This window comes from Mesorhizobium jarvisii, assembly GCF_003601985.1.
Taxonomy (GTDB): Bacteria; Pseudomonadota; Alphaproteobacteria; order Rhizobiales; family Rhizobiaceae; genus Mesorhizobium; species Mesorhizobium jarvisii.
Genome location: NZ_QZXA01000003.1, coordinates 555474 through 612373, shown reverse-complemented (window position 1 = coordinate 612373; position 56900 = coordinate 555474). Strand labels below are relative to the sequence as shown.

Sequence of the window (56900 nt, the reverse complement as noted above, 5' to 3'; positions counted from 1 at the left end):
TGTCGGGCACCAGCCCGGTGGCGTTGGCGATCGCCGCCATCTCGACCATGGTCTTCGAACCATCGACGAATTCGACCAGCATGCGCACATTCATATGCCGGCGCTTGGCCTCTTCCTCATAGGCGGGCGGCGTGGCGTCGATGTTGAGCGGATTGTTTTTGCCCTTGCCAGCGGCAACGATCGGATGGCCCATGGCCGAGACGAATTCGATCAGCTCCATGCAGGAGGACGGCTCGTCGCCGGCGCCCAGCGAATAGGTGACGCCGAGCCGGTCGGCCTCACTCTTCAAATAGGCGCCGATGGTGACGTCGGCCTCGACATTCATCATCACCAGATGCTTGCCGTGTTCCATGGCGCGCAGGCCGATTTCGGCGCCGACGGCGGGGACGCCGGTCGCGTCGATGACCACGTCGATCAGATCATTGTTGATGACCAGGCTGGCGTCATTGGTGACCGCCACCTTGCCGGCCTCCATGGCAGCTGTCATCGCCGAAGCGTTCGACACTTCACGCGCATGGCCGGTTTCCTGGAAGGCGATGTCCACCGCCTTGCTGGCGGCCGGCAGGTTCAGTTCCGAGATCGCGCCGATCTCGATGCCGGACATATGGGCGACGCGGGTGACGATGTCGGTTCCCATCTCGCCGGAGCCGATCAGGCCGATGCGGATGGGCTTGCCCGACTTGCCGCGCTCATCGAGATCGCGGGCAAGGCCCGTCAACGAAACATTGGAAGCCATTCCGCTCATTCCTCCCACATTGCAGGCTTGTTCATTCGCTTGACGGGTATTGAACATCTGTATTTCTGTCAAGACTAATGTCCAAATCCGTGTGCTTTTGGAAACTTTCCAGCACCTCCTTCCCGAGCCCTTTCCGGCGGCGAACCGGACCAGGACCTGTCGCCTCCGCGCAACTCCGTGCTTTCAGGGGATCAGCCGACCGGCGATGCGGCAGGGCTCTCGATCGACAGGGCTCACCAGGTTCTCGGCTGCGTGATGGAGCGCGCGGGGGATCGTCATGCGGCGACATCGAACGCATCGCCGGGCCAGTCGCCCATGGCGGCGCTATATCATCGCATCCTGCTGGCGCTGCACGATCTTCTCCACGGCGTCGCCAGGCACGTTGAGTTCGGTCAGTGCCCTCCCCACAGCGCCCGGCCAGTCCGGAACCGGGCAGCTCTTCAAGCTGGCGAAATGATCCTTGCCGGTGAAGAAATTGCGGGTCGCGTGGAAGCCAAGTGCGCGATAGACCTCGAACTGTTCCTCGTTGAAGAACTGATCCAGGGTGGTTTGGTGCGGGAACTGCGGATACCGTCTTCGATAATCGCGGATCATGTCGCTCTCGTCGCCGCTCATGCAGGACTTGATGTAGATCAGGACACCGTGCTCGTTTCCGCCATAGTCGATACGACCGATCGCCACGTGCGGCCCCTGGAACCGCGCCTCGTCGGTCGAGGCGTTGACAAGACTGTCCTCGGTCGCCAGCGCATTGGAGCGACGCAGTTCGGACCATGGCAGATCTATGAGGATGCCGAGATCAATTCGCGCGTAGCGTTCGACCCGGATAAGCGAGTTGAAGTCGAGCGTCGGGTCCGCTTCCGCGTCGGCAACGACGATGACCTTGCAGCGCCGTTTCAGCAGTTCATACAGGCCTAGATTGTCGCAATGGCCGCCATCCGTCAGGTAGACGTTGCTCGTCAGTTCATCGACCCTGCCAATCGCCTCCTTGGCAAAGTACCAGGGTGCGATATTAGCCAGCAATCGCCGCAGGCCGGTACGACCGCGGAGAAATCGCGGATTTGGAAGCCAGTACCCCAGGCGGACATTCAGTGCGGCAAGGCTGAACGTCAGGATCCGGATCGTATTTGCGCCCATATTGGCCGACGCCGCCGCGCCGGAGATGGCCATTGCCGTGCCGAGATTGAGATTGCGGTCAGCGCGCTCGAGCGAGATCGTCGCGGCATAGCCAGTGGCCTGGCTGCCGGTGTAGATGGGACTGAAGACGAAGGAATCTGCGCTGCGACCACGGCGACCGAGATAGGGCGATCCCTCCAGATTGACCGCAGTGTTGATGAGCAGGTACGGCGAGAACCAGACGGAATCGGCCCACTTTCCCGGAGATCCGGGCTTGAGCGAAGTCAACTTGAACTGATCGACATCGGTTGACCGTTTCCGAGCCTGCCTGTCTTTCAGCCGCTTTCTCAAATCAGCAAGGATGTGGCTCTTTTCGGCAAGCTCGTTCCTGGCACTCTCTTTCAGCTTGTCCAGGCGCCAGAGAAACGCCCTGCTCAAGCGGTCCCGATAGTATCCGTGGAGGGAATTCGCGTTGGGTGTCACCAGCAACGACAGGACGATGAGCACACCGGCCAGAACCGCATAGGTCATCCTGGTGTTTCCAATGACCGTGTCTCCAGCGCCGATCCCCGCATAGGAAAGCCCCAGATAGATGCACCACAGCAATATCGGCACGACCATTGCCAGACAGTAGAGCAGTATCTTTGAGGCAAGATGCCTGGCCGTCCCGGTCCACGAATCGTCGCTCTTCGAGGCCGCCGCTACGGCAATCAGCTTGTTGCCGAAGGCAGCAAGGGCCGCCGACATGCCGGCAAGCACGGTCCAGAGCCCTTTGAGAGACGTAGGGGCGTGGATCAGGATGCAGCCGACCCAGTTGATCTCGGAACAATCGTCTGGCGCCTTGGCCGCATCGAAGAAGCCCGCCAGGACATAGGCTTGAAACTCGAAGAAGGCGATCAGCAGGCAGACGATGAAGAAGAGCGCCAAGATCCTGCTGGCCATTTCTCGCTCGACAAGTGTCGTCATGCGGTCGGTCCGGCTGGAAGGCCGAAAGGCAAATATCGAATAGCCGATCTGGACGAGTCCCAGGACCACTGCCATCAGGATCGACCAATAGAACACGTTCCCTGAATTCTGGGTCAGCTTGTGAAGAATGGGTAGCCGCAGCGACGTTTCGGTCGGATTGATCAGGATGGTCAACCAGGCGAGCGTCAACAGCGCGGCTAGGAAGATCATCGCATTGATCAGCAGCCCACGCATCACCACAACGAGGCCGACGACGACATCGATCATTCCCTTCGGCGCCAGATAGTTGGAGTAGTCCCGGATGTGCTGTGTCTCGAGGGTTTCAGGACCGCCGAGCGTGCTTGTGAACGGAAACTCGCCATTGGTCTGCATCAACCCGGCGACCAGCGACGTGCCGATGTAGCCGCCTCCGGAAACCGTCGACATATAGTCGATATTCTCGAACACTTTCGGCCGGTCCTTTTCTGTGATGGACTCCAGCGCCTGCAGCACCCCCATGCAAAATGCCGCCGAACGAATGCCACCGCCCGAGCACGCCAGACCAGTCAGGTCGCGGTCCGTCTTGACCACGGGATAGAGGTTGCCGCGTTCGTCTTCTTTGTCCGCCCCTGCCACATTGACTTGGGTGGCTGACGGCTTGGCGGCAGGCCCGTTCACGGTCTTGATGTCCGGTGCGTGTCTGGCCGCAACCAGTTCCCGGCGCCGTGTAACAACCGACGCCTCGGCGGTCATAACCTCATAGAACGAGATCGGCGAAGCTTCCTCAGTGTCGCTGGGCATGGCACTCTCGGCGCGCATGATTGCTCTACGGTTGCACAAGATGCTCCTAAAACACGAAGAAAGACATGGCGCGATGGCGCTATCGCGTCCTTGTCCCCCTCTGTTGGCGGCACATTATCCGGCGACGGGAAGATCGTGGAAATGCGCGATCACCCCCTCCGCATCGATGAAGATCACCGCATAGGCGGGCGGCTCGTGACCCAGGCTCCAGCGCTGCGAAAAATCGAGGGCGGTCTGGTGGTTGGTGCTGCGCAGCGTGCTGACGGGAATGCCGCGCCAGCTGCCGGCGATCGGCCGATGGACGTGGCCGGCGAAAATGTGGCGGACATTGCCGTGGCGCGACAGCATGTCATGGAAGGTATCGGCGTCGGCAAGCCTGACCTCGTCGAGCACTGGCATGTGTATCCGGAACGGCGGGTGGTGCATGAACAGGAGGACCGGCCGGTTGCCCGCCTCTTGCAGCCGTTCATCAAGCCATTCGAGCCGCGCGGCGCACAGCCTGCCCTCGACATGGCCGCTGTCCAGCGTGTCGAGCAGGATCAGCCGGCCCTCTGTGCCATCGAACACGCTCTGCACGAACCCCTGCTCGGCGGCGGCATCGGGGAACATTTCGAGGAAAAGCGCCCGGTCGTCATGGTTGCCGAGCATGAGCCGGCAGGGCTGCGAAAATCGCGCCAGCCTGTCGCGCAACGCCGCATAGGCGGCGCGCTCGCCATCATTGGTCAGGTCGCCCGAGATCACCACCATTTCGGCATCGGCGTGGTTCTGGCCGATGTCGGCAAGGCAGGCGTCCAGCCTTGCCAGCGGATCGGAGCCGTAGAGCAGGCCACCCGGCGTCATCAGATGCGGATCGGAGAGCTGGATGATTTTCATGGACCTGACCGTACCCTTCCCGCCGGCGCCGCGTGGCGCCAACCAGAAAACGCAACGCCTCGATTGCCCCCTCTACTGCGCCGTCCAGCCGCCGTCCATCGGCAGGGTCGTGCCGGTGATCTGCCTGGCCGCATCCGAGCATAGGAACAGTGTCAACGCCGCAAGTTCCTCCACGGTGACGAATTCCTTCGTCGGCTGTGCGGCGAGCAGCACGTCATGCTTGACCTGTTCCTCGGTCATGCCGCGCGCCTTCATCGTGTCGGGGATCTGCTTCTCGACCAGCGGCGTCCAGACATAGCCGGGCGCGATGGCGTTGACCGTGATGCCGTCCTGCGCGACTTCCAGCGCCACCGTCTTGGTCAGCCCTGCAATGCCATGCTTGGCCGACACATAGGCCGACTTGAACGGCGAGGCGACCAGCGCGTGCGCCGAAGCCGTGTTGATGATGCGGCCCCATTTGCGCGCCTTCATGCCCGGCACCACAGCCTTGATGGCATAGAAGGCCGCCAGAAGATTGATGCGGATGATGGCTTCCCATTTGTCGTCGGGAAACTCCTCGATCGGCGCGACGTGCTGGATGCCGGCATTGTTGACCAGGATATCGAGGCTGCCGAACGCCGCCTCGGCATCATGCACCATGGCGCTCACCGCCGCCCCATCCATCATGTTGGCGTCGGAGTAGCGGCATTTGACGCCGAAATCCCTCTCGATGCCCAAGCGCTCCTGCTCGATGGCCGCAGGGTCGCCAAGACCATTGATGGTGACGTTGGCGCCCTCGGCGGCGAAGGCGCGGGCAATGGCCAGGCCGATACCGCTGGTCGAGCCGGTGACGAGGGAATGCTTCGAAGACAGGGAACCCATGGTGATCTCGCGAGAGGAGGGAGGGAATGAGAGGATATAATTGTGCGTCGCAACATGACAATGACAGAGCCATATGTCGGTGCGATTACAGCCAGACGGCAGCCCCGGCACGACCCCGTCCGCTGCGAAACCACGGTCGCTTGCCTGACACGGCACTGTCATGGTGCCGTGCAACATAATCGGCTGCGCATTCGCGCGGTCATTCCTGAACGAAATTCATCCGACAGAACCTTGGGGGTGCAGCTTGGAAATCACCGACGTCGTGAAGCGCGCCTATGCGATGCCGCTGACCAACCCGTCCTTCCCGCCCGGTCCCTACCGTTTCTTCGACCGCGAATACATCATCATCACCTATCGCACGACACGCGAGGCGCTGGAGGCCGTGGTGCCGGCGCCCCTGGAAATCGACGAACCGCTGGTCAAGTATGAATTCATCCGCATGCCTGACTCCACCGGATTCGGCGACTACACCGAGACCGGCCAGGTCATTCCGGTGAAGTACAAGGGCCAGCATGGCGGTTACGTCCACTCGATGTATCTCGACGACGACGCGCCGATTGCCGGCGGCCGCGAGCTGTGGGGCTTTCCGAAGAAACTGGCCAATCCCAAGATCGTCCACGAAGGCGAGGTGATCGTCGGCACGCTGCATTATGGCAGCGTCCTGTGCGCCACCGGCACGATGGGCTACAAACACCGGGAAGCCGATCACGATTCCGTGCTCGCATCGCTGGCCGCGCCCAATTTCCTGATCAAGATCATCCCGCATGTCGACGGCACGCCGCGTATCTGCGAGCTGGTGCGCTATTATCTCACCGACATCATGCTGAAGGAGGCCTGGACGGCGCCGGCGGCACTGGACCTGCGGCCCCACGTCATGGCCGACGTGGCGAAGCTGCCGGTGCTCGACATCGTCTCCGCAGTCCACTTCAAGGCCGATTTGACGCTTGGGTTGGGCGAGGTCGTCCACGACTATCTCAGTGATCACAGCCGGCTCGCAACCAGCACAACCCAGCCGGAGAAAATTCGTGCTTGAACGCCACCGAAACAAGGAAGCCGCCGCCACGATCGCGGAGATTTCGGCGCAATATGACCGCATCGCTTTGGTGTTCCAGGGCGGCGGCGCGCTCGGCGCATACCAGGCCGGCGTCTACCAGGCGTTGGCCGATGCCGGCTGCGAGCCGAGCTGGCTGTCCGGCGTGTCGATCGGCGCCATCAATGCCGCGATCATCGCCGGCAATGAACCCAGCCGCCGCCTGCAACGGCTCGAACAGTTCTGGCAAACGATCTCGGGCCGCAAGATCTGGAGCTACACGCCGGAAGGCGACATCTACCGCGACATTCGCAACCGTACCTCGTCCTGGATGACGATGACCATGGGCCAGCCCGGCTTCTTCAAGCCGCGCAACCCCAACCCATGGTTCGAGCCGCAGGGTGCGGAGGGCGCCACCAGCTTCTACGACACCGCCGAGCTGAAAGACACGCTGGAGAGCCTGATCGACTTCGACGTGCTGAACGACGGCAAGAAGCGGCTGAGCGTCGGCGCGGTCAATGTCCGCACCGGCAACTTCGTCTATTTCGATACCGACAAGGTCCGCATCGGACCCGAGCACATCATGGCCAGCGGCGCGCTGCCGCCGGCCTTTCCGTCGGTCCGCATCGAAGGCGAATACTATTGGGACGGCGGCATCGTCTCCAACACGCCGCTGCAATATCTGCTCGACCAGGAAGAGGACCGTTCGTCGCTGGTGTTCCAGGTCGACCTGTTCAGCGCGCGCGGTGTGCTGCCGCGCAGCATGCCGGACGTGCTGTCGCGCCACAAGGACATCATGTATTCCAGCCGCACGCGCCAGAACACCGACAATTTCAAGCGCATCCATGGCCTGAAGATGCGCCTGCTCGATGCGCTCAAGCGCGTGCCCAAGGAGCAGCTGACACCGGCGGAAGAAGCGCTGATCGCGGACTATTCGGACGCCGGTTTGGTCAACATCGTGCACCTGATCTACCAGCACAAGGGCTATGAAGGTCACGCCAAGGACTACGAGTTCTCCGGCACCTCGATGCGCGAGCATTGGGAGACCGGCCTGGAAGACACGCAGCGCACCTTGCGCCATCCCAAATGGCTGACCATGCCGGCCAATGCCGACGGCGTCACCATCCACGATCTGCATCGCGAAGACCCGACCTGAAATCGACAGGCCAGCGTAGAGGCCGGGACTTTTCCTCTATCCTCTGAGACCCCAAACGAAAACGGCGCCGCAAGCGGCGCCGTTTTTGCGTAGTGCACTGCGCTCCGCTCAGAACACCTGGCGGAAGACGATGAACAGCACGAAGGCAAGCGCGATCGAGCACGGCAGGGTCAACACCCAGGCCAGCAGCAGGTTGCGCACCGTAGACCATTGCAGGCCCGAGCCATTGGCGGCCATCGTTCCGGCGACGCCCGACGACAGCACATGGGTGGTCGAAACCGGCAGGCCGAGCCGGTCGGCCATGCCGATGGTCACCATGGCGACGAGTTCGGCCGCCGCACCCTGGCCATAGGTCAGGTGGCTCTTGCCGATCTTCTCGCCGACAGTGACGACGATGCGTTTCCAGCCGACCATGGTGCCGAGACCCAGCGCCAGCGCCACCGCGATCTTCACCCAGAGCGGGATGAACTTCGTCGCATTGTCGACGGCCTTGTGGTAGTCGGTCACCGCCTTGAGATCGGCGGCCTGCATCGGCAGCAGTTGCTTCTTGTCGATCAGCTTGAGCGCCTCGCCGATCAGATAGATGTCGTTGCGGGCGTTGCTGACCAGATCGGTCGGTACATTGTCGACCGACGCATAGGGCTGCAGTCCAGCCGTCGTGTTGTGGATATAGGTCTGCAAGGCGACCGTAGTCTTGTCGCTCCAGCTGCGGGTGCGCACGGCATCCTGGACGGCTGCCTTGGCATCCTTGGCATCCGTGACGGTGACACCAGGCTTCGCATATTTGCCAAGCGCCGTTTCAACATTGGCCGAAGCCGACTTGTAGGCTTCGAGATAGTTGATGTCGGGCGTGCGGTTCAGCGCATAGGCCGTCGGCACCACGCCGATCAGGATCAGCATGATCAGGCCCATGCCCTTCTGTCCGTCATTGGAGCCATGCGCGAAGCTGACGCCGGTGCAGGTGAAGATCAGCAGGCCGCGGATCCACCAGGGCGGCGGCGTGTTGCCCTTCGGCGCCTCGTAGAGCGCCGGATTACGCACCAGAAGCTTCATCGCATAGAGCAGGATCGCGGCGGCGAAGAAGCCGATGATCGGCGACACCAGCAAGGTCACGCCGACATTGGTCGCCTGCGACCAGTCGACGCCGCTGGTGGCGCTGCCGGACGGCGCCATGAACTGGTTGGCGAGGCCGACGCCGATGATCGAGCCGACCATCGTGTGCGAGCTCGAAGCCGGCAGGCCGAGGAACCAGGTGCCGAGGTTCCACAGGATGGCGGCGACGAGCAGCGCGAACACCATGGCAAAGCCGGAGGAGGAGCCGACCTGCAGGATCAGCTCGACCGGCAGCAGAGACAGGATGCCGAAGGCCACCGCGCCGCTGGAGGTGAGAACACCAAGGAAATTGAAGACGCCCGACCACATGACGGCGAATTCGGCCGGCAGGGAGCGCGTGTAGATGACTGTCGCCACCGCATTGGCGGTATCGTGGAAGCCGTTGACGAATTCGAAGCCGAGCGCGATCAGCAAGGCGATGCCGAGCAGGATCCATGGCACCGTCTTGGCCACCGCCAGGTCCTGGCTCAGCGCGTAGCCGACATAGACCACTCCGACCAGCACAAGCACGCCGAAGGCCGGCAGAAACCACGTCGCGCCGCCCGAACTGTGCAGCGGATGATCCGGTCTCGGAATGCCCGCCTCACTAGAAACTATGTCCACCATGTCCCACTCCTATTGCATTGCAGCAAAGAACTGGGAAAGACGCTATGTCCGCACGATGAACCCTGTGTGACGCCGAGACGCTTCGGCCTCGGGAGTTCCTATGCCGGAGCGGAACGCGTCTTCAGGATCGCCGAGAACAGCGGATCGAAGGCGCGGCTGATCGGCGCCGCGGCCGCACCGAGCGCGATCGACCAGGGGTCCGTGGTGCCGACCTGCAGGCGCGGCAGGTTCCTTGCGGGCCGATCGGCGATCGACGGCAGCAGCGGGTGCATCGCCTCGACGAGCCGGCGCGCCAGCGCTTCCGGCGCACCGCTGGTCAGGATCACGGTCTTCGGATCGAAGATCGTCTCGATGAGATGCACGCTCCAGCGCAGATCATGCGCGGCCCCGTCGATCCAGGCCATCATCTTCGTATCCTCGGCCAGCACCAGGGCGTTCATCTGTTCGTAGATATCGCTGTCCGCCGGATTGAGGTCGAGATGCTGGTAGAGCGAGGCCAGCGAGGCGCGGTGCTCGAGCGGCGTCGAGCCTGGGCCGGCCGGCGCCAGCAGCGCCATGCCGATTTCGCCGGCATTGCCATGGCCGCCGCTATAGAGTTCGCCATTGAGGATCAGCCCGGCGCCGATGCCGTAGCCAACATAGAGACAGACCGCGTGGTCGACGCCGTGCGCCGCGCCGACGATACGTTCGGCAGTGGCGCAGGCGGCGGCATCGTTCTGCAGGCCGACATTCAGCCCCGTGCCTTTGGCCAGCGTCTCCAGCAGCGGAAACTTCTGCCAGGCCGGCATCATCCATTTGTCGTCCGAATCCTTCAGTCCGAAAGGACCGGGCATGGCAACGCCGAGACCGACCAGCCGTTTTTCCGACTGCGCGGAAATGCCGGCCAGGTCACGGCGCACACCTGCAATCAGCTTCAGGATGATCTCGACGCCCTTCGACGGCTCATCGAAAGGCAGGTTCGCCTCGGCCCGCGCCAGCACGCTGCCCATCAGGTCGACGGCCACCGCGCGCGTCAGATGGCGGTCGATATGCAGGCCGATGGCGAAGGCGCCTTCGGGCACCAGCCTGTAAGGGGTAGACGGTTGCCCCCTGCCCTTGCGCACCGCGTCCAGCGCGACGACCAGGCCGTCGCTTTCGAGATCCTCGATGATGTTGGAGACCGCCTGCTTGGTGAGCTGCGTCGCCCGCGCCAGGTCGGCCCGCGACAGGGCGCCATTTAGGCGTAGCGCCTCGATCATGACCCGGCGGTTGTGTGCGCTGGTGCCTTCCTGATTGGTGCCGCTTTTGGCGCGGATCGGGCTGATGTCGTCCACCGGCTTTTCCCCTCTTGACTCCATTAGAATATTGATCGACTAATTAAGTCAAGCGAGTTGACTTAATGCAAACCGAATGTCCCGAAAACAAGATGGCCAAGGCCTTCCGCCTGTCGCCACTGGTCGACCGGGTAAGCATCAGGTCACGCGACATGGACCCGGGAAGGCGAAGCGAAACGCCCGCATCGCCGACCCGCTCAACGCCGGAAATGGGAGAAGAAGATGCTTAAGACAATCACCAAAACACTGGTCGGCGCGGTCTTCGCCGGAGGACTGCTCGTCCCTCACGCTTTCGCCGAAACGACGCTCAATGCGCTGTTCATGGCGCAGGCCGCCTACAGCGAGGCCGATGTGCGCGCCATGACGGACGCCTTCACCAAGGCCAATCCGGACGTCAAGGTCAATCTCGAATTCGTTCCCTATGAAGGCCTGCACGACAAGACCGTGCTGGCCCAGGGGTCGGGCGGCGGCTACGACGTCGTGCTGTTCGACGTCATCTGGCCGGCCGAATACGCCACCAACAAGGTGCTGGTCGACGTCTCGTCGAAGATCACCGACGACATGAAGAAGGGTGTGCTGCCCGGCGCCTGGACCACGGTCCAGTACGACGGCAAATACTACGGCATGCCGTGGATCCTCGACACCAAATATCTGTTCTACAACAAGGACATCCTGGAGAAGGCCGGCATCAAGACACCGCCGAAGACCTGGGAAGAGCTTGGCGCACAGGCCAAGATCATCCAGGACAAGGGCCTGCTGAAGACGCCGATCGCCTGGAGCTGGTCGCAGGCCGAGGCCGCGATTTGCGACTACACCACGCTGGTCAGCGCCTATGGCGGCGACTTCCTCAAGGACGGCAAGCCGGACTTCCAGAATGGCGGCGGCCTCTCGGCGCTGAAATACATGGTCGACAGCTACAAGTCCGGCCTCACCAACCCGAATTCCAAGGAATTCCTGGAAGAAGACGTGCGCAAGGTCTTTGAAAACGGCGATGCCGCCTTCGCGCTTAACTGGACCTACATGTACAATATGGCCAACGATCCGAAGGACTCGAAGGTGGCGGGCAAGGTCGGCGTCGTGCCGGCACCGGGCGTCACCGGTATCAGCGAGGTGTCGGCCGTCAACGGTTCGATGGGCCTCGGCGTCACCGCGGTCTCGAAGCATCCGGACGAAGCCTGGAAATACATCGAATACATGACCTCGCAGGCGACGCAGAACCAGTATGCCAAGCTGTCGCTGCCGATCTGGGCCTCGTCCTATGACGACCCGGCCGTCACCAAGGGCCAGGAAGAGCTGATCGCCGCCGCCAAGCAGGGTCTTGCCGCCATGTATCCGCGTCCGACCACGCCGAAATACCAGGAACTGTCGACCGCGCTGCAGCAGGCGATCCAGGAATCGCTGCTCGGCCAGTCCTCGCCTGAGGATGCCTTGACCACGGCCGCCAAGAACAGCGGCCTCTAAGCACTTTTCTCCAGTTGCGGGCGGCACTACAGCGCCGCGCGTCCCTTGGACGCGCAAAGGACGCTGTAGCGCTTCTGATCTTGCGCATGATCCTTTCCGGAAGTGGGTTCCGACTTCCGGGGTCATGCGCGAGTGCGGCCCGTGCTATGTCTGAAACCAAGATCGCTAGGGAGAGGTTGCTCCGATGTCGAGCACCTGGATGACGACCCGTGCCTGGTTGCTGATGCTGCCGCTGCTCGTGGTCATGGTCGCCGTCATCGGCTGGCCGCTGGTCGATACGGTCGGTCTTTCCTTCACCGACGCCAAGCTGGTCGGCACCGGCGGCAATTACGTCGGCTTCGACAATTACACCAACATGCTGTCGAGCTCGAATTTTTCGCGCACGCTGGTCACCACGACGCTGTTCGCCGTCATTTCCGTTGCCGCCGAAATGGTGATCGGCGTTCTCGCCGCGTTGCTCCTCAATCAGCAGTTCCACGGTCGCGCCATCCTGCGCGCCTTGATGATCCTGCCCTGGGCATTGCCGACCGTGGTCAACGCCACGCTGTGGCGGCTGATCTACAATCCCGAATATGGCGCGCTGAACGCCGCCTTGACGCAACTCAATCTCATCGACGCCTACCGCTCCTGGCTGGGTGAGCCGGGAACGGCGCTGGTGGCCCTGATCGTCGCCGACTGCTGGAAGAACTTTCCGCTGGTGGCGTTGATCGCGCTCGCCGCCTTGCAGGCGGTGCCGCGCGACATCACCGCCGCCTCGCTTGTCGATGGCGCGGGACCGTTCAACCGCTTCCGCTTCGTCATCCTGCCCTATCTCGCCGGCCCGCTTATGGTGGCGCTGGTGTTGCGCACCATCGAGGCCTTCAAGGTCTTCGACATCATCTGGGTGATGACCCGCGGCGGCCCGGCAAACAGCACGCGCACGCTGTCGATCCTTGTCTACCAGGAGGCTTTCTCCTTCCAGCGCGCCGGCTCCGGCGCGTCGCTGGCGCTGATCGTCACGTTGCTCGTCACCGTGCTCGCCGTCGCCTATGCGGCGCTGGTCAGGAAGACCGCCGGGAGTGCCGCCTGATGGAACGCAGAAGCCCCGCCTTTACCATCTTCATCCATGGCTGCGCGTTGCTGCTCGCCGCCATCATCCTGGCTCCCATCGCCTGGCTGTTCATCATGAGCATTTCGCCGGCCGCCGATCTCGCCGCCAAGCCGCTGCGCTGGTGGCCGCAGGCCGCCGACTTCTCGCGCTACCAGACATTGCTGTCGACAGCCGAAAACAGCGCTGGTGCCGCCTTCACCTCGTCGCTGCGCAACAGCCTGGAGATCGCCGGCATGGCGACGCTGGCCGCACTCGCCCTGGCCATCCCCGCCGGCTGGGCGGTCTCGCGCACGCCGGCGATCGGCTGGTCGCTGTCGATGGTCATCGCCACCTACATGCTGCCGCCGGTGGCGCTCGCCGTGCCGCTCTATATGGGCCTGTCGCATCTCGGCCTGCTCAACAATGTCTTCGGCCTGGCGCTGGTCTATTTGACCATATTGGCGCCCTTCACCACCTGGCTGATGAAATCCGGCTTTGACTCGATCCCGCGCGAGATCGAGGCGGCGGCGATGATCGACGGCGCCGGCTTGTTCCAGACCTTGCGCATCATCACGCTGCCGCTGGCGGCGCCAGTGATGGCGACATCGGCGCTGTTTGCCGTGCTGCTCGCCTGGGACGAATTCTTCTATGCGCTGCTGTTCACCTCCGACCAGCGCGCCAAGACCTTGACCGTCGCCATCGCCGATTTGGCCGGCGGCCGTGTTTCCGACTACGGGCTGATCGCCACCGCCGGCGTGCTGGCCGCTTTGCCGCCGGTGCTGATTGGCCTCGTCATGCAGCGGGCGCTGATCTCGGGCCTGACCAGCGGCGGTGTGAAAGGATGACGATGACTGCAACGAGATCTCGACCGGCCGGACTGGTCGCCATCGACCGCGAAATGGCGCGCCAGCATGCGGATGCGCGTGCTTCGTTCGAGAACAACGCTGCGATGGCGGCAAACGTCGCCGCCTCGACCAGGAAAACCGGCCGGCTGCTGCTGCTCGGCATGGGCGGGTCGCATGCCGTCAGCCGCGCCGTCGAGCCGCTCTATCGCGCGCATGGCATCGATGCGCTGGCGCTGCCGCTCTCGGAACAGCTCGGCCAGCCGGTGCCGCTGGACGGCAAGACGGTGCTCGTCACCTCGCAGTCTGGCGAGAGCGCGGAGGTCGTCAGATGGTTTGCGGAAGCCGGAAGCGTTGCCGATGTTTTCGGCCTGACGCTCGAAGGCGGCTCCTTTCTCGCCCGCGCCGCGCCTTGCCTGGTCGGCGCCGGCGGCACCGAACTGGCCTTCGCCGCGACCCGCAGCCTGACCGTGACCTTCGCCTTGCATCTGGCCATCCTGGCTGCGTTGGGCGAGGACCCGAGTGCCGCTCTTGGCGCACTGGATCAGAAACAGGACAACGACATCACGCAAGCGCTCGCAGCGCTGGAGGAGGTAACGAGCATCGTCACCTCCGGCCGCCGCCTGCAGGGCGTCGCCGAGGCGCTGGCGCTCGGCCTCACCGAACTGTCGCGGCTGCCCTGCTTCTCGCTCGAAGGCGGCCAGTTGCGGCACGGACCGATGGAGATGCTCGGCCCAAAAATCGGCGTCATCCTGTTTCGCGGCAACGATCCGACAGCGGAACTGGTGACGGCGATGGCCCTTTCCGTGGTCGAGGCCGACGCGCCGCTGATCATCTTCGACGCTTCCGGGCAATCGCCAGTCGCGGGCGCCGTCACGCTCTCGTTCAAGCCGGCTTCGGGTCTCGCCGCGATCTTCGCCATGCTGCCGGTGGCACAGCGCCTGATGATCGCCTTCGCCGACAGTCGCGTCGACAATGCCGGTACGCCCGTGCGCTCGACCAAGATCACCAGGAGCGAGTGATGCGTCCGCTCACGGTGATCGGCAATGTCAATGTCGACCTGATTGTCGGCCCGGTCGCGCCATGGCCGAAGGCAGGCACGGAAACCGTCGTCGATCACGACGATCTGCGCGTTGGTGGACAGGCCGGCAACACCGGGCTCGCCTGGCAGGCGTTGGGCATTGATTTCGAGATCGCCGCCAATGTCGGCGACGACCAGTTCGGCCGCTGGCTGCGTGAGGCGTTCGGCACGCGCGCCGACAAATGGCCTGTGCGCCCGGAGAGCACGACGCTTTCGGTCGGCATGACCCATCCCGACGGCGAAAGGACGTTTTTCACCACGCGCGGCCACCTGCCCCGCTTCAGCCTTGCCGACGTATTTTCGGTGCTCGACGGCAAGCGCCTCGCCGGCGGCTATGCGTTGCTGTGCGGCTCCTTCCTCACCGATGACCTCACCCGCGACTACGAAGCGTTCTTCGACTGGGCGAACGGGCACGACATAGCGGTGGCGCTGGACACCGGTTGGCCGATGGAGGGCTGGACCCCAGCGAACTGCCAGGCGGCCCGCACATGGCTCGCGCATTGCGACCTTGCTCTGTTTAACGAGGTGGAGACCGTGACCCTGGCCGGCCTGCCCGATCCGGTCGAGGCCGCGCGGCAAATCCAGTCCAGCATGAAGAAGGGCGCGACCGCCGTCGTCAAGCGCGGCCCCGAAGGGGCGATCGCCATCGGCCCGGGCGGAGCGCTGGTCACGGCGAACGCGCCTGACGTCAAGGTCATCGACACCATCGGCGCCGGCGATGTTTTCAATGCGGCCTTCCTGGCCGCACTGGCGCAGGACCAGACACTGACCGCCTCGCTTGCAGCCGCGACGCAGGTGGCGTCGCGCGCCATATCAACCTTGCCCCGTAACTACGGCGAACCGATGCATCCAAGGAAAGCCACGCATGAGCGCGCTTGAAATCCGCAACGTCCGCAAGAATTACGGCAGCGTCGAAACGCTGAAAGGCATCGACATCGCTCTGCAGAGCGGCGAATTCCTGGTGCTGCTCGGCTCGTCGGGTTGCGGAAAGTCGACGCTTCTCAACATCATCGCCGGCCTCGCCGAAGCGACGAGCGGCGACGTGCTGATCGGCGGCCGCTCGATCCTTGGCGTTCACCCCAAGAACCGCGACATCGCCATGGTCTTCCAGTCCTACGCGCTCTATCCGAACCTGACCGTGCGCCGTAATATCGGCTTCGGGCTGGAAATGCGCGGCGTCGCCGCCGACGAGCGCGAAAAGGCGGTGGCCGAGGCGGCAAGACTGCTGCAGATCGAAGCCCTGCTCGACCGCAAGCCGAGCCAGCTTTCCGGCGGCCAGCGCCAGCGCGTCGCCATCGGCAGGGCACTGGTGCGCAAGCCGCAGGTGTTCCTGTTCGACGAACCCTTGTCCAATCTCGACGCCAAGCTGCGCCTGGAAATGCGCACCGAGCTGAAGCGCCTGCATCAGATGCTGCAGACCACCGTCGTCTACGTCACTCACGACCAGATCGAGGCAATGACGCTGGCGAGCCGCATCGCGGTGATGCGCGACGGCAGGATCGAGCAGCTCGGCACGCCCGAGGAGATCTACAACGAGCCGGCAACGCTCTATGTCGCCGGCTTTGTCGGCGCACCGTCGATGAACATGCTGCAGGCGACGGTTCAAGGGACCACGCTGGCCATCGATGGCGCCAAGGCGAGCCTGCCCTTGCCCGCCCGTTTCCGCGACGCGGTGCAGGACGGAGCGCGGGTTGTGGCCGGCATCAGGCCCGAAGCACTGCGGGTCGCGGCGGATGCGGCCGCGCCGTCAGTGCCGGTGGAAATTGAAGTCGTCGAATTGACCGGTCCCGAACTGGTCACCACCGCACGGATCGGCACACAGCGGCTGACGGCCTGCCTGCCGCCGGCGTCCCGCGTCGCGAAAGGTCAGGCGGCAAGCTTCGCCTTCAGCGAGGACGCGCTGCGGCTCTTCGACCCTGACACCGGCAAGGCTTTTTGAGTCTGACCCGGAAAAACCGGTGCCTGCCGGCTGAAGGCTTTCAGGATTACGTCGCGGGGGCTTGCGCCGCATCGGGCGAACCGGCGATTTCCAGCAAGGACGCCACCAGCAGTTCCCGCTCGTCCTTCGACAGCACGTCGGAATCGAAAAGGTTCATGCTGCGCAGCCCCTCGATGGCGAGGTAACAGACCAGCAGCGATTTGAGGTCTGATGTTTCGCCCTTCAGCCGTTCGAAAAGCTGCCGCTTGAATGTCTTTATCGGCGTCATGAAATCGGGATCCTCGGCGATCGCCGAAAAGATCCACGAGGCCGAGGGGCGCTTTTCCTCGCAATCATCGGCCGACAGCCTGATATAGACGGCGAGCGGATTTTTGCCATCGTCGTTGCTGTTGGCGGTCTCCAGCGCCTGCTCGAAGTCGCGCAGATAGCCTTCGACCAGCCCCTGCATCAATTTGGCCTTGGTCGGAAAATTGTAGAGCAACCCACCCTTCGACACGCCAGCGCGGCTGGCGACGGCATCCAGCGACAGGCTGCCGGGCCCGGATTCCCGGGCAACGTCAGCCGCCGCCGCGAGTATCTTCTCGCGCGAGTTCGGTCGTCGGGCTCTCATGGCGCCTCCCTTCGCAAGCTTAGGCCCAATTGACAAGACCGTCCAGACGGTACAGTAAAGCCGCCACTATTTGAAATCGGGACCCGCAGTCGATATGTGTCCCGATGTCCGCGCTTCGCGCCGGATTTCGACTGAGGGGACTTCCTTGTTCAAGCGCATACTCCGTTTCTTCGTCATCATTCTCGTTCTGGCCGTGCTGGTCGTTGTGGTCGGCGGCATCGTCGGCTTCAACTTCCTGCGCGACAACGGCATCAAGCAGTATTTCGCCACGATGAAGCCGCCGGCTGCGACAGTGTCGACGACCATCGCCAAGCCGTCGAGCTGGACGCCGGGCGTCGAGGCGATCGGTACGGTGCGAGCCGTGCGCGGCGTCGACCTAACGGTCGAGACCACCGGCATCGTCAAGGACATCCTTTTCCATGCCAACCAGAAGGTGGCGGCCAATGCGGTGCTGCTGCAGCTCGACGATGCCGTCGAGCGCGCCGATCTCGACGCGCAGAAGGCGCAGGCCGCCCTCGATCAGGTATCGCTGACCCGCGCCATCGAACTGACCAGGCGTGGCGTCGGCTCCGACTCGACGCTGGACACCGCACGTGCGGCGGCTTCGGCTTCGGCGTCCCAGGTCACCAAGCTGCAGGCCGTGCTCGACCAGAAGCAGCTGACGGCGCCTTTCGGCGGCACGGTCGGTATTCCGAAGATCGATATCGGCCAGTATATGGCGCCCGGCACCGCCGTGGTGACACTGCAGGATCTCGACACGATGCGGGTCGATTTCTCTGTACCCGAACAGCAGCTCCCGCTGCTCAAGATCGGCCAGACGGTTCGGCTGGGCTTGAGCGGCGGGGACATGCCGTTTGCCGGCGAAATCCGCGGCATCGACCCCAAGATCGACCCGTCCAGCCGGCTGGTGAACATCCGGGCGGAAGTCGCCAATCCCGACGGCAAGCTGACCCCTGGCCAGTTCGTTCAGGTGCGTGTCGAACTGCCCGAGGAGCAGAACGTGCTGTCGCTGCCGCAGACGGCACTGACCACCAGCCTCTATGGCGACTATATCTTCGTGGTGCAGCCGGCCAAGCCCGCCGGCTCCGCCCCGGCGCAGCCCGCCAAGCCGGAAGAAAAGCCGGCCGCGGCGGCCACCGACAAGTCGGCGGATGCCAAGCCGGCGGACACGATGAAACCGGCTGCCGATGCCATGAAGCCGGCGGCTGATGCCATGAAGCCTGCCGCCGACGCTGCAAAGCCGGCTGACAAAGCCGCTCCCGACGCCGCCAAACCGGCTGCCGACCCGGCCAAGCCGGCGGCGGAGGGCGACAAGCCCGCGCTGGTGCTGTCTCAGGTCTTCGTCAAGCCCGGCCGCCGCAATCAGGGCATGGTCGAGATCGTCGAAGGGCTGAAGGCCGGCGACGAGGTCGTCACGGCAGGTCAGAACCGCCTCTTCAACGGCATGTCCGTCAATGTCGACAACACCATCGACCCGACCAAATCGGCGAACAAGCAGGCCGACCAGCAATGAGCTTTTCCGATCTCTTCATTCGCCGGCCCGTCCTGTCGACGGTCCTTGCCTGCATGATCCTGCTCCTGGGTTTCCAGGGCATCTTCAACCTGTCGATCCGCCAGTATCCGAAGGTGGACGAAACCGCGATCACGATTACGACGGCCTATCCGGGCGCCAGCGCCGACCTGATCCAGGGCTTCATTTCCGCCCCGATCGCGCGCGCCGTCGCCTCGACCGAGAACATCGACTACGTCACTTCGTCCAGCCGTCCGTCCTCCAGCACCGTGACGGTGCAGATGAAGCTCGGCTCCAACCCCGACGTGGCGCTGACCGAAGTGCTGTCCAAGGTCCAGGGCGTGCGCGGCACCTTGCCGGACGCTTCCAAGGACCCTGTCATCGTCAAGGGCACCGGCCAGCAGTTCGCGATGATGTACATCTCGATGCAGAATCCGAACATGACGAAGGAGCAGCTGACGGAGTATATCGAGCGCGTCATCCGGCCCCGCATGTCGACGGTCGAAGGTGTCGCCGACGTCCAGATCTTCGGCGCCCAGCAATATTCGATGCGCGTCTGGATCGACCCTGTCCGGCTTGCCGCACGCGGTGTAACGGCGGCGGAAGTGCTGACGGCGATCAACAATTCCAACTTCCTGTCGGCGCCCGGCAACACCCAGAACGAATATGTCGTTTCGTCGATCACCGTGCGCTCGACGCTGCAGACGCCGGAAGCCTTCGCCGAACTGCCCCTGCGCTCGACCGACGGCAATGTGGTGCGGCTGCGCGACGTGGCCCGCGTCGAACTCGGCGCTGAAAATACCGACACCAGGGTCTCGTTCAACGGCAAGCCCGGCACCTTCCTCGCCATCTTCCCAACCCCTGCAGCCAACCCGCTGACCACCGCGGCAGCGCTCACCAAGCTTGTGCCGCAGATCCAGGAAACGCTGCCGAAAGGCATGACGATCGAGGTCGTCTACGACGCGACCGGGCAGATCAGCGCCTCGATCGAGGAGGTGTTCAAGACCATCGGCGAGGCTGTTGCCATCGTCGTCGTGGTCATCCTTCTGTTCCTCGGCTCGTTCCGTTCGGTGATGATGCCGATCATCACCATTCCGTTGTCGCTGATCGGCGTCTGCTTCCTGTTGTTTGCGGTCGGCTATTCGATCAACCTTCTGTCGCTGCTGGCCATGGTGCTGGCGATCGGTCTTGTCGTCGACGATGCCATCGTGGTGGTGGAGAACATCCACCGCCACATGGAAGAAGACCACATGACGCCGATGCAGGCGGCGTTCAGCGGCATGCGCGAGATCGCCTCGGCCATCGTCGCCATGACCATGACGCTGGCCGCCGTGTTCGCGCCGCTGGCCTTCACCGGCGGCCTGACCGGCGCGCTGTTCCGCGAGTTCGCGGTGACGCTCGCCGGCTCGGTGGTGCTGTCGGGCGTCATCGCCGTCACCATCACCCCGATGATGTCGGCGCGTCTCTTGAAGGCCGGCACGCCGGGCCGTTTCCAGCGCATTGTCGACGGCATTTTCGCGCGGGTCGAGCACGTCTATGAGCGTGCCGTCACCGGTTCGCTGAACTATCGTCCTTTGACGTTGATCATCGTGCTCGCGCTCGTCGGCGTGACCGGCTTCATGTTCACCAAGACCTCGAGCGAGCTGGCGCCCGAAGAGGATCAGGGCTTCCTGCTCTCGCTCGTGACCGCGCCGACCTATGCGACATCGGATTACACCGAAACCTATGTGAACCAGATGCTCGGACTGGTGAGGGATATTCCCGAAACGCGGGCGCAGTTCTCGGCGGTCGCCTTCGGTGGCACGACAAACAGCGCCTTTGTCGGCTTTGCCTTCAAGGATTGGGCGGAGCGCAAGCGCAATTCGAAGGAACTGCAGGCCGACATCACGGCTCGTATCGCGAAGGTGGCGGGCGTGCAGGCCTTCGTCTTCGCACCGCCGACGCTGCCGGGCTCCGGTGGCGGCCTGCCGATCGCCCTGGTCGTGCGCTCGACCGGCGATTCCGCGGAAGTGTACAAGGCCGCTGAGCAGATCAAGAACAAGGCACAGGCCTCCGGCCGTTTCATCGTCGTGCAGAACTCGATGTCTTACGATTCGCCGCAGGTGACGGTCACCATCGACCGCGACCGAGCCGCCGCGCTGAACCTGCCGATCGCCGATATCGGCCGGACGCTGACGCTGCTGGTCGGCGGTGCCGAAGTGGCGCAGTTCGACCGCGACTCCAACAGCTATGACATCATCCCCCAGGTGCCGCAGCAATTCCGCGACAACCCCGAAAAGCTCGGCGAATATTTCGTGCGCAGCGCAACGGGCGAGATGGTGCCGCTGTCGGCGGTGGTGAATATCTCCAACAATGCCTCGCCGGCGGCGATCGAACAGTTCAACCAGCTGAATTCGTCGACTATCTCGGCGCTGCCCCTGCCCGGCGTCACCACGGGCGACGGTTTGAAGGTCCTCGAGGACATTGCCAGGGAGAGCCTGCCCGACACCTTCTTCATCGACTATTCCGGCCAGTCCCGGCAGGAGAAGGAACAGGGCAACACCATCCTGATCGCTTTCGCAGCAGCCGTCATCGTCATCTACCTGGTGCTGGCGGCGCAGTTTGAAAGCTTCCGCGATCCGCTCATCATCATGATGGCGGTGCCGCTGTCGATCTTCGGCGCGATCGTGCCGCTCAATCTCGGTCTCGGCACGCTCAACATCTACACGCAGGTGGGTCTGATTACGCTGATCGGCCTGATCACCAAGCACGGCATCCTGCTGGTCGAATTCGCCAACCAGCAGCGCGAGGCGCATGGCCTGCGGCGGCGCGACGCCATCATCGCCTCGGCCAAAGTGCGCCTGCGGCCGATCCTGATGACGACGGCGGCTATGGCGCTAGGCGTCGTACCGCTGATCACGTCGAGCGGCGCCGGTGCTGCTGCCCGCTATTCGATGGGCCTGGTCATCTTCACCGGCATCCTGGTCGGCACCATGTTCACGCTCTTCGTCGTGCCGATGTTCTACACCTTCATCGCCAGCAAGGACCTGCCGCATCTTGCTGAAAAGCCGGATCCGAGGCTGATGCCAGCATTGCCGGACTGATAGAAGCCGAAGAACAAAAAAGAGGCCGGAAAAATCCGGCCTCTTTTTTTGGCTGCGCTCAATACCGCCGGAATGGTCGGGCAGGAGTCCTGAACAGGCGCGGCAGTCCGCCGGCCTGCCCACAGCCTGCTACTTGACGATGACGATGCTGGTGTTGGCCGGCCCGAAGGTCTCGACCAGCTGATAGAAATCGGCCGCATTGTCCGGGTGCAGCCGCACGCAGCCATGCGAGGCCGGCTGGCCGAGGCGCTTGATGGCATAGGTGGCATGCACCGCGTAGCCGCCGCTGAAGAACACCGAATGCGGCATAGGCGCGTTGTCGTACTTCTTCGAGTACCACATCTCATGCATGCGCGTCGGCTTGAACGAGCCGGTCGGCGTCACATGCGTCCGGTCACCGGTGGAAACCTTCCAGGCGAAAGTCGGCCGGCCATCGACCGAGACCTCCATGATCTGCTGCGAAAGCGAGACCCGCGCTACGATCTTGTTGGCGGCATGGGCTGCGTTGGCGCCGAACAGAAGTGCTGCACCCGTGAGCGCGGCGGCGGTGATGTTGATGAGCTTGGCGGAAATGGTGGTGTGCATGATGTCCCCTCTCTCTGCCGGTCAGGCCGGCTCCAATTCGATGAGCGGGTTATCGTTGCGGCATGTTTCGGCGAGATTTCGCGAAATGCTCGTTTGTGTTTCGAATCTGTTTCCTCTGGTTAACAGGCCAAGCGGCCATAGCGACGACGATCGCATCCCGACGACGGCGGCGATGTGCAGCACATAGGTATTCCCCGCAAAACGAAAGTTCGAATTGCCTCTATATGAAAGATCGATGGGCAATCTCGAAACCAATCGGCAACAAAGCGCGGCTTCGGGCGGCATGATCCGGATACGGGCTGACCGCAAGGTTGACGTAACGAAAGCAGACGGCAACGACCATGGGAACGAAAACGAACACGCGATCCTGGCTCTTCAGGATCAGCATCGCAGCAGCAGTCATAGGCGGTGTCGGCACGGTTGCCGGCGGCTCCGAGGCAAGGCTGGCGGCGATGAGTTCGAGCGAGATTTCTACCCTGCACGTCGCCCTGTTTTCCGCCTCGGTCTGGATTGTTTCCAGCCTGCGCATCACCCGACTCAAGGCCCTCTGGCGGGTTGGCCTTCGGTTGCTGGCATTGCGCGGCCCCTCCGGCAACTTGCTGCCGCGAGGACCGAAGGCCCGCGCCGCAGCGGGGGGCTCCGTGAGCGGCGCGGGCACTTCGGGAGTTTCCTGAAGCGACCCGCGACATACTCATTTTTGAAGAATTGGCATTTCTGGGGAGTTGGAACGATGAAGACGAAATTCGCCGCCTCTGTGCTTTCCGCACTGCTCTATGCGCAGGGCCTGCTTGGCTTTGCCGCCCTGGCCACCGTGCTCCTCAAGGAGCGGGCCCACGCAAACGGACTCGTCGTGAGCAGCGACATGCCATCGGGTCCGTCGCTGCTGGTGGTGCGCTGAACCGCGGGAGCATCGGCAGGAGGAAAATCCGATGCTCAGCCAGAAAGATAGCCCGCGTACGCTGCCCTCAGTCGGTGAATTGCTGCGGCGGATCGAACCGGTAGCCCGCGCCACGTATGGTGGTGATGGTCTCTGTGTCGAGCTTGCGGCGCAGCCGCACGATGCGCGAATCGATCGAACGATCGAAGGCGTCGGCATTCTCGGCCGGTGCCGCGGCGATGATGTCGTCACGCGTCAGCACCTTGCGGGGGCTCGCCAGGAACAGCCTGAGCAGCGCCACCTGGCCGGGCGAAAGCTGTTCCTCCGTACCGGACCGGTGCATGACGATGGCCGATCTCAGATCGACGGTCGCGTTCTCCAGCACGATCAGTTCCTGCGTGCCCCTGCCACGACGCGACAGCAGGCCGCCGACCCTGGCTGCAAGCTCCCTGACATTAAGCGGGCTTTCGACGACGTCGGCCGCACCCAGTTCGAGCGCCAGCACCTTGTCGACGAGATCGGACGGCCGGCAGATAAGGATGAAATCGGGTCCGTCCCGGCCGCCCTCGCCTTGGCCGCCATAACGCCTGAGCAGATCCCGCCCTTCCGCCTGGCTGAGACTGTCACCGACGACAACGACATCGATGCCTCCGCCCGCCAGCAGCGATTCCGCCTCCCAGGGCTGTCGCGCCTGCCGCACATCATGGCCACGCCGGTCGAGATGGTCGGCAAGTTCGGTCGCGACCACGTCGGCGACGGAAACAAGCGCAATAACCGCTCGTGCAGCCATGTTTTTCAACCGTTCCCTTGCAACCGGATATGAGTGCTGGACATGATGTTTATACCCAATCTACTTTCCACTGAAAGTGGGAGCGAGAGCATCGTGCGGGCAAGAATAGTGATCGTCGAGGACGAGCCCGACCTGAGGGACGCGGTTGCCGAGTATCTCGGCGCCGCCGGCTATGATGTGGCGACCGCTGAAACCGCAGCCGCCGCGCGCAGCCTGATCGAGACCCAAGCCTTTCATCTGGCCATTCTCGACATCGCCATGCCCGGCGAGGATGGGCTGTCGCTCGGCCGCTGGCTGCGCTCGAGAATGCCGATCGGCATCATCTACGCCACCGCCGCCGGCACGGCGCTCGACCGCATCGTCGGGCTGGAGCTCGGCGCCGACGACTATATCGTCAAGCCATACGAACTGCGCGAAGTGCTGGCGAGGGTGCGCAGCGTGCTGCGCCGCGTTCCGCAGCCGACGGAACTGCTCGACAGGAAGACCAGGACGGACCGCCGTTCCGTCGCCTTCGGCCCGTTCCAGGCCGATCTTGACGGCAGGCTGGTCACCGGCGCCAATGGCACAGTGATCGACATGGCCAAGAGCGAATTCGATGTGCTGGAGGTTTTCCTGACCCGCGCCAACCGGCTGCTGACCCGCGCCGCGATCTCGGAGGCAATCGGCTTCACCGAGGATCCGGAATCATCGCGCGCCGTCGACATTCGCATCATGCGCCTGCGCAAGAAGATCGAGGCGGATCCGGCCAACCCGAAATTTCTGCGCACGGTGCGCGGCGAAGGCTATATCTTCTCGCTGCCGACCGGCGACAGCAACTGAGCGCCAGGCCCACAGGGTCTCAGGTTCACAGCCGTTGCTCGCCGATCGAATTGGGCCGATCGGATTGGCATACTTTAGAACAACGGCTGAAAATGACGGGCGAAGCAACAAGCAGGGATATGCAGGGTTTCAGGCAGGGCGCTGCGATGGCGGCCGTGCGCGTCGTTCGCCGGCTGCGCGAGGCCGGCGACTGGCAGCGCGAGATGGACGGCATACTGGAAACCCTTTGCCGGGCCATCGAATGCCAGCGCGGCATCCTGTTCCGCTTGCGCGAACTGCCGGGCCAGGGTTTTGCCCAGTCGGTTGCCGCCTACTGGATCGACCCCGACTTTGGCGGAGAACTGGCCTCGCCGACCGTGATCATGCAGTCGATCGTCAATTCGGACCCCCTGCTGGAGCGCGTCGCCGAGGACGAACGGCAGGGCAAGATCTTTGCCGGGCACACGCGCAATCTCGAAGGGTTCCTGAGAACCGATTTCGAAAAGCAGAACATCAAGTCGTTCCTGTCGGTGTCGGTCTTCGCCCATGGCCATCTGTGGGGCACGCTCGCCGTCAATGACTGCGTCGACGAGCGCGAGTGGACCGACGAGGAGGAGGCGACGCTGCACATCATCGCGCTCGCCATCGGCGACGCCATCGAGCACTCGCCCTCCGACGCCCATGCCAGCGAAGTGATCCGCCGCACCATGCTGCAGGCTTCGCTCGACGCCATCATCGTCATCGACGAGGCGGGCTCGATCATCGAATTCAATCCTGCCGCCGAAAAGATGTTCGGCTTCCAGCGCAGCGACATCCTCGGCAAGGACCTGCTCGACACCGTCGTGCCGGAATACTACCGCAAGGGCTATTCCTCGGGTGCCGACTACATGTCGGGCCGCGGCGCGCCGATGGTCGGCCAGCGGCTCGAGACCGTGACGCAGAATGCCGCCGGCGAGGTGTTTCCTATCGAGCTGACGGCGACCGAGATGCGCGTCGCCGACCGCCGCCTGATCTTCGGCTCGATCCGCGACCTGCGCGACAGGCTGCGTGCCGAGGAAGAGATCAACCGGCAGCGCGAGAAGCTGCACCAGAACGAGAAGATGGCGGCGATGGGCTCGCTGCTTGCCGGTGTTTCGCACGAGCTCAACAATCCACTGGCGGTGGTGGTCGCGCAATCGACGCTGTTGCACGAATTCGCCTCCGACCCGCAGACCAAGGTTCGTGCCGAGAAGGTGCGTGCCGCCGCCGAGCGCTGCGGCCGCATCGTCAAGAGCTTCCTGTCGATGGTCCGGCTGCATCCCGCGGCCCAGGCCGAGACCGATCTCAACCAGGTGATCCGCGCCGCTCTCGAGGTGACCGCCTATGGCGCACGCTCGAGCGGCATCATCATCGACACCGATTTCGCGCCTGGTCCGCTGCTGGCCATGGCGGACGCCGACCACGTGACGCAAGTGGCGGCCAATTTCCTCATCAACAGCCAGCACGCACTGGCCGGCATTGCCGGCGACCGGCTGATCAAGGTCCGCACCTTCCGCAGCGATCGCGACAATCCCTGCTTCTCGGTCGAGGACAACGGGCCCGGCATTCCCGAAGCGATCCGCAACCGCATCTTCGAATCCTACTTCACCACCAAGCCGGTCGGTGTTGGCACCGGCATCGGCTTGTCGATCTCGAAATCGATCATCGAGCGGCACAATGGCAGTGTCTGGTTCGAGGAAGTGCAGCCTCGAGGCGCGCGTTTCGTTGTCCAGTTGCCGGCCATTTCGGCGGGCATCGCCGCAGCCGGCGAGAGCCAGCCACGCTCAAGCGGCCTGCGTCATGCCTTGATCATCGACGACGAGCCTGATGTCGCGGGCTCCTTGTCCGACATTCTCGAATTGATGGGCATCAAGTCGCGCATCGCGCCGGTCTGGGAATCGGGTGCCGCCACCTTGAGCGGCCACATGCCGCCCGACATCGTCTTTTCGGACCTGCGCATGCCCGGCACATCTGGCATGGCCATCTACCGCGAACTGCTTGCCGAGCGGCCCGAACTGGCACGGCGTTTCGTGCTGGTCACCGGCGATCTGATCGGCGCCAAGGCGGAAATCGAAGCCTTGCCGGCGCAGCAGCGGCCGCAGATCCTGGAAAAGCCGTTCAGCACGCTGGACGTGCGCAGCGTGCTTTCATCCATCGCCGAGCAGGCCGCGTTGAAAGGCTAAAAAAGAAGCTCCCGGCCGACTGTGCGGCGGGAGCTGAATGGAGCGCTGGAGGAGCGCTCGGGGAGGTCAGAGCAGGATCCCGAAAGGGAACGGTTCCGGGATCACGCTTCGACGGAAATCAGAAAATGTTTGGCGTGTTGGTCAGCGGCGCGGCATTGGCGATCATGCGGATCGCGCGGGCCTTGTGCGTCCCGGACTGTTCGGCGATGGCGCGCAGGCAATCGACGCTCTCGGCACCCCATGCCTGCCCCTTGCAGGCGAAGTCGAGCGTCGGCATCGGCAGCCGAGCGGTCTTGATTGTCGTCGGCGCCCCGTCGACCACATTGGCCGGCGGATTCAGCGAGGCGAAGGCCGGCCCGACCGTCGGCGTGAGCGCCATGCCGATGACGGCGCAAGCAGCCAGCCCCATGAACATGGCCATGGGGTGGTCGCTGGCGCATTGGCGTAGCGCCAGTTTCGGGCGGCGATCAACGCGTTCTGGAGCCTGGAGGCGGTGTTCGCTGGTGACGATCTCGATTTTCGCATGCATTGCCTTCCCCTTCGCTGCGTTTCTTTTTGATGATGAAACGAACTTAACCGCACTTTGTAACAGCACAAAATTGGCGTAGCTCTGGCAATGTAACGGAATTGAAACAGCAGTTTCGGGCAAAACCGGGCAAAATCGGTCATTCCGCCTCACACTTAGCGAGCAAGGTAATCCCAGGTCGGCTCCCGCCAGGCAGTCCCAACCCAGGCGCCTGCCGCACAGCGATGGGCCAGAGCGCGGCGAACGTTTTTGCCACCGGCAAGGCGACCTGTTCTGCAGCCCGTGCGCTTTGCGAAGTCACGCTGAAATGGCATTTCGGAAACCGGGGCTAACACCCGGATTCTCCGCGATTTTCTCGCGCAGCAGCCGCATCGAATTCAGCGGAGGACGACGCCTGGACTTTGGCAAGAAATATTTCGGGTTTTCGCAAACCATTGCATTTCAATGCAAAATATGATTTTATTGAATGATTATTCAACAAAAAGAAGAGACGTTTTATGAACCCGCACCTCCGTGACGTGGCGATCCCCAACGATTGGGACCGGCGGGGACTACCGGGCTGGAGTTACCATTCCGATGCCCTTCTCGAGCTCGAGAAGGAGCATGTTTTCCGCAATCATTGGCAGATCGTCGGCCATGTCTGCGACATCCCGAACGCCGGCGACTATCTGACCATGGATGTGGTCGGCGAACGCGCCTTGATCGTGCGCGGCAAGGACGGCGTCGTGCGCGGCTTCAACAATATGTGTCGCCACCGCGGCAGCCGTGTTGTCGCCGACAGCCAGGGCAATTGCAAGAACGCGCTGGTGTGCCCATTCCATGGCTGGGTCTACAATCTCGACGGCACGCTACGCGGCGCCGCGCGCCCGCGCTCCTTCCCCGATCTCGACAAGACCGAGTTCGGCCTGATGCAGCTCGACCTCGAAGTCTGGATGGGTTTTATCTTCATCCGCTTCCGCAATGGCGGACCGCAGCCTTCGGTCGCTGAGCTGATGAAGCCGATCGAGCCCGAATTCGCGCATTACAAGGCCGCCGGCATGGTGCCGTCCTGGGGCATCTGGACCCAGAAGACGCCGGTCAACTGGAAGTCGGTGCGCGATGTCGACAATGAGGGCTATCACGTCGCCATGGCCCACCCTGCCCTGCAGGATCTTTATGGCGCGACCTATTTCGACGAGCCCTTCATCAATGGCGTGTCGCGCTCCTTCGCCACCTACAATCCGCATGCCGGCCGCCGCTGGAGCGTCAAGAACTACGTCAAGATCGCGCCGGAGCCGGCGCATCTGCCGGACTATCTGAAGAAGGCCTGGGTCTATTACGGCATCTTCCCCAACGCGGTCATTTCGGTGATGCCGGAATCCGTGCAGTTCTATCAGGAGTTTCCGCTGTCGACGGGCGAGACCCTGCTGCGCGGCGCCATCTACCGCTACCGCGACGAAAGCCGCGAGCAGGCCGCCGCCCGCTACCTCTCCTTCCGCATCGACCGCGACACCATGTCGGAGGATGTCCAGCTGTCGGTGTGGTCGAACGAATCCATGCTGTCCGAAGCCTTCGAGGGCTTTTATCTCTCCGACCTCGAATATGGCGTGCGCACGCACCACGATCATCTGCGCAAGATGCTGCCGGTGCTGGGCTTGGAGACGGCGCCGGAGGAGAAGGACATGTGGAATTTGAACGACGCGCTGAGGTCGCGGTCGTAGCTCCCTTCTCCCCGTGGAACGGGGAGAAGGGATAATTTTACCCCCGCCACACGCCTTCTTTCCTCAGATCATCCATGGTCCGCGAAATGCCCTCGCGCAAGATGCCGACCATGTCGTCGATCTGTTCGCGCGTGATGATCAGCGGCGGCGACATTACGCACATGTTGATCAGCGGCCGCACCAGCAGGCCGAGCTCATGGCAGTGGGCGTCGATGCGTTTGCCGACATCCTTGTCGAGCTGCAGCGGGTCCTTGCTTTCGCGGTCGGCGACGCATTCGACGCAGCCCATCAGTCCGGCGCCGCGCACCTCGCCGACCAGCGGCAGCTCTTCCAGCGTCTTCAGCTGCGCCTGGAAATAGGGCGCGACGGCGCGCGTGTGCGAAAGCACGCTCTCTTCCAGCAGGTCGAGGTTTTTCAACGCCACGGCACAGCCGACGGGGTGGCTGGTATAGGTCAGGCCATGGCCGAACATCGCGTCGGGATGGTTCGAACGGCGCAACTCCTGCAGCAGCCGTTCCGAGATGATGACGCCGCCGAGCGGGAAATAGCCCGAGGTGACGCCCTTGGCGAAGGTGATCATGTCGGGATCGATGCCGAACACGTCGCCCGAGGCGAAGACATGGCCAAGCCGGCCGAAGCCCGTCACCACCTCGTCGGAGACATAGAGGATATCGTTGTCGCGGCAGATCTCGCGGATGCGCTTGAGATAGCCGTCCGGCGGGATCACGACACCCCCCGATGCCTGCACGGGCTCGCCGACAAACGCGCCGATCTTGTCGGCGCCGACACGGGCGACAGTGTCGCGGAACTGATCGACGAGGAAGTCGGTGAAGGCGGCAAGGCTCATGCCTTGCGGGCGGCGGAACGGATCGGGCGAGGACAGTTTGATCACCAGCTCGTCGGCGCCGTCCATCCAGTCGCGGTCGCGCGGGCGGCCATTGAGCGAGGCCGACAGATAGGTCGAGCCATGATAGGCGCCGCCGCGCGACAGGATCAGCTTCTTTTCCGGCTGGCCCCGCACATTGTTGTAGAACTGCATGAAGCGCAGCGCCGTCTCCACGGCCGACGAGCCGCCGGTCGTGTAGAAGACATGGCTTAGATCATCAGGCGCATGGCCAGCGATGCGCATGGCAAGTTCGGCCGACGGCGCGTTCATCGTGTACCAGGGCGTGTTGTAGGACAGCGCCATCGCCTGCTCGTACATCACCCTGGCCAGTTCCTCGCGGCGGTGGCCGACATTGACGCACCACATGCCGGCAGGCCCGTCGATCAGCCGCTTGCCGGTGCTGTCGGTGATGTAGATGCCGTCGCCCTCGCCGATCAGCGCGCGGGCTTCCGCACCGACGGAACCGGCATAAGGCCAGGGCTGGATGAGATGGCGCTTGCCCAGTTCAATGGCATCGTCGCCACCGGACGCCGCCATTTCGGTCGCCTTCAGGTCCCTCACTGCAGCCATTGTCGTCTCCACATCTCTGTCGATTTTTTCTTGAGCTTCAAACTCGGCGGCAAAGGCCGGAAATGGCGGCTTTCTTCACCTAATTTTGAATGTCCGTTCAATCAATATCTCAGAAATAGCGCTTGATTTCAATCCACGGATGCGCGCATGATGAAAGAAAGCCGGCAAGCTAGGAACGCGACCAGCAAAAGTGGTCACCGGTTTTGTTTTCGATCGCGTTCCAAGGATAAGTGGGAACAAACAGCCGGCGTCAGCACAATGGGATGCCGCATGGCGGAACAGTCCAGGCCAGCAACCGAGATCACGCCCGGAGCCCTGCTCCCCGGAGTCTGGCCGCCCGGAGTCTGGCAATGACGGCGGCTGTGGAAGGGTCGCCCCCGTTGCGCATGACGCGGGCCAGACGAAATGCCCTTCTGCAATCCGAACCCGTCCAGGGCTTTGCCCTGATCAGCCCGACCTTTCTCTACGCCCTCATCCTGTTGGTCCTGCCGATCCTGGTGGTCATCGCCCACTCCTTCTGGACGCAGCACTACCTGACCATCGACCGCACCTTCACGCTGGAAAACTACCGCGTGGCGCTGACCGAGCCGATCTACCGCGATCTGTTGTGGCGCTCGCTCTACATCTCGCTGACGGTCAGCCTGTTCACCGTCATCCTCGCCTACCCGATCGCCTATTTCATTTCCTTCCATGGCGGCCGCCACAAGAGCCTGTGGCTGTTCCTCATCACCATTCCGTTCTGGACCAGCTATCTCTTGCGCGTGATGTCGTGGAAGGTCATCCTCGGCTACAATGGCGTCTTGAATTCCGGCCTGATGGGCCTCGGCATCATCGACGAGCCGTCGACGGCGCTACTCTACAATTCGAGCGCCGTCATCATCACCCTCACCCACGCCTGGGCGGCCTTCGCCATCCTGCCGATCTTCGTCTCGCTGGAAAAAGTCGACCGCACGCTGGTCGAGGCAGCCACCGATCTCGGCGATGGTCCCTTGCGTTCATTCCTGCGCGTGACATTGCCGCTGTCGGCGCCGGGCGTCATCTCGGCGGCGCTGATCGTCATGATCCCGACCGTCGGCGACTATGTCACGCCGAAGCTGGTCGGCGGCAAGGACGGCGTCATGATCGCCAACGCCATCCAGGCGCAGTTCGGCAAGGCCGCCAACTGGCCGCTTGGGGCCGCCCTTTCCGTCACCACCATGCTGATCGTCACCCTGATGGCCGGCGCCACGGTGCTGATCATCCGCGCACTGCAGAGGCTGGCACGATGAGGGCGCGGGGCTTCCTGTCAGGCGGCTGGCTGTCCGTCTATGCGTTCCTCTATATCGTCTTCCTTTACCTGCCCGTCATCTTCCTGCCGATCTTCTCGATCAACACGGCGCCGACGCCGAAATTCCCGCTCACCGGCTTCACGCTGCAATGGTATGCGGACCTGCCGCACACACCGGCCCTGCTCGATGCCGCCTGGAACAGCCTGAAAGTCGGCGTCTGCGCCTCGGTTCTGGCCACCGTGCTCGGCATCCTCGCCGCCCGTTCGATCACCCGCTACCGCTATCCCGGGCGCCGCGCCATCAACGGCCTGATCATGGCGCCTCTGGTGCTGCCCGAGGTGATCGTCGCCATCTCGATGCTGCTGGTCATGCTGCAACTAGGCCTCAGCCTCTCCCTGTTCACCGTCGTGCTCGGCCATGTGCTGGTCTGCATTCCCTATTCGATGACGGTGCTGACCTCCGGATTCGAAGGTTTCGACCGCAGCCTGGAGGAAGCCTCCGCCGATCTCGGCGAAAGCGCCTTCGGCACCTTCCGCCGCGTGACGCTGCCGATGGTGGCGCCGGCCATCATCTCCAGCCTGCTCGTCTGCTTCACCATCTCGCTCGACGAGTTCATCATAGCCTTCTTCCTGACCGGCACCGAAGCGACGCTGCCGATCTACATCTGGGGCCAGTTGCGCTTCGCCTCCAAACTGCCCGGCGTGCTGGCGCTGGGCACGCTGCTTCTGGTTGCCTCCTTCCTGTTGATGACAATAGCCGAAATCCTGCGCCGCCGCGCGGCCAGACGCACCCGGAACGAGGGAGGCCTCTATGCCTGAACAGCCGCAGATCGAGCGCCCTCAATCCGATCGGGCCCAGTCTGACCGAGCCCAATCTGACCGAGCCATGATCGAGATCCGCAACGTCACCCGCAGCTATGGATCGTTCAAGGCGCTGGACGACGCGTCCCTGACCATAAGGGAGGGCGAATTCTTTTCGCTGCTCGGCCCGTCCGGCTGCGGCAAGACCACGCTTTTGCGCATGATCGCCGGCTTCGACAACCCAACCAGCGGATCGATCGCGGTCGGCGGCCAGCCGATGGAAGGCATCCCTGCCAACCGCCGGCCGACCAACATGGTGTTCCAGAGCTACGCGATCTTCCCGCACCTCAATGTCGAGCAGAACGTCGCCTATGGGCTGAAGCGGCTGAAGCTGCAGGGTGGCGAGGAGAAACGCCGCGTCGAGGAGGCGCTGGCGCAGGTCTCTCTGACCGGGCTCGGCAAGCGGCTGGCGACAGAACTGTCCGGCGGCCAGCGCCAGCGTGTGGCGCTCGCCCGCGCGCTGGTCATGCGGCCCAAGGTGCTGCTGCTCGACGAACCGCTGTCGGCGCTCGACAAGAAATTGCGCGAGCAGATGCAGGTCGAGTTGCGCCGCCTGCAGCAGGCCGTCGGCATCACCTTCGTGCTGGTCACCCATGACCAGTATGAGGCGCTCGCAATGTCCGACCGCATCGCGGTGATGTTCGGCGGTAGGATCGCGCAGGTCGCCTCGCCCAAGGAGATCTACCAGCGCCCGGTCAACCGCCAGGTCGCCGACTTCCTCGGCGGCATGAACTTCGTCAAGGCCGAGATCGTCGAGGAGAACGGCGCTTCGCTGATCGTCGACACTCTGGGATTCGGCCGAGTGAAAACCGACAAGCCGAAGGCCTTCGTGCGCAATGGCGGCGCGGCCACGCTGGGAATCCGCCCCGAGCGTCTGCGCGTGCTGTGGGACAATGCGACGGCTAAATTCGAGGTTGCCGGCAAGGTGGTCGAACGCCACTATTTCGGCGAAATCACCCATCTGATCGTCGAGATACCGGGGCTGGAAAAGCCGCTGTCGGTGACCGAGACCAACGATTTCGGCGCCGACGACATTCCCGTCGGCACCCCGATCCGCCTTGCCTACGATCCCGAGGCGCTGGTGGCGATGGGGGATTGAAGCTGCGCCAAGATCTTGCGCGCCGCGATACGCCCGGCGACGATCGCGCCCTCGACATAGCCGGGGAATGACGGCGACAGTTCCGAAGCGGCGAAATGCACCGGCGGCGCGCCCGAAAGAATCGTTCGCTCGGCATCCCTCGCCGTCACGTCGACGATGAGGTCGCTATAGGCGCCGCCGCTCCAGCGATCCCCTATCCAGTCGCGTGAGCTGAAATCGACGGCATCGCCGGCATCCGGCCCGAGGGCCTTCTGCAATCGGGTGACCACTTCCACCCGCAGCGCCGCCTCGTCCAGCGCACGCCAGGCGAGCGCCAGCGGCCCGCCGACGAAGACGACGAGCGCGGCATGCTCCGCGTCCCTGCTGGCGTCGCAGGCAAACAGCCCCGGCAGATCGCGCCACATCACCATGCCGCTCAAACCCTGCTCGCGCCAGAATGGCTTGGGATAGCGCACCAGGATCTTGATCACCGCGCCGCTCTCCCAGACGCCAAGCGCCTTCGCGAGTGTCGCCGGCAGGGCCGGCGCGAAAACGAGCTTCGCGGCCGTCGCCGGCGGCAGGGCGACCAGCACCTGACGCGCTTGGATCACGCCATTGCCCGTGACGACACGAACGCCTTGCGACCCGTGCTCGACACGCGTGACCGGTTCGCCAAGCCGCACCCGGTCGCCGAGGTCGCCAGCCAGATCCTCGGCCAGCGATTGCATGGTCTCGCGCAGGGAATACTGCAGCTCGGGCACCTCGTTGGTGATGCGCCGGTCATTGTCGATCAGGTGCCAGAGCGGCACCTTGTCCATTGGCAGGCACCACAGGCCTTCGATCATCGAGCGGAAAGCCGTCTTGGCATCGATGGGATCATGCTGTTGTTCCAGCCAGCCCGCGACACTCATGCCGGCAATCGACGGGTCGTCCGGCTCGATGCCGTTCATGCGCTCGCGGATCGCCATCGCGCCGTAATAGGTCTGCTTGGCGTCCTTGGGCTGCATCGACGGATGTGTGGTGAAGTCGCCCTCGACATAGGTTTCGACGAATGTCTTGTCGCGCGCCTTCGCCAGCGCCATCACTTCCGGCATGTCCTCGCACAGGAATTGGCCGCCGCTGTCGATGCGCTCGCCAAGTCCATTCCGAACGGCCTCCACCCGTCCGCCGACACGATCGCGCGCCTCGATCAGCACGAAATCGATGCCAGCCTGCTTCAGCTCAAGCGCCGCCGACAGGCCGGTGAAGCCGGCACCGACGATGACGACGTCGGTTCTTTCCAGTTCGTCCGTCAATAGCCGGCCTTGATCTTCTCGAATTCGTCGACCATGCGCTTCTTCAGTTCGGGCGCGATCGGCTGCTGGAACAGGGTCTTGTCGAGGAACTTGCCGATATCGTCGAAACCGCGCTCGGCCAGCACCTTGTGGTCGATCGCAGCCATGCCGGCGCTGTTGCCATGGCCGTAGCCGAATGTCGTGACCATGTATTTCGAAATGTCGGGCGCATTGACCGCGTTCAGGAAATCATAGGCCTGGTCAAGCTTGCCCGGCGCGTCCTTCATCAGCACGTAGCCGCACACCCAGGTGGACATGCCTTCCTTGGTGTCACGGTTCATGGCGATGGGAACACCTTGCCCGCTCATCGCGATCAGTGTCTGGCCCCAACCCCAGGCAAGGTCGACCTCATTGCCGGAAAAAGCCTGGTCGATATCGCTCGAGTCGGTCCAGTAGAGACGCACGTTCTTGTGCACCTGGCGCAGGAAATCGGACGCCTCCTTGAACTGCGCGTCGGTCATCTTGGTCCAGTCTTTCAGGCCGATGACCAGGCTCGCCAGCGCGTAGGCATCGTCGACATTGTCGCCGATGGTGACGCGACCCTTGAATTTCGGATCGGCCAGGATCCGCAGCGACTGCGCCTCATCGGCCGTTACATTGTCGGTGCGGTAGAGCAGTGCCGTGTTGCCCCAGTCGAACGGCATGAACCAGGCCTTGCCGTCGGGCGTGGTGGCGAGGTTCTTCATCGCCATGATGCCGGGATTGAGGTCTTTCCAGCCCGTGATCTTTGACGTGTCGAGCGGCTGCAGCAGGCCCGCGTCGCGCCACTTCGCCACGCTTTGCGAACAAGGATGCGCGATATCGGTCTTGAAGCCCGCCCGCATCTTCTCGAAGGCTTCGTCCTCGTCGCCGAAGAAGGCGAAGGTCGGCTCGGCGCCGTGTTTGGCGGTATAGGCGGGATGCAGCAGCGGGTCCTCGTAACCGGACCAGTCGAACACCACGAGATCGCCGCCGCCTTCCGCCCAGGCATAGGCCGCGCCGGCGCCGATCGCGCAGGCGGCGGCAAGCGCCAGGCGGCGTAGCATTGGCGTCATGGCGAAATTCCCCCGTTGAAGATTTCGCGCGAGGTTAAGAGAATTCGTGAGATTTGGCGAGCCTGCCAACGTCAGCGCCGCCCCTCATTGTCCTGCCGGACATCTCTCCCCGTACAGTGACGGGGAGAAAGGGGCTGACGGCAGCCTCGGTGCTATTCCTGCAACGCTGGAGATTGGCGAAACCATCGATGAGAGCGCCCCTCTCCCAGTCACTATACGGGGAGCGGATGCCGGCAGGCAGGTGAGGGGCGGCGCAAACGTCTCAAATGATGGGAAAATCGAGGTCTGCGCAGCACCTTTAACCACCGCTCAATACCCGGCTTTGATCTTCTCGAATTCGGCGATCATCTTCAGCTTGAGATCGGATGGCAACGGCGACTGGAACAGTGTCTTGTCGACGAATTTCTGCACGTCGTCATAGCCTTTTTCCTTGAGGATCACCTGATCGACGCCGGCCATGCCCTTGGCGTTGGCCTGGCCATAGCCCCAGTCCTTGACCAGCACCTTGGCGGTCTCCGGATCGTTGATGGCGTTCAGATAGTCATAGGCCTTGTCAATGTTGCCGGGCGCGTCCTTGAACAGCACATAGCCGCAGACCCAGGTCGAGATGCCTTCATTCGTATCCTTTACCGACTTGATCGGCACGCCCGCCTTGACGGACTGCACCGTGGCATCGTTCCAGGCCCAGGCGAGGTCGACCTCGCCGCCGCTCAACAGCTGCACGATATCGGTGGTATCGGTCCAGTAGGAGCGGACGTTCTTGTGCACCTGGCGCAGGAAGTCGGAAGCCTGCTTGAACTGGTCGTCCGTCATCTTGGTCCAGTCCCTCAGGCCGATGGCGAGGCTCGCCAGCGCATAGGCGTCGTCGACATTGTCGCCGATCGACACCCGGCCCTTGAACTTCGGATCGGCAAACGCCTTCAGCGACTGGACCTCTTTGGCGTCGATCTTGGAGGCGTTGTAGGTGAGCTGCGTGTTGCCCCAGTCCCAAGGCATGAACCACGCCTTGCCGTCATCGGTGGTGGCGAGATTTTTCATCGCCATGATGCCGGGATTGAGGTCCTTCCAGCCCGTGATCTTCGACGTGTCGAGCGGCTGCAGGAGACCCGCCTCGCGCCACTTCGTCACGCTCTGCGAGCAGGGGTGGCCGAGATCGGCCTTGAAACCCGAGCGCACCTTCTCGAACGCCTCGTCTTCGTCGCCGAAGAAGGCGAAGGTCGGCGAATCGCCGTTCTTCTCGACATATTTCGGATGGAAGCTCGCATCCTCGTAGCCCGACCAGTCGAACACGATCAGGTCCTTGTCGGCGGCAACGGCAAACGCTGCCGCCGAAGCCGCCAGCGCGCCGCCCAGCGCCAATGTCAATGTCAGGCGTCGGCTAAGGTTCTTCATGCTGTTCCATCCTCTTTTGGTCTTGCCGGTCTTGGTGGCCGGCTGTTGCTAACCGTAATGCTTCGGGAAGGCAGCGGCCAAGAAAGCGTTGGCGGCCTGCAAGGCAGTTTCGCGCGTTGTGTCCTCTGTGCCCATCATCAGCCGCAGCCACAGCCCTTCCAGCATGGCCGACAGCGCCAGCGCCATCACCTGCGGCTCATAGGCATATGAGCCGCTCTGCTTGAGCGTCGTGCACAGATCGATGAAGACCTGCTGGTAATAGGCATCGCGCGAACTGCTCAGCGCCTGATAGGTCGGACGCGACTTGGCCTCGCCCCAGAAGGCCAGCCAGGCAGCGAGCTTGCGCTTGTTGCAGATCGAGCGGTCGAAGTCGGCCCATACCAGCTGCTGCAGCTGCCGCGCCGGATCGTCGCCTGCCTTCTCAAGAGAGGCGCGCCAATGCGCCGAATACTCGTCATACATGTGCTGCAGCGTCGCGATCAGCAGCTTTTCCTTGCTCTCGAAATGGAAGTTGACGATGCCACGCGACAGGCCCGCGCCATCGGCGACATCAGCCATCGTCGTCTCGGCATAGCCGCGCTTGGCCAGCGAATCGATCGTCGCCTCGATCAGCTGCAGCTGACGGACCTCCTTCGAAGCCTTGCGTCCGCGCTTCTCGGTCTCGGCTTTCCCCGCCGGTTCAAGGAGGGCATCCTTGGCATCTGCCGTTTTCATGGGTGTGATCGTCTCCAGCATCGCCGGCTATCCAATCGCATCCGGCTTCCAACCGCGCAGATGAGTGGGACGGTGCTCGCCACTGTCAAGCACCTTCTGCATGGCCTCCCAGGTTCGGATGTTCTTGTCGACATAGGCAGCGCCGACCACGGCGGCAACCGGCGCATAGAGCGGTCCTTTCAGCCTTTCCAGCTCGCCGCGCGCCACCTCGCGGTACCAGGGGTTACGGTCCGTGACGGTGACATCGGCAAAGCCGGCGCGCCGCATCGCTTGCGCATAGCGCGCCGGCGAGGCCATGGCGAAGGACAGCCCTTCCGCCGCGATATAGGCCTTCATCTGGGGTGAAGGTTCGCCGTCATGCCCGATCATCCAGTTGGAGGCGGCAAAGACGCCGCCCGGTTTCAGCACGCGGAAGATCTCGGCGAACAGGCCGTCCTTGTCAGGAACATGCAGCAGTGCGTCCTTGGAAAAGACGACATCGAAGGAGCGATCGGCGAAAGGCAGCGCTCCGGGTGGCGCCTGGACGAAGCTGGCGCGGTCCGAGAGCCCGTGCGCGGCGGCTCGCCGCCTGGCCGCCTCGATCACCGGCTGTTCGACATCGAAGCCGGTGGCGTGGGCGGCGCCATGGCGCTCGACCAGATGCAGCGTGATGCCGCCGGAGCCGCAGCCAATGTCGAGCACCGTCTTGCCCTCGAACGAAAGCCCTTCGACAACCCGGTCGACCTCTTCAGGCCCGCCCGGCGACAGGTAGCCATCGCCCCACAGCGCCTCGAGGAAGCGGATGGCGGTATCGTCATACTCGGCATCTGCCGTTTCGATCATCAGCCCTCGATCCCCAATCGATGAATGCCCGTTTCGAACACCGGCAAAGCCTAGCGCATGCCGGGGAAAACGCAATATCATTTGTTGAACATTCATTCAGAATGACTGGACAGAATGCCCGATACCGTGCCAAATTCCGCGCATTCGGGAACAGATCACGCAAAAATGAACAGCGGGTCGCACAGAGCAATTCCAGGAAAAATGTGGGCGGTTTTCGCTTGGGAATTGCTTGGAAACAAAGAGACTGGGCCACAATGAAAGCTTGGGACGCGATCGTCATCGGCGGCGGACACAATGGCCTGGTCAATGCCTGCTACCTGCAGCGCGCCGGGCTCGACGTGCTGGTGGTGGAGAAGAACGACTGGGTCGGGGGTGCGGCCACCAGCCGCGAGCTGACGCCGGGCTTCCTCTATTCCAACTGCTCCTATGTCTGCTCGCTGTTTCGCCCCGAGATCATGCGCGACCTCGAACTGCCGCGCTTCGGCCTGCAGGTCATTTCCTATGAAGGCGGCGCGGTGTTCACCCGCGACGGAGACTATCTCGCCAACTACCGCGACCATGATGTGCATCGGCGCGAATTCGCCCGCTTCTCCAGGCGCGATGCCGAAGCCTATGACCGCTACGCCCGCGACGTGACGCGGCAGTGCCGCTTCATCCAGCCGCTTTTGATGCGCACCGCGCCCGACCCGACCAGCCTCAAGCCGCGCGACCTTGGCGAGCTTCTTTATCTCGGCAAGAAATTCGCCGGCCTGTCGGCCGAAGAGATGGCGCTGACGCTGCGCTTCTGGACGATGTCGATCTCGGACTTCCTCGACGAGTATTTCGAGACCGATGTCATCAAGGCGAACTTCGCTCTGTCCGGCATCATCGGCACCGCGCTCGGGCCGATGTCGCCCGGCACGGCCTATGTGCTCTTGCACCACTATATGGGCGAGGTCGACGGCTCGGTCGGTGCCTGGGGCTATGCGCGCGGCGGCATGGGTGCCGTCACCAAGGCGCTCGCCGCGTCGTTCAAGGCCTCGGGCGGCACCATCCGCACCGGCGCCGAGGTCGACCATGTGCTGGTAAGCCGCGGCAAGGCCAAGGGCGTGGTGCTGGCCGGCGGTGAGGAAATCTACGGCAAGCTCGTCGTCTCCAATGCCGACGTGAAGCGCACCTTCCTGAAGCTCGTTGAGGAGAAGGAACTGCCCGATATTTTCCTGCGCCGGGTGAAGAACTTCAAGATCCGCGGCTCCTCCGGCAAGGTCAACATCGCGCTGGATTCCCTGCCGGAATTCCCCGCTTTGCCGAAGGATTCACCGGTCTATCGCGGCGACATGCATTTCACAGATTCGATGGAGCGCATGGAGCGCGCCTATGACGACTGGAAGGCCGGGCGCTGGTCGGCGGACCCCTTCCTCGACATGGTCATCCCGACAACGCTCGACCCGACCATGGCTCCATCAGGCAAGCACTTCATGAGCTGCTTCGTGCAATACGCCCCGCCCAAGGTGAACGGCCGCGACTGGACCGATGCCGATCGCGACGGTTTCGCCGAGAGCGTGATTGCGCAGATCGCCGAGTACTCGCCCGGCTTCCGCGACCGCATCGTCCATATGGAGGTGCGCACGCCGCGCGAAATCGAAGCGGAGGTCGGCTTGACCGAAGGCAATATTTTCCAGGGCGAACTGACCTTCGACCAGCTTCTGTTCAACCGCCCGGTGCCAGGCTACGCGCAGTACCGCTCGCCGGTCGGCGGCCTCTATATGTGCGGCTCCTCGACCCACCCGGGCGGCGGTGTCATGGGCGCGCCCGGCCGCAATTCAGCCGCCGAAATCCTGCGCGATCTCGCCAAATCCACCTCGCATATGAGCCCAGCCCATGACGTCATTTGATGCAATCGTCATTGGCGGCGGCCACAACGGCCTCGTCGCCGCAGCCACGCTGGCCAAAGCCGGCCGCAAGGTGCTGGTGCTGGAGGCTGGAAGCGAAGTCGGCGGCGCCGCGCGCACCGAGGAATTTGCCCCGGGCTTTCGCGTCTCGTCGGTCGCTCATCTGCTGAACCGGTTGCATCCCGATGTGGTGAAGACGCTGGACCTGGAGAGGCATGGGCTGCAATTCGCCCGCGCCGACTTCCTGCCGTCGGTGGCACTGTCGAAGGACGGCCCGGCGCTGATGCTGCATGGCGCCTATGGTGAGGTGCTGACGGGCACCAGTTCCTCCGAACAGTCGGCCTGGAAAGACTTGCGCGCGCAATTGCTGCGCTATGCCGGCATGCTGAAGCCCTTCCTGTCGCGCCGCCCGCCCGATCTCGCCGCCATGTCGTTGCTGGAGACCGCAGGGCTCGGCCAGACCGCCCTGGCGCTGAAAAAACTCGGCAAGGAAGACATGCGCGACTTCCTGCGCGTGCTCTTGATGAACGTCGCCGACCTGCTCGACGAGCAGCTCGAAGATGACAGGCTGAAAGGCCTGCTCGCCTTCGACGCGACGCTCGGCAGCCATCTCGGCTCGCGGTCGCCGGCCTCGTTGCTCGGCCTCTACTATCGCCTGGCCGGCGAGACCGGTGGAGCGGCCGGTGCGCAGGTCCTGCCGCAAGGCGGTATGGGCGCAGTCGTCGCCGCCATTCGGTCCGCGGCGGAGAAGGCTGGCGTCACCATCCGCACATCGGTTGCGGTGGCAAGAATCATCGTCGAGAAAGGCCGTGCCGTTGGCGTCGCGCTCGAGACGGGCGAGGAACTGCGCGCCAGGACCATTGTCTCGGCGATCAGTCCGGCAACCACTTTCCTAGACCTTGTCGGACCTCGCGAGATCGACACCGGTTTCGTGCGCAAGATGAAAAACATCCGCATGAAGGGCGATGCCGCCAAACTTCACCTGGCGCTCGACCGGCCGCCGCAATTCACCGGCGCCGATGCCGCCGCTCACAACGGGCGGCTTGTGATTGCGCCTTCGCCCGATCATGTCGAGCGCGCTTTCAACCCAAGCAAGTATGGCGAATTCTCGCCCGAACCGGTGATGGAAATCACGCTGCCCAGCCTCGCCGATCCATCGCACGCGCCTGATGGCGCCTGTGTGCTCTCAGCGGTGGTGCAATACGCGCCCTACGCGTTGAAGGAGGGCTGGGCTGCGGGCAAGCCGAAATTCCTCGAGGCCATCATGGCGCAGCTTGAGGCTTACGCGCCTGGCATCGGCGAGAGCGTTGTTCACGCCGAGCTTTTGACACCGGCCGATATCGAGGCGCGCTACCGCATGCCCGGCGGCCATTGGCACCACGGCGAGCTGCAGGCCGACCAGATGCTGATCTCGCGGCCCGTCTCCGGCTGGTCGGGCTACGACACGCCGCTCGAAGGGCTGTTCCTGGCCGGCGCCGGCTCGCATCCCGGTGGCGGCGTCTCCGGCGCCCCAGGCCTCAACGCCGCGCGACGCATCATTGCGATGAAGGGATAGGTCATGGCCCAGGCAACCAGGAAGAGGCCCGTTGCAAAGACAGAAGATGCGGCTGTCTCGGCCCGCATCGATGCGCAATCCCATTTCCGCACGCTGCGCCTCGGCACACCGTTCCAGCCGCGCCTCGACGCACTGGCCAAAACCCAGGACTGGTACAATTGGGCCGGCTATCGCGCGCCGCATTCGCTGTGGGACGAGGAACTCGAATACTTTGCCATCCGCAGCCAGGCGGCTTTGTTCGACATCTCGCCGATGACCAAATACCGGATCGAAGGGCCGGATGCCGAAGCCTTCCTCGACCGCGTCACCTTGCGCGACGTCACCAGGCTCAGGCCGGGCCGCGTCCACTACACGGCGTGGTGCGACGACGAGGGCTTCGTCCTCGACGACGGCACGCTGTTCCGGTTGTCGCCGACGCGGTTCCGGCTGTGCTCGCAGGAGCGGCATCTGCCCTGGCTGCTCGACAGCGCCATTGGTTTCGACGTCACCGTCGACGAAGAAACCGAAGCTGTTGCCGGACTCGCTCTGCAAGGGCCGACCTCCTTCGCCGTGCTCCGCGACGCCGGTTTCGCCGGAGTCGAAAAACTCAAGGTTTTCGACCTCATGGATTTCCCGCACGACGACGCAACCGTCACCATCTCGCGCACCGGCTTCACCGGCGATCTCGGCTACGAACTGTTCGTTTCGGCCGACAAGGCGCTGAGCCTTTGGGACCGGCTGATGACCGCGGGCGAGCTGCGCGGTATCAGGGCCATCGGCTACACCGCGCTCAACCGCGCGCGGCTCGAGGCCGGGCTGATCGTTGCCAATGCCGACTTCACCACCGCAGAGCACGCCATCCGCGCCGATCGCTTGCGCAGGCCCGACGAGATCGGTCTCGGCTTCATGATCGATCCGCAGAAAGCCCATTTCAACGGCCGCCGCGCCATCTTCGAGGCGCGCGCCAAACGCAAGCTGCGCCATGTGCTGGTCGGGCTGGAGATCGAGGGCAACATCCCGGCCGAACACGCCATCGTCTATCACAAGAAGAGCCAGGAGGTTGGCCTGGTCAGCGCCGCCATGTGGTCGCCGATGGCCAAGCGCAACATCGCCATCGCCTCGCTGGTGCGGCCCTATGGTGATACTGTCGTCGAAGACCTCTGGGTCGAGATCTACGCCATGCGCGAGCTGCAATATCAGAAGCTGATGAAACGGGCCAAGGTCGTGGCGCGGCCCTTCATCAAGCTCGACCGCCGCACCGCCAATCCGCCGGCGGATTTCTGACCATGGCCGACGAAGCAGAGCTGGAGGCGGCCGAGCAGTGGGAGCTGGTCAACACGCCGCTCGGCGAAAAATGGTCCGGCCGCACGCGCTATGCCGCCGCCATGTTCTTCTACAAGCGCGGCGAGATGAGCGCCGAGACGCTCGAGGTCTACCGCATCTGCGCGCGGCTCGATTCGGAGAACCCGCTGCCGATCATCCGCGATCGCGGCGTCGGCAAGGATTGGCTCAAAAGGATCGGCTTCGAGTAGCACCTGCGCGCTATCCAATGGTTCTTTCCAGCATGCTCAGCCAGTTGCGGTAAGCGATCTTCTCGATCAGGGCACGGCCAAAACCACGCGCCGCCAAGGCATCGATCAGCTTCGGCAGGCCGGCGACGTCGCCGATGACGGCCGGGATCATCGCCCCGTCGAAATCGGAGCCGAGGCCGACGCCGTCCTCGCCCAGCGCCTGCAGCAGGGAATCGACATGACGCACCATGATGTCGAGGCTGGTGTCGGCATTCATGCGGCCGTCCTCGCGCAGGAAGCCGGTGGCGAAGTTCAGCCCGACCATGCCGCCGGACTCGCGTATGGCGCCGAGTTGCCAGTCGGTGAGATTGCGCGAATGGGTGCAAAGCGCATGCACGTTGGAGTGGGTGGCGACCAGCGGCGCGTCGCTGAGACCGGCGACATCGCGAAAACCCTTCTCGTTGAGATGCGAAAGATCGATCATGATCTTCAGTTCGTTGCAGGCCTTGACCAGCGCCTTGCCGGCGTCGGTCAGCCCCGGGCCGGTATCCGGCGAGGACGGAAAGCGGAACGGCACGCCGTGGCCAAAGGCATTCGGCCGGCTCCAGACGATGCCGAGCGAGCGCAGGCCGGCGGCGTGCAACACGTCGAGCATGGTCAGTTCCGGATCGATCGCCTCGACGCCCTCGATGTGGAACACCGCGGCGATCGTGCCTTTGGCCATGGCGTTGCGCACATCGCCGGCAGTGCGGCAGACGGCCAGCGCCCCGGCCCGTTCCAGCCGAAACAAGATCGAGGCCATCGCGATCGTCGAGTTGAGCGCATCGGCGCGCGGCACCTCCGGCGGCAGCGGCTCGCTGTCGCTCGGCGCCAGGGGTACGGCGCTGCGCCTGGCTTTTTCGACCGGCGGCGGAAAGATCGCGAACATGCCGCCGGCGAAGCCGCCAGCCTTAGCGCGCGGCAGGTCGATATGGCCGCCCGACTTGCCTTCAACGAACAGTTTTTCGACGTCCCTGTCCTTCGATTGATACAGCCTGAGCAGCGTATCGTTGTGGCCGTCGAAGACGGGGACGAGGTCGGTTTCGGTCATCGGGGGATCATTCAGTTCGTTTGTCGGCACGGCGAGACATCATATCTAGGCAAGATATCTGGTCGCGGCAAATGACAAAGCCAACCGGCAGCGGGGACTGCCCTTTTATCCCCTCGCTGCCTGTCGATGACGTGCCTGCGCTTCCTAGAGCAATTCCAGGAAAAGTGTGAGCGGTTTTCCCGGGAAAAGCGCGTAGCGCTTTCCCTAGGAAATTGCGTTAAAACAAAGAGTTAGAGTGGTTCGCCGTTTCCATGAAACGGTGAAACGCTCTAGTGCTTCAGCACGTCGGCCCATTCCGCGTGGCGGCGGAACTGGGCGTTGGCGAACGGGCAAAGCGGGATGATCTTCTTGCCCGCCGCGCGCGCATCCTCGACGGCGCGGGTGACGAGCCTAAGCCCGGCACCCTGGCCGCGAAACGCGTCCGGCACTTCGGTGTGGTCGATGATGATCTGGTGTTCACCGATCTTGGTGAAGGTCATCTCGGCCTCGGCGCCTCCAGGGCCCCGCAGCACATAGCGCCCCTTGGAGCCGCGGTCTTCCAGTTCGATTTCGGGCAGTTGGTCGGGCATGTCTAAACTCCTTGAGCGACACCGGCAAAGAGCCGCCGGGCCGCTTCGATTTCATTTGGCCTCACCTCGTGCCCGCCTTCGTGCCATTCCACTGTGACATCGGCACCGTCGGCACGCAAATAGGCCTCGAGCCGCGTCGTCAGGTTCGACGGGCAGATCGGATCGCGCTTGCCGGCGGTCAGCAGCATGTGACGGCCGGCGAGGCTGCCCTGGACCTGCGGTTCGAACGGGATCAGCGGATGCATCAGCACCGTGGCGTCGAACAGCTCGGGCTCGGCGAACACCACGGACGCCAATATGTTGGCGCCGTTGGAATAGCCGAGGCCAAGCACAATCGAGGGCTTCGCAGCCTCGACATGCGCCTTGACGAAGGCCGCCATCTTGTCGGTTGCCCGCGCCAGGTCGTCCATGTCGTAGACGCCTTCGCCGGTGCGGCGAAAGAAGCGCGCCGCGCCATATTCGGACACATCGCCGCGCGGCGAGATGATGGTGGCTTGGGGCACGAGATCGCGCCCCGGCGACAGAAGCTGGCTCTCGTCGCCGCCGGTGCCGTGAAAGACGAAAAGCATGGGGCCGCCCGGCGAACCGGGCAGCACCTTGTGGATGTAAGCGTCCTTGCTCATGGCTCAGCCTTCCAGCTTCTGCAGATGCTGTTCGAGATAGGGCCGCAAATGCTGGTGCTGCGTCGGCAGCTTCAGCGCTTCGCCCAGATGTGCGGTGTCCTCATCCCTGTCGAAGCCCGGCTCGTTGGTGGCGACTTCGAACAGAACGCCGCCCGGCGTGCGGAAATAGATCGCCCAGAAATAATCGCGGTCGATCACCGGCGTCACCCCGTAGCCCGTATCCATCAACGCCTTGCGCACTTCGAGCTGCTTGGCGCGGTTCTCGACGGCGAAGGCGACGTGATGCACCGAGCCGGCGCCAAGGTCGGCGAAGGCCGCGGTCGGCAGCGATTCGATGTCGACGACATCGGCGCCGTTGCCGTTCTTCACCGCAAGCCGCCTGACATTGCCTGATTTGTCGACTTCCTCGTAGCCCATGAATTTCAACAGCTCCTCGGTGGCGCCGCCATCCTTCAGCCTGAGCGAAACCGAGTGGAAGCCGCGGATCGCCTCATCGGTCGCAATGCCGCCTTTGGCCCACGGCGCCCTGCTATCGGTCTTGTCCTCGACAAGCGCGAAACCGTCGCCATCGGGGCCGGCAAATCTGAGCCGCTTCTCACCAAAACTCTCCTCGCGGGAAACACCGTTCACGCCTTGGTCGGCGAAGCGTTTTTCCCAATAGGCGAGCGTGCCTTCCGGGACGGAGTAGACCGTGGTGCCGACTTCGCCGACGCCGGGACGGCCCTTGCCGATGTTGGGAAACGGAAAATAGGTCATCACCGAACCGGGCGTGCCAACCTCGTCGCCATAATAAAGATGGTAGACGTCGGGCGCGTCGAAATTGACCGTCTTCTTGACGCGGCGCAGGCCGAGCTTGTGGGTGAAGAAATCATTGTTCTGCCGGGCATCCCTCGCCATCGAGGTGACGTGATGGAGACCCTTGATCTGGTCGAGCATTGTCTTGCTCCTTCCCTTGTTGTTTGTGCGGCCCTCGCCGCTGTCCACGCCAATATGAGGACACGACCGCTTGCGGCAAAGGCGGCAAACACAGAATGGACTGTGCTGTAAAAGTGAACAGTCAAAAGAGTCTTGTTCACCAAAAGGCTAACACGGGCGGTCTTGCGCCCTTGCCGGAAATCGGTTCCATGAATGGCATTCGACCATGCAGCGAAAGGTATCGCGAGTGACAGGAAAAGCCAGGCGCCCGAACGTTCTCCTGATCACTTGCGACCAATGGCGCGGCGATTGCCTGTCGGCCGCCGGCCATCCCGTGGTGAGGACGCCGAATGCCGACGCGCTGGCCGCCGAGGGCGTGCTGTTCAAGCAGCACTATGGCGGCGCGGCTCCTTGCTCGCCGGCGCGTGCCTGCCTTTACACCGGCCTCTACCAGATGAACAACCGCGTCTGCCGCAACGGCTCACCGCTGGACGCCCGTCATGGCAACATCGCGCAGCACGCGCGCAGCATCGGCTACGATCCGACGCTGTTCGGCTACACCGACGTGGCGCTCGACCCGCGCCTGCTGACTTCAGGTGATCCAAGGCTGAGAAGCTATGAAGGCGTGCTGCCGGGATTCACGGTACGCCAGCTGCTGCCCGAGCATCAGAAGCAATGGCTCTCCTGGCTGAAGCAGCAGGGTATTGATGCCAGTGCCGGATCTCCTGACATCCATCGTCCTGCAGGCGAGGAAGACGATGATACCGTGACCGAGGCGCCGCCAATCTATTCGAAGGACCATACGCCGACGGCCTTCCTTGCCGGTGAGTTCATCCGCTGGCTCGGCGAGCAGGAACAGACCACGCCCTGGTTCGCGCATCTGTCCTTCATCAGTCCGCACCCGCCCTTCATCGTGCCGGAGCCCTACAACACGCTATACGATCCGGCCGACGGCCCGGCCTTTCACCGGGCGGAAAGCTGGCGGGCCGAAGCGCAGGGCCATCCCTATCTCGCTTATGATCTCAGCCAGCGGTATCGCGCGAATTTCCGCCCCGGCGCCGCTGGCAAGGTGCACGACTGGAGCGAGGATGATTTCCGCCGTATCCGGGCGATCTATTACGGCATGATCTCGGAGGTCGATACTCAGCTTGGCCTGATATGGCAGGCGCTCAAGCTTTCAGGCGCGTGGGACGACACCATCATTGTGCTGACCTCGGACCACGCCGAGATGATGGGTGACCATTACGCGCTGGGCAAGGGCGGCTACTTCGACGGCAGCTACCACATCCCGCTTATCATTCGCGACCCGCGGCATCGCAAGGCGGCCGGCAGCACGGTCGATCGCTTCACCGAAGCGGTAGACATCTTGCCCACGCTTATAGACCTGCTTGGCGAGCCCCCCGAACAGCATCTCGACGGATGCTCGCTGAAACCATTCCTGAGCGGCGGAAGCCCTGCCACCTGGCGTGACTCCGCGCATTGGGAGTTCGATTTCCGCTCGATCGCGGACGGCGACGCCGAAGCGCATTTCGGCATTGCCTCGCGCCAATGCAACCTGGCGGTCATCCGCACCAAAAAATTCAAATACGTGCATTTTGGCGGCGGCTTGCCACCTCTGCTTTTCAACGTCGAGGCAGACCCTAGCGAACTGACCAACCTCGCCGGCAGCCCTGCGCATCTGTCCACCCGCCTGCAATTCGCCGAACGGCTTCTCGCCTGGCGGGCCGAACATCTCGACCAGTCGCTGGCGCTGGCGGAGCTGACGGAGAATGGCGTGGTAGGACATGTGAGCAAGAGAATAGGCAGTAGGGAATAGGGCTTGCCTACTGCCCTACTGCCCTACTGCCCTACTGCCCTACTGCCCTACTTCACAATCAGGCGCTGCTGGTCACGCTTCTCGGCATAGCTGCCCTTATCATAGGCAGGCTGCGCCTCGAGCTGTTCCTTGGTGAAGGTGGTGTAGAGATACTTCTTGCCGTTCTTGTCGGTCATGAACTTCAGATTATCCAGGCCGACCGCAACCTCCTTCTCACCGATGCCGAGGAAGCCGCCGACATTGACGATCACCGCATCCGTCTTCTTATCGGGCGTCAGCACAACATCGCCGATCTCGCCGACCTTGGCGTCATTGGCGCCATAGACCGTCGCGCCCTTCAGATCTTCACCTCTGATTTCGCCAATCGGCATCTCGGTCAGCGTCGACTTGTCGATGGCTGCGGTCTGTGTCTGGTCAGGAGCGGTGGCATCAGGGGCTGTAGCCGCCGGTGCTTCGGCCGTCTTGTCCGCAGTCGCGGCGGCAGGAGCCGTGGTCGCGGCTGGAGCTGTTGCCGCCGGCTCATTGGATGCCGTGGTTGCCGGCACCGGATCATAGGCCTTGCGGTTGAAATCCGGCTGCGCCTGCAGCTCTTCCTTGGTGGTCTGCGCCACCAGCCAGCGGTCGCCGTTCTTCTCCGCCCACTGGGCCTTGTTGAAATCATAGGTGACGTTCTTGGCGCCGAGGCCGAGGAAGCCGCCGACGCCGATCACCAGCGATTCGGCCTTGCCATCCTTGGACAGCACGATGTCGTTTACGCTGCCGATGTTCTGCGCGTCGTCGCCGGTGCCGTTGTAGACAGTCTCACCAATGATGTTGGTGGCGAGGTTGCCGTCGGCGCGCTTCATCGGCTCGGCCGGAGCGGCTGCAGGAGCCTGTGCGGTATCCGTCGTCGCAGGCGCTTTCGGTGCTGCCGCGTCGGTGGAAGTGGCAGGAGCCGGCGCAGGCCCGTAGGGCTTGCTGTCGAACTCCGGATGCGCCGTCAGTTCGTCCTTGCTTGTCTGGGCCACCAGCCAACGGTCGCCGTTCTTTTCGGCCCATTGCAGCTTGTCGTAGTCGAAGGCGACATTCTTCGCCCCGACGCCCAGAAAGCCTCCGACGCCGATGACGACGGATTTGGCCATCCCGTCCTTGTCGAAGACGACATCAGTGACCTTGCCGATGTTCTCGGCATCATCGCCGGTACCGTTATAGACGGATTCGCCGATGATGTTGGTGACGATGCTGCCTTCAGCGCGCGGCACCGGAGCGGCCGCAGCCGGCTCCTGAACGGCAGGTGGGTTGGCTGGAGCAGGGGTCGTGCCGCTTTGCGCGAGCGCGCCCGTCGCGATCAACGTTGCGAGTGCGGTCGTGGCTAAAAGGGTGCGTATCATGGTAGTCTCTCCTGGTGCGTGATTTCATGCACGCCGCGCCCGATTGAACCGTCGCTGGGAAGATCGGGCGTGGCATCTCCACGGGTTCACAACGTCGTGACCATGCCGTTGTTCCGACAAAACTGGCGTGGATTTCGCACAGGAAAAACACGCAACAGTTGCGCGGGCGCTGATGAACACGCGCTGAATTGCGCCGTTTCGAACGGAACCTTTCCTGCATCGCCACGTTTCAGCCTGCGGCTGGGTTCGTCCCGGCCCGTTTAGGACTGACATAACGGAGCGGGGCATGAAATTTGCAGCGGTGCTGAACCGGGATGGCGGCACCTTGCGCACCACCGACCTCGCCGCCTTCTCCGACAGGATGCGCCAGACGCTGGAAACGGCAGGCCATTCGCTGAGTATCGAAGTGGTTGCCGGCAAGGACGTCGTGGAGAGCCTCGACAGCGCCGCCTCGCGCCGCGCCGTCGATGTCGTGCTGGCGGGTGGCGGTGACGGAACCATTTCAGCGGCGGCCGCGAGACTGATGGGCAAGAAAAAGGCGCTTGCCATCTTGCCGGCCGGCACCATGAACTTGTTCGCGCGTGGCCTCGGCATTCCGCAGTCGCTCGATGCCGCGCTGAAATCCTTCGCCGACGGTGAGATCATCGCCGTCGACATGGCCACCGCCAATGGCCGTCCCTTCGTTCATCAATTCTCGATCGGCATGCATGCGAAGATGGTGCAACTGCGTCAGGGAATGGAATTCGGCTCGCGCCTGGGCAAGATCGGCGCTTCGGCCAAGGCGGCATGGGCGACAATCAAGAACCCGCCGGCGATGAACGTCACGCTCGCTATCGGCAAGGCCGAGATGACGGCGCGCATCTCAGGCATCGGCGTCACCAACAATCTGTTCGGTGAAGGCCATCTGCCCTATGCGGACAATCCTTCGGGCGGCGTGCTCGGCATCTACGTCACGGTGGCGCAACAGCGCGCCGAACTGATGAAATTCCTATTCAACGTGGCGCGCGGCAAATGGCGCGACAACGAACATGTCGAGATTCACCAGGCTGACCGCACCGTCCTGAAAATCCATTCCGGCAGCAGAAAGTTCCGCGCCGTCATGGATGGCGAACTGGTCAGGCTCGAGCGTGAGACGACGATCGAAATCCAGCCCGGCGCGCTGAATGTCCTGGTGCCGGCCAGCATCGCCGAGGCAAAGGCCGCCTGATGCAATCTCCAACCATGACGGCCGAAAATCTAGCCGCCCGGCGCGCTTCCTTGCTGCGTCGCCGGTGTCTTGACCACCTCACCATAGATTTCGGCGATGCCCCAAGCCGCAAAGGCCAGAAGCAGCCCGGCGATCAAGATGCGCAGGCCATGCCAGCCCCACCGCCCCTGCCGCGCTTTGTCCTCGGGAATGATCTTGGTCATGGCCGGTCCCTGTTTCGTTTTGCGCCCGTCGGCGCACTCGGCAAATCACGGTCGGGTAACGGTTCCTCGCTAGGATGGTTCCGGGAGGCAAGCTTGTCACGGGCCGGTGCGTCGGCAGGACTGCGAAGACCGGCATGGGCATTTGGGGTTTGGGGTGGATAACAAGGTAGAAATACGAGCGAGCCTGCCGGCCGAGGTGGCGCTGGCGGTCAATGCCGAAGACCGGCTGGCCGTGCTGCACGGGCTGGAGATGCTCGATACGGCGGCTGACCCGGATTTCGACCGCATCACCAGCCTTGCCGCGGCCGTGATGCAGGCGCCCACCGCCCTTGTCACACTCGTCGACATCGAGCGGCAATGGTTCAAGTCGTGCTTTGGCCTCGACGAGACCGAAACCGCGACCGGCATCTCTTTCTGCGCCCATGCCATCGCCGCCGGCGACGAGCCCATGGTGGTGACGGACGCAACGACGGACCCGCGCTTCAGAACCAACCCGCTGGTCACCGGCAAACATCATGTGCGCTTTTATGCCGGCGCGCCGATGGTGGTGGCAGGCGCCAGGATCGGCACGCTGTGCGTGCTCGACCGCAAACCGCACGCCTATCCTTCCGGGGCAAAGCTCGACCAGTTGAAGACGCTGGCCGGCCTCGCCGCCAGCCTGTTCACCTTGAAGGACGCCACCCGCAGCGGCGCCATTGCCGAAGCAGCCCTGGCGCGCGAGGAAAAGCGGCGCGCCATCGCGCTCGACGCGGCTTCGCTCGCCAGCTGGGCATGGGACATCCGCACCGACATGATCGAATGCGATGTCCGGCTATCGGAACTGTTCAACCTGCCGCGCTCCACCCGGCTGCGGGCGCGCGACATCCTGACCGCCATCGACCCGCGCGATGTCTACCAGACCGAAACCCGCTTTCGCGATGCCCTGTCCGGCAGCGACGACTATTTCGGCGAATACCGGGTGAAGGGCTTTCATCCGCCGCGCTGGGTGGCCACGCGCGGCCGCGTCATCGAGCGCGACGGCGATGGCAAGCCGACGCTGATCTTCGGCGTCAACTACGACATCTCCGAACGCAAGCTCGGCGAGGAGCGGCAGCGGCTTCTGCTGCGCGAGCTTAACCATCGCGTCAAGAACACGCTGGCGACCGTCCAGGCGCTGGCGACGCAGACCGTGCGTCATGCCCGCCAGCCCAGCGAATTCCTCGATGCCTTCGGCGCCCGGCTTCAGGCGCTGGGCATCGCCCACAACCTTTTGTCCGACCGCGAGTGGCGCGGCATCGGCATCCGCGAACTCGTCCAGATCGAGATCAGGCCGTTCGACACCGCTGACCAGCCGCGTATCACGATCTCCGGCGCCGATCTCTTGCTGTCGCCGGACCAAGCCGTCGGGCTCGGGCTTATCCTGCACGAACTGGCCAACAACGCGCTGCAACATGGATCGCTGTCGATTGCATCGGGCAAGGTCGATCTCGGCTGGAAGACGCAAGGCAGGAAGGGCAACCGCCGCCTGGTGCTGACCTGGCGCGAAAGCGGCGGCCCCGAAGTCGCCCCGCCGGAGCGCCACGGCTTCGGCTCGATCCTCATCCGCCGCAGCCTGGCCAAGGTCATTTCAAGCGAAGTGACCCATGAATTCCGGCCGGAAGGCGTGTTCGCCGAAATATCGATGCCGCTGGAAGATCTGTCCAAGTGACGGATCTTTGATCCCAGGCCGGGGCGTTATTTCCCCTCCCCGGCATCCGGATCGTCGGGCTTCACGTTCTCGCGGTAGATGGCATAGGCGGCGAGCGCCACGGCCGGGCCCAGAATGACACCGAGGCCACCTTTTCCCTTGAGCAAGGTCGGCAGCACGGCGAGGGCGGCCGTGATGCCGATCGCCTTCATGTCAGCACTGCGCCGCCTTGCCTCGCGGCGGGCACGGGCGCCCGACATCAAACGATGGACCAGGAGAACGAGCCCGGCGATCACCAGAAAACCGACACCGAAGCCAAGCGCGGCGGCGAACGATCCATAGCGGACGGCGGCCCAGATATAGCCTGCCCCGACCAGGAAGCCGAGACCGCACAATGCCGCCAAAGCGGCAATCGCATAGACGATGGCCGCCGTACGTGCGCGACGTATGGCGGCCACGGTTTCACCCGAGGCGAAACCCGAGAGCAGGGATGCCAACAGTCCCATTTGGGGAACTAGCGACGTGCGAGCAGCGCGAAGAGGAAGCCGACGCCGGCGGCGATCGCCAGCGACGTCACCGGCTTCTCGCGGACATTTGCCAGCAACTGCGCCTCGATGTCCTTGGCACTGCCGCGCAGGCTGTCGAACGCCGCTTCGCCCTGCGCACGCAATTGCTCGACGCCTTCGGTGGCCGCGCGGCGGGCAGTGCCATAGCCGTGTTCGCCGGTTTTGGCCAACTGCTTGGTGAGCTTGTCGATATCCGCCTTCAACTGCCTGATGTCGGCTTCGAGGTCCGAATTCGCCCGCGCCTCGTTGGCGCTCTTTCCTGCGGCGGTTGCCATTGCTTAACTCCTTGTGATTGCTCGATTTCAAACGCGCCTTGCGCCTCAAGGTTCCGGCATTGGGACAAACTAGAGCAACTCTAGGAAAAGTGTGAAACGGTTTTCCGTCCGGAGTTGCGTCAAAACAAAGAGATAGAGCAGTTCGCTATTTCCGTGAAACAGTGAACTGCTCTAGCCGAAAACATACGCATGCGCACCAATCGCCAATCCATGGCCAGAAACGCGTCTCAGATCAGCGGGCGACGCCCCTCGCCCAGCCCTTCCCAGCCGGCGAGTTGCTTGAGCCCTTCCGCATCGACCACCTCGCAACCACCATCGCGCCAGAGAATCAGCTTGCGATCCATCAGTTTGCGGATCGTCTTGTTGGTGTGAACCAGCGAAAGGCCGAGCGTGTCGGCGATATGTTGTTGCGTAATCGGAATCTGGATGGATTGCTTGCCGTTCAGCCCCACGACCTTGGCACGGCTGCCGATGAAGGCAATCAGATAGGCGGCGCGCTCGATCGCGCTGCGGCGGCCGACACTGAGCAGGTTCTCGTCCAGCATGCGTTCCTCGCGTGACGCGATCCAGGTGATGTCGTAGGCGAGACCAGGATGGTTGCGGTAAAGTTCATGCAGACTGTCGCGCTCGAAGACGCAAAGCAGCATTGGCGACAGGGCCTCGACGGAATGCTGCATTTCCCCCATGACGCTGCCTTGCAGGCCGATGAGATCGCCGGGCATGAGGTAGTTGAGGATCTGCCGGCGACCGTCCGGCAACAGCTTGTAGCGGAACGCCCAGCCGGACAGTACCGTGTAGAGATGAGCGCTGTGGCTTCCTTCCACGATGACCGTGGCGCACTTGTCGACCGCCAGTTCCCCTTTCTTGAAGGTACTGATGAAGGCCAGCTCCTGCTTTTCGAACTCGCGGAAAACCGGCAATGGCCGCAAAGGGCACTTCTCGCAAGGATATTGTCGACTGGATAGGGAGCGCCCATTCTGGCCTGGCATTTCGACCCCTCTTCGAAAGCCTGCCGGTCAGCAGGTATGTCTAAAACGTTTTGCCAGGATCGGAGTTCCGCGCTAGGGCCATGTCTTTTTTAAATGACAGCGCGCCGAATTGCGATCATGACTCCCGGCGTTTCAAGGAGCCACTACCGTGCCCAATTTGCTTGACGGATTGCGAATTCTCGTCCTCGAGGACGAATTCCTCATCGCCATGGATGTCGAGCAGCTCTGCCGCGACCACGGCGCCGGCGAGGTGGTGGTTGCCCGCGACCTGGCCGAGATCGATGGCCGAAAGGTGGCAACGCAATTCGACGCGGCCATCGTCGATCTGATGCTGGGCGGCACCTCGACGCTCGAATTCGCCGCCGGCCTGCGTGAGACAGGCGTGCCTTTCGTGTTTGCCTCCGGCTATTCCGATGCGGACGAGATCAAGGCATCCTTTCCAGGGGTGAAGCTCGTCACCAAGCCTTATTCGGGCGAAGATCTCGTCGAAGCGGTGGCGCTGGCCTATGGACGCGGATCTCCGGGGTGAGATCGATCCGGGTCCGCTACCCGGATCTCACGTCAATGCGCCGCAGTCCCCGTGACCTGGGCCGAGATCGCATCGGGACCGTATTCGTCCTCGCCGGAAATCTTGAGAATCTCCTGCAGGCGCGTGCGCGCCCTGCTGACGCGGCTCTTGATCGTTCCGACCGCGCAACCGCAGATTTCAGCGGCCTCCTCATAGGAAAAGCCCGATGCGCCGATGAGGATGATGGCCTCGCGCTGGTCTTCTGGCAACTGCTCGAGAGCGCCACGAAAGTCCTTGAGATCGAGTTGGCCGTGCTGGGCCGGATGCACCGCGAGCCTGGCCGTCATGATGCCGTCGCTGTCCTGCACTTCGCGGCCGCGTTTGCGCATCTGCGAATAGAATTCATTGCGCAGGATGGTGAAAAGCCATGCCTTGAGGTTGGTGCCCGGCTGGAAGCTCTCATGCTTGTCCCAGGCCTTGACCAGCGTTTCCTGAACGAGGTCGTCGGCCTTGTCGGCATTCTGCGTCAACGACACGGCAAAGGCCCGCAAGCTCGGGATTGCCCCAAGCAGATCGGTCTTGAAGCCTTGGGAGACCGCTGCCATGGCTC

Annotated in this window: 53 protein-coding genes (2 of these 53 cut by a window edge); 25 read left to right on the top strand and 28 right to left on the bottom strand. The window is 63.3% G+C overall.

Annotated features, from left to right (window positions below; translation table 11 throughout):
• The 4 genes from D3242_RS10630 to D3242_RS10615 form a co-directional block, all read right to left on the bottom strand.
• On the bottom strand, nt 1-736 hold the 5' portion of the coding sequence (locus tag D3242_RS10630; protein WP_064981049.1) for an NAD(P)H-dependent oxidoreductase. It extends 593 nt beyond the left edge of the window; only the first 736 of its 1329 coding nucleotides appear in the window; its start codon is at nt 734-736; its stop codon lies beyond the left edge, outside the window.
• Between the two features lie 324 nt (nt 737-1060).
• On the bottom strand, nt 1061-3613 hold the full coding sequence (locus tag D3242_RS10625; RefSeq protein WP_064981050.1) for a patatin-like phospholipase family protein: 2553 nt from the start codon (nt 3611-3613) through the stop codon (nt 1061-1063).
• Nucleotides 3614-3709: 96 nt separating this feature from the next.
• Entirely contained in the window at nt 3710-4468 is a 759-nt protein-coding gene (locus D3242_RS10620; protein WP_064981708.1) for a phosphodiesterase, read from the bottom strand.
• Between the two features lie 72 nt (nt 4469-4540).
• On the bottom strand, nt 4541-5329 hold the full coding sequence (locus D3242_RS10615; protein WP_064981051.1) for a 3-hydroxybutyrate dehydrogenase: 789 nt from the start codon (nt 5327-5329) through the stop codon (nt 4541-4543).
• Between the two features lie 244 nt (nt 5330-5573).
• Here D3242_RS10615 and D3242_RS10610 point away from each other — a divergent pair, with 244 nt between their 5' ends.
• Both D3242_RS10610 and D3242_RS10605 read left to right on the top strand, forming a co-directional pair.
• A complete protein-coding gene (locus tag D3242_RS10610) occupies nt 5574-6362 on the top strand; it encodes an acetoacetate decarboxylase (RefSeq protein ID WP_064981052.1) in 789 nt (262 codons plus the stop codon).
• Nucleotides 6355-7515, top strand: coding sequence for a patatin-like phospholipase family protein (locus D3242_RS10605; RefSeq protein ID WP_064981053.1), 1161 nt, complete (start codon nt 6355-6357; stop codon nt 7513-7515). Before D3242_RS10610 ends, D3242_RS10605 begins: the two co-directional genes overlap by 8 nt.
• Nucleotides 7516-7623: 108 nt before the next feature.
• Here the strand turns inward: D3242_RS10605 and D3242_RS10600 are convergent, their stop codons facing one another.
• Both D3242_RS10600 and D3242_RS10595 read right to left on the bottom strand, forming a co-directional pair.
• Nucleotides 7624-9234, bottom strand: a complete 1611-nt coding sequence (locus tag D3242_RS10600) for an inorganic phosphate transporter (RefSeq protein WP_064981054.1) — start codon at nt 9232-9234, stop codon at nt 7624-7626.
• A gap of 98 nt (nt 9235-9332) precedes the next feature.
• On the bottom strand, nt 9333-10547 hold the full coding sequence (locus D3242_RS10595; RefSeq protein WP_064981056.1) for an ROK family transcriptional regulator: 1215 nt from the start codon (nt 10545-10547) through the stop codon (nt 9333-9335).
• Nucleotides 10548-10769: 222 nt separating this feature from the next.
• Here D3242_RS10595 and D3242_RS10590 point away from each other — a divergent pair, with 222 nt between their 5' ends.
• The 6 genes from D3242_RS10590 (at nt 10770) to D3242_RS10565 (ending at nt 16939) form a co-directional block, all read left to right on the top strand.
• Entirely contained in the window at nt 10770-12008 is a 1239-nt protein-coding gene (locus D3242_RS10590) for an extracellular solute-binding protein (RefSeq protein ID WP_027047462.1), read from the top strand.
• 184 nt (nt 12009-12192) lie between these two features.
• Nucleotides 12193-13077 carry a carbohydrate ABC transporter permease gene (locus D3242_RS10585; protein WP_019861543.1) on the top strand — a complete coding sequence of 295 codons (885 nt, stop codon included), beginning with the start codon at nt 12193-12195 and terminating at the stop codon, nt 13075-13077.
• Nucleotides 13077-13922 (top strand): carbohydrate ABC transporter permease, encoded by an 846-nt coding sequence (locus D3242_RS10580; RefSeq protein ID WP_064981058.1) that lies wholly within the window; start codon nt 13077-13079, stop codon nt 13920-13922. The genes D3242_RS10585 and D3242_RS10580 overlap by 1 nt, the downstream gene beginning before the upstream one ends.
• Entirely contained in the window at nt 13919-14941 is a 1023-nt protein-coding gene (locus D3242_RS10575) for an SIS domain-containing protein (RefSeq protein WP_081295886.1), read from the top strand. The genes D3242_RS10580 and D3242_RS10575 overlap by 4 nt, the downstream gene beginning before the upstream one ends.
• Nucleotides 14941-15879, top strand: a complete 939-nt coding sequence (locus D3242_RS10570) for a PfkB family carbohydrate kinase (protein WP_064981061.1) — start codon at nt 14941-14943, stop codon at nt 15877-15879. Before D3242_RS10575 ends, D3242_RS10570 begins: the two co-directional genes overlap by 1 nt.
• Nucleotides 15866-16939, top strand: coding sequence for an ABC transporter ATP-binding protein (locus D3242_RS10565; RefSeq protein ID WP_064981063.1), 1074 nt, complete (start codon nt 15866-15868; stop codon nt 16937-16939). Before D3242_RS10570 ends, D3242_RS10565 begins: the two co-directional genes overlap by 14 nt.
• 46 nt (nt 16940-16985) lie before the next feature.
• On the opposite strand, the gene D3242_RS10560 is transcribed toward D3242_RS10565, so the two are convergent.
• Nucleotides 16986-17549, bottom strand: a complete 564-nt coding sequence (locus D3242_RS10560; RefSeq protein ID WP_038650055.1) for a TetR/AcrR family transcriptional regulator — start codon at nt 17547-17549, stop codon at nt 16986-16988.
• A gap of 145 nt (nt 17550-17694) precedes the next feature.
• Here D3242_RS10560 and D3242_RS10555 point away from each other — a divergent pair, with 145 nt between their 5' ends.
• Together D3242_RS10555 and D3242_RS10550 are read left to right on the top strand one after the other, a co-directional pair.
• Complete coding sequence (locus tag D3242_RS10555; RefSeq protein ID WP_064981065.1) at nt 17695-19062, top strand: efflux RND transporter periplasmic adaptor subunit; 1368 nt, start codon at nt 17695-17697, stop codon at nt 19060-19062.
• Nucleotides 19059-22142 carry an efflux RND transporter permease subunit gene (locus D3242_RS10550; RefSeq protein ID WP_019861552.1) on the top strand — a complete coding sequence of 1028 codons (3084 nt, stop codon included), beginning with the start codon at nt 19059-19061 and terminating at the stop codon, nt 22140-22142. Before D3242_RS10555 ends, D3242_RS10550 begins: the two co-directional genes overlap by 4 nt.
• A 129-nt stretch (nt 22143-22271) precedes the next feature.
• On the opposite strand, the gene D3242_RS10545 is transcribed toward D3242_RS10550, so the two are convergent.
• The gene (locus D3242_RS10545) at nt 22272-22727 is read right to left on the bottom strand and encodes a L,D-transpeptidase (protein ID WP_038650058.1); all 456 of its coding nucleotides are present in this window, start codon (nt 22725-22727) and stop codon (nt 22272-22274) included.
• A gap of 220 nt (nt 22728-22947) precedes the next feature.
• Nucleotides 22948-23256 carry a hypothetical protein gene (locus D3242_RS33470; protein WP_027047464.1) on the bottom strand — a complete coding sequence of 103 codons (309 nt, stop codon included), beginning with the start codon at nt 23254-23256 and terminating at the stop codon, nt 22948-22950.
• A 201-nt stretch (nt 23257-23457) separates the two neighbouring features.
• Here D3242_RS33470 and D3242_RS10535 point away from each other — a divergent pair, with 201 nt between their 5' ends.
• The gene (locus D3242_RS10535) at nt 23458-23625 is read left to right on the top strand and encodes a hypothetical protein (RefSeq protein ID WP_019861555.1); all 168 of its coding nucleotides are present in this window, start codon (nt 23458-23460) and stop codon (nt 23623-23625) included.
• 67 nt (nt 23626-23692) lie between these two features.
• On the opposite strand, the gene D3242_RS10530 is transcribed toward D3242_RS10535, so the two are convergent.
• A complete protein-coding gene (locus D3242_RS10530) occupies nt 23693-24394 on the bottom strand; it encodes a response regulator transcription factor (protein WP_019861556.1) in 702 nt (233 codons plus the stop codon).
• A gap of 45 nt (nt 24395-24439) precedes the next feature.
• On the opposite strand from D3242_RS10530, the gene D3242_RS10525 reads away from it, so the two are divergent.
• Both D3242_RS10525 and D3242_RS10520 read left to right on the top strand, forming a co-directional pair.
• Nucleotides 24440-25213 carry a response regulator gene (locus tag D3242_RS10525; RefSeq protein ID WP_171880411.1) on the top strand — a complete coding sequence of 258 codons (774 nt, stop codon included), beginning with the start codon at nt 24440-24442 and terminating at the stop codon, nt 25211-25213.
• Nucleotides 25214-25305: 92 nt separating this feature from the next.
• A complete protein-coding gene (locus tag D3242_RS10520; protein ID WP_020629058.1) occupies nt 25306-27393 on the top strand; it encodes an ATP-binding protein in 2088 nt (695 codons plus the stop codon).
• Between the two features lie 118 nt (nt 27394-27511).
• On the opposite strand, the gene D3242_RS10515 is transcribed toward D3242_RS10520, so the two are convergent.
• Nucleotides 27512-27922: a hypothetical protein gene (locus D3242_RS10515; protein ID WP_019861559.1), complete on the bottom strand. Its 411-nt coding sequence runs from the start codon at nt 27920-27922 to the stop codon at nt 27512-27514.
• Nucleotides 27923-28416: 494 nt separating this feature from the next.
• On the opposite strand from D3242_RS10515, the gene D3242_RS10510 reads away from it, so the two are divergent.
• Complete coding sequence (locus D3242_RS10510; RefSeq protein WP_038650064.1) at nt 28417-29619, top strand: aromatic ring-hydroxylating oxygenase subunit alpha; 1203 nt, start codon at nt 28417-28419, stop codon at nt 29617-29619.
• 37 nt (nt 29620-29656) lie between these two features.
• Here D3242_RS10510 and D3242_RS10505 read toward each other — a convergent pair whose 3' ends face one another.
• Nucleotides 29657-31075, bottom strand: coding sequence for an aminotransferase (locus D3242_RS10505; RefSeq protein ID WP_064981067.1), 1419 nt, complete (start codon nt 31073-31075; stop codon nt 29657-29659).
• A 350-nt stretch (nt 31076-31425) separates the two neighbouring features.
• Between D3242_RS10505 and D3242_RS10500 the strand changes: the two genes are divergently transcribed.
• The 3 genes from D3242_RS10500 (at nt 31426) to D3242_RS10490 (ending at nt 34302) form a co-directional block, all read left to right on the top strand.
• Nucleotides 31426-32343, top strand: coding sequence for an ABC transporter permease (locus tag D3242_RS10500; RefSeq protein WP_032931941.1), 918 nt, complete (start codon nt 31426-31428; stop codon nt 32341-32343).
• Nucleotides 32340-33161: an ABC transporter permease gene (locus tag D3242_RS10495; RefSeq protein WP_038650069.1), complete on the top strand. Its 822-nt coding sequence runs from the start codon at nt 32340-32342 to the stop codon at nt 33159-33161. Before D3242_RS10500 ends, D3242_RS10495 begins: the two co-directional genes overlap by 4 nt.
• Before the next feature lie 67 nt (nt 33162-33228).
• Nucleotides 33229-34302: an ABC transporter ATP-binding protein gene (locus tag D3242_RS10490; protein ID WP_019861565.1), complete on the top strand. Its 1074-nt coding sequence runs from the start codon at nt 33229-33231 to the stop codon at nt 34300-34302.
• Here D3242_RS10490 and D3242_RS10485 read toward each other — a convergent pair.
• The 5 genes from D3242_RS10485 to D3242_RS10460 all read right to left on the bottom strand — a co-directional run bounded on the left by D3242_RS10485 (nt 34266) and on the right by D3242_RS10460 (nt 39577).
• Nucleotides 34266-35576: a flavin monoamine oxidase family protein gene (locus D3242_RS10485; protein WP_064981069.1), complete on the bottom strand. Its 1311-nt coding sequence runs from the start codon at nt 35574-35576 to the stop codon at nt 34266-34268. The genes D3242_RS10490 and D3242_RS10485 overlap by 37 nt on opposite strands.
• Nucleotides 35573-36649 (bottom strand): extracellular solute-binding protein, encoded by a 1077-nt coding sequence (locus D3242_RS10480; RefSeq protein ID WP_064981070.1) that lies wholly within the window; start codon nt 36647-36649, stop codon nt 35573-35575. The genes D3242_RS10485 and D3242_RS10480 overlap by 4 nt, the downstream gene beginning before the upstream one ends.
• A gap of 309 nt (nt 36650-36958) precedes the next feature.
• On the bottom strand, nt 36959-38041 hold the full coding sequence (locus D3242_RS10470; protein ID WP_019861570.1) for an ABC transporter substrate-binding protein: 1083 nt from the start codon (nt 38039-38041) through the stop codon (nt 36959-36961).
• A gap of 48 nt (nt 38042-38089) precedes the next feature.
• On the bottom strand, nt 38090-38776 hold the full coding sequence (gene betI, locus D3242_RS10465) for a transcriptional regulator BetI (protein WP_019861571.1): 687 nt from the start codon (nt 38774-38776) through the stop codon (nt 38090-38092).
• A gap of 6 nt (nt 38777-38782) precedes the next feature.
• Nucleotides 38783-39577 (bottom strand): class I SAM-dependent methyltransferase, encoded by a 795-nt coding sequence (locus D3242_RS10460; RefSeq protein ID WP_064981072.1) that lies wholly within the window; start codon nt 39575-39577, stop codon nt 38783-38785.
• A gap of 254 nt (nt 39578-39831) precedes the next feature.
• On the opposite strand from D3242_RS10460, the gene D3242_RS10455 reads away from it, so the two are divergent.
• From D3242_RS10455 to D3242_RS10440, 4 genes are read left to right on the top strand one after another with little or no spacing between them, the layout of a single operon-like run.
• Nucleotides 39832-41451 (top strand): phytoene desaturase family protein, encoded by a 1620-nt coding sequence (locus D3242_RS10455; RefSeq protein ID WP_064981074.1) that lies wholly within the window; start codon nt 39832-39834, stop codon nt 41449-41451.
• Nucleotides 41438-43003, top strand: a complete 1566-nt coding sequence (locus D3242_RS10450; protein ID WP_064981076.1) for a phytoene desaturase family protein — start codon at nt 41438-41440, stop codon at nt 43001-43003. Before D3242_RS10455 ends, D3242_RS10450 begins: the two co-directional genes overlap by 14 nt.
• 3 nt (nt 43004-43006) lie before the next feature.
• Nucleotides 43007-44266 (top strand): aminomethyl transferase family protein, encoded by a 1260-nt coding sequence (locus D3242_RS10445; RefSeq protein WP_064981078.1) that lies wholly within the window; start codon nt 43007-43009, stop codon nt 44264-44266.
• Nucleotides 44267-44268: 2 nt separating this feature from the next.
• Nucleotides 44269-44514: a hypothetical protein gene (locus D3242_RS10440; RefSeq protein WP_064981080.1), complete on the top strand. Its 246-nt coding sequence runs from the start codon at nt 44269-44271 to the stop codon at nt 44512-44514.
• Between the two features lie 10 nt (nt 44515-44524).
• Here the strand turns inward: D3242_RS10440 and D3242_RS10435 are convergent, their stop codons facing one another.
• The 4 genes from D3242_RS10435 to D3242_RS10420 form a co-directional block, all read right to left on the bottom strand.
• The gene (locus D3242_RS10435; protein WP_064981710.1) at nt 44525-45583 is read right to left on the bottom strand and encodes a dipeptidase; all 1059 of its coding nucleotides are present in this window, start codon (nt 45581-45583) and stop codon (nt 44525-44527) included.
• A 269-nt stretch (nt 45584-45852) separates the two neighbouring features.
• Complete coding sequence (locus D3242_RS10430; protein ID WP_010911871.1) at nt 45853-46152, bottom strand: GNAT family N-acetyltransferase; 300 nt, start codon at nt 46150-46152, stop codon at nt 45853-45855.
• 2 nt (nt 46153-46154) lie between these two features.
• Complete coding sequence (locus D3242_RS10425; RefSeq protein ID WP_064981082.1) at nt 46155-46775, bottom strand: alpha/beta hydrolase; 621 nt, start codon at nt 46773-46775, stop codon at nt 46155-46157.
• Nucleotides 46776-46778: 3 nt separating this feature from the next.
• Entirely contained in the window at nt 46779-47711 is a 933-nt protein-coding gene (locus D3242_RS10420; protein WP_064981712.1) for a VOC family protein, read from the bottom strand.
• A 226-nt stretch (nt 47712-47937) separates the two neighbouring features.
• Here D3242_RS10420 and D3242_RS10415 point away from each other — a divergent pair, with 226 nt between their 5' ends.
• Nucleotides 47938-49506, top strand: a complete 1569-nt coding sequence (locus D3242_RS10415) for an alkaline phosphatase family protein (protein WP_081295888.1) — start codon at nt 47938-47940, stop codon at nt 49504-49506.
• Nucleotides 49507-49553: 47 nt separating this feature from the next.
• Here the strand turns inward: D3242_RS10415 and D3242_RS10410 are convergent, their stop codons facing one another.
• Nucleotides 49554-50876 (bottom strand): PRC-barrel domain-containing protein, encoded by a 1323-nt coding sequence (locus D3242_RS10410; RefSeq protein WP_064981086.1) that lies wholly within the window; start codon nt 50874-50876, stop codon nt 49554-49556.
• Nucleotides 50877-51162: 286 nt separating this feature from the next.
• Between D3242_RS10410 and D3242_RS10405 the strand changes: the two genes are divergently transcribed.
• A complete protein-coding gene (locus tag D3242_RS10405; protein ID WP_027047468.1) occupies nt 51163-52083 on the top strand; it encodes a diacylglycerol/lipid kinase family protein in 921 nt (306 codons plus the stop codon).
• Between the two features lie 29 nt (nt 52084-52112).
• Here the strand turns inward: D3242_RS10405 and D3242_RS33465 are convergent, their stop codons facing one another.
• Nucleotides 52113-52286, bottom strand: coding sequence for a hypothetical protein (locus tag D3242_RS33465; protein ID WP_081295889.1), 174 nt, complete (start codon nt 52284-52286; stop codon nt 52113-52115).
• A gap of 154 nt (nt 52287-52440) precedes the next feature.
• Between D3242_RS33465 and D3242_RS10400 the strand changes: the two genes are divergently transcribed.
• On the top strand, nt 52441-53973 hold the full coding sequence (locus D3242_RS10400) for a sensor histidine kinase (protein ID WP_064981088.1): 1533 nt from the start codon (nt 52441-52443) through the stop codon (nt 53971-53973).
• 26 nt (nt 53974-53999) lie between these two features.
• On the opposite strand, the gene D3242_RS10395 is transcribed toward D3242_RS10400, so the two are convergent.
• The 3 genes from D3242_RS10395 to D3242_RS10385 all read right to left on the bottom strand — a co-directional run bounded on the left by D3242_RS10395 (nt 54000) and on the right by D3242_RS10385 (nt 55782).
• Entirely contained in the window at nt 54000-54458 is a 459-nt protein-coding gene (locus D3242_RS10395) for a hypothetical protein (protein ID WP_064981091.1), read from the bottom strand.
• An 8-nt stretch (nt 54459-54466) separates the two neighbouring features.
• Nucleotides 54467-54793 carry an ElaB/YgaM/YqjD family protein gene (locus D3242_RS10390; protein ID WP_019861589.1) on the bottom strand — a complete coding sequence of 109 codons (327 nt, stop codon included), beginning with the start codon at nt 54791-54793 and terminating at the stop codon, nt 54467-54469.
• A gap of 227 nt (nt 54794-55020) precedes the next feature.
• Nucleotides 55021-55782, bottom strand: a complete 762-nt coding sequence (locus tag D3242_RS10385) for a Crp/Fnr family transcriptional regulator (RefSeq protein WP_064981092.1) — start codon at nt 55780-55782, stop codon at nt 55021-55023.
• A 208-nt stretch (nt 55783-55990) separates the two neighbouring features.
• On the opposite strand from D3242_RS10385, the gene D3242_RS10380 reads away from it, so the two are divergent.
• Nucleotides 55991-56311, top strand: a complete 321-nt coding sequence (locus tag D3242_RS10380; RefSeq protein ID WP_051112925.1) for a response regulator — start codon at nt 55991-55993, stop codon at nt 56309-56311.
• A gap of 32 nt (nt 56312-56343) precedes the next feature.
• On the opposite strand, the gene D3242_RS10375 is transcribed toward D3242_RS10380, so the two are convergent.
• Together D3242_RS10375 and D3242_RS10370 are read right to left on the bottom strand one after the other, a co-directional pair.
• On the bottom strand, nt 56344-56895 hold the full coding sequence (locus D3242_RS10375) for an RNA polymerase sigma factor (protein ID WP_010911883.1): 552 nt from the start codon (nt 56893-56895) through the stop codon (nt 56344-56346).
• 3 nt (nt 56896-56898) lie between these two features.
• A protein-coding gene (locus tag D3242_RS10370; RefSeq protein WP_019861594.1) for a NepR family anti-sigma factor crosses the window boundary here: on the bottom strand, nt 56899-56900 show a 2-nt sliver of it. It continues 202 nt past the right edge of the window; only 2 of the gene's 204 nt are visible here; its start codon lies off the right edge, out of view; its stop codon straddles the right edge of the window (only 2 of its three bases are visible, at nt 56899-56900).

Coding starts and splice junctions, on each gene's coding strand:
- D3242_RS10625 (WP_064981050.1), bottom strand. CDS start 3,613: ATGCGCGCCGAGAGTGCCATGCCCAGCGACACTGAGGAAGCTTCGCCG.
- D3242_RS10620 (WP_064981708.1), bottom strand. CDS start 4,468: ATGAAAATCATCCAGCTCTCCGATCCGCATCTGATGACGCCGGGTGGC.
- D3242_RS10615 (WP_064981051.1), bottom strand. CDS start 5,329: ATGGGTTCCCTGTCTTCGAAGCATTCCCTCGTCACCGGCTCGACCAGC.
- D3242_RS10600 (WP_064981054.1), bottom strand. CDS start 9,234: ATGGTGGACATAGTTTCTAGTGAGGCGGGCATTCCGAGACCGGATCAT.
- D3242_RS10590 (WP_027047462.1), top strand. CDS start 10,770: ATGCTTAAGACAATCACCAAAACACTGGTCGGCGCGGTCTTCGCCGGA.
- D3242_RS10585 (WP_019861543.1), top strand. CDS start 12,193: ATGTCGAGCACCTGGATGACGACCCGTGCCTGGTTGCTGATGCTGCCG.
- D3242_RS10580 (WP_064981058.1), top strand. CDS start 13,077: ATGGAACGCAGAAGCCCCGCCTTTACCATCTTCATCCATGGCTGCGCG.
- D3242_RS10575 (WP_081295886.1), top strand. CDS start 13,919: ATGACGATGACTGCAACGAGATCTCGACCGGCCGGACTGGTCGCCATC.
- D3242_RS10570 (WP_064981061.1), top strand. CDS start 14,941: ATGCGTCCGCTCACGGTGATCGGCAATGTCAATGTCGACCTGATTGTC.
- D3242_RS10565 (WP_064981063.1), top strand. CDS start 15,866: ATGAGCGCGCTTGAAATCCGCAACGTCCGCAAGAATTACGGCAGCGTC.
- D3242_RS10560 (WP_038650055.1), bottom strand. CDS start 17,549: ATGAGAGCCCGACGACCGAACTCGCGCGAGAAGATACTCGCGGCGGCG.
- D3242_RS10550 (WP_019861552.1), top strand. CDS start 19,059: ATGAGCTTTTCCGATCTCTTCATTCGCCGGCCCGTCCTGTCGACGGTC.
- D3242_RS10545 (WP_038650058.1), bottom strand. CDS start 22,727: ATGCACACCACCATTTCCGCCAAGCTCATCAACATCACCGCCGCCGCG.
- D3242_RS33470 (WP_027047464.1), bottom strand. CDS start 23,256: ATGCGCAGGCTGGAAACAATCCAGACCGAGGCGGAAAACAGGGCGACG.
- D3242_RS10535 (WP_019861555.1), top strand. CDS start 23,458: ATGAAGACGAAATTCGCCGCCTCTGTGCTTTCCGCACTGCTCTATGCG.
- D3242_RS10530 (WP_019861556.1), bottom strand. CDS start 24,394: ATGGCTGCACGAGCGGTTATTGCGCTTGTTTCCGTCGCCGACGTGGTC.
- D3242_RS10525 (WP_171880411.1), top strand. CDS start 24,440: ATGTTTATACCCAATCTACTTTCCACTGAAAGTGGGAGCGAGAGCATC.
- D3242_RS10520 (WP_020629058.1), top strand. CDS start 25,306: ATGACGGGCGAAGCAACAAGCAGGGATATGCAGGGTTTCAGGCAGGGC.
- D3242_RS10515 (WP_019861559.1), bottom strand. CDS start 27,922: ATGCATGCGAAAATCGAGATCGTCACCAGCGAACACCGCCTCCAGGCT.
- D3242_RS10510 (WP_038650064.1), top strand. CDS start 28,417: ATGAACCCGCACCTCCGTGACGTGGCGATCCCCAACGATTGGGACCGG.
- D3242_RS10505 (WP_064981067.1), bottom strand. CDS start 31,075: ATGGCTGCAGTGAGGGACCTGAAGGCGACCGAAATGGCGGCGTCCGGT.
- D3242_RS10500 (WP_032931941.1), top strand. CDS start 31,426: ATGACGGCGGCTGTGGAAGGGTCGCCCCCGTTGCGCATGACGCGGGCC.
- D3242_RS10495 (WP_038650069.1), top strand. CDS start 32,340: ATGAGGGCGCGGGGCTTCCTGTCAGGCGGCTGGCTGTCCGTCTATGCG.
- D3242_RS10490 (WP_019861565.1), top strand. CDS start 33,229: ATGATCGAGATCCGCAACGTCACCCGCAGCTATGGATCGTTCAAGGCG.
- D3242_RS10480 (WP_064981070.1), bottom strand. CDS start 36,649: ATGACGCCAATGCTACGCCGCCTGGCGCTTGCCGCCGCCTGCGCGATC.
- D3242_RS10470 (WP_019861570.1), bottom strand. CDS start 38,041: ATGAAGAACCTTAGCCGACGCCTGACATTGACATTGGCGCTGGGCGGC.
- betI (WP_019861571.1), bottom strand. CDS start 38,776: ATGCTGGAGACGATCACACCCATGAAAACGGCAGATGCCAAGGATGCC.
- D3242_RS10460 (WP_064981072.1), bottom strand. CDS start 39,577: ATGATCGAAACGGCAGATGCCGAGTATGACGATACCGCCATCCGCTTC.
- D3242_RS10455 (WP_064981074.1), top strand. CDS start 39,832: ATGAAAGCTTGGGACGCGATCGTCATCGGCGGCGGACACAATGGCCTG.
- D3242_RS10450 (WP_064981076.1), top strand. CDS start 41,438: ATGACGTCATTTGATGCAATCGTCATTGGCGGCGGCCACAACGGCCTC.
- D3242_RS10445 (WP_064981078.1), top strand. CDS start 43,007: ATGGCCCAGGCAACCAGGAAGAGGCCCGTTGCAAAGACAGAAGATGCG.
- D3242_RS10440 (WP_064981080.1), top strand. CDS start 44,269: ATGGCCGACGAAGCAGAGCTGGAGGCGGCCGAGCAGTGGGAGCTGGTC.
- D3242_RS10435 (WP_064981710.1), bottom strand. CDS start 45,583: ATGACCGAAACCGACCTCGTCCCCGTCTTCGACGGCCACAACGATACG.
- D3242_RS10430 (WP_010911871.1), bottom strand. CDS start 46,152: ATGCCCGACCAACTGCCCGAAATCGAACTGGAAGACCGCGGCTCCAAG.
- D3242_RS10425 (WP_064981082.1), bottom strand. CDS start 46,775: ATGAGCAAGGACGCTTACATCCACAAGGTGCTGCCCGGTTCGCCGGGC.
- D3242_RS10420 (WP_064981712.1), bottom strand. CDS start 47,711: ATGCTCGACCAGATCAAGGGTCTCCATCACGTCACCTCGATGGCGAGG.
- D3242_RS10410 (WP_064981086.1), bottom strand. CDS start 50,876: ATGATACGCACCCTTTTAGCCACGACCGCACTCGCAACGTTGATCGCG.
- D3242_RS10405 (WP_027047468.1), top strand. CDS start 51,163: ATGAAATTTGCAGCGGTGCTGAACCGGGATGGCGGCACCTTGCGCACC.
- D3242_RS33465 (WP_081295889.1), bottom strand. CDS start 52,286: ATGACCAAGATCATTCCCGAGGACAAAGCGCGGCAGGGGCGGTGGGGC.
- D3242_RS10395 (WP_064981091.1), bottom strand. CDS start 54,458: ATGGGACTGTTGGCATCCCTGCTCTCGGGTTTCGCCTCGGGTGAAACC.
- D3242_RS10390 (WP_019861589.1), bottom strand. CDS start 54,793: ATGGCAACCGCCGCAGGAAAGAGCGCCAACGAGGCGCGGGCGAATTCG.
- D3242_RS10385 (WP_064981092.1), bottom strand. CDS start 55,782: ATGCCAGGCCAGAATGGGCGCTCCCTATCCAGTCGACAATATCCTTGC.
- D3242_RS10380 (WP_051112925.1), top strand. CDS start 55,991: ATGGATGTCGAGCAGCTCTGCCGCGACCACGGCGCCGGCGAGGTGGTG.
- D3242_RS10375 (WP_010911883.1), bottom strand. CDS start 56,895: ATGGCAGCGGTCTCCCAAGGCTTCAAGACCGATCTGCTTGGGGCAATC.